We start from the raw sequence: 54,262 nt of genomic DNA, 5'->3' as shown, positions 1-54,262 counted from the left end.
CATCGACCACGTGCTGATGGCAGGCTCGGTCGCCCGCGCGCACGTGTTCAACCTGGGCCACGGCGTGCCGCCGACGGCCGACCCGACGGTGCTGACCCGCATTGTGCAGGCGGTGCACGAGCGGTGAGCGCCGACGCGGCCACCGGCGAACCGATGGCGGATGGCGCGGGGCCGGCCGACCACGCGGCGCCGGCCGACCATGCGGTGCCGGCCGACCACGCGGTGCAGACGGATGCGTCGGCCCCCGACGGGCCCGCGCGGTACGACACGATCGTGGCCGGCGCCGGCATCGCCGGCCTGACGATCGCCCACGACCTGGCGGCGCGCGGCTACCGGGTGCTGGTGCTCGAGGCGGCGGAGCGCATCGGCGGCACGGCGTCGAAGCTCGCACTCGCCGCCCCCGGCTCGGACGCGCTGGCGCTCGATGCGGGCGCCGAGTCGTTCGCCGTGCGCGGCGGCGCCGTCGCCGAGCTCATCGGCGAGCTGGGCATGGCCGACGACATCGTCGACCCCAACCCTGCGGGCGCCTGGCTGCTGCTGCCCGGCGGCGGCGGATCGCATCGCGCCGTGCCGCTGCCCAAGCGGACGCTGCTGGGCATCCCCTCGACCCCGCTCGCGCAGGACGTCATCGACGCGCTCGGCTGGGGCGGGGCGCTGCGCGCCCACCTCGACCGCCTCATGCCCGTGCTGCGCATCGGCACCGATGACGCGCTCGGGCCGCTCGTGCGCCGCCGCATGGGGCAGAAGGTGCTCGACCGGCTGGTCGCGCCGCTCGCCGGCGGCGTCTACTCGGCCGACCCCGAGCAGCTCGACCTCGCCGTCGTCGCGCCCGGTCTCAACGGCGGCATCACCCGCACCGGCTCGCTCTCCGGCGGCGTCGCGCTCGTGCTCGAGGAGCGCGCCGCGACCCCCGGTGCAGCCGCCGCGACCGGCGCCAAGCCGGGCAGCGCGGTGCAGGGCCTGCGCGGCGGCATCCACCGCATCGCCGAGGGGCTCGCCGAGCGGGCGCTCGCGCATCACGCCGAGATCCGCACGGGCGAGCGCGTGCGGTCGGCCGCCGAGACGGGCTCCGGCTGGCTCGTGACGACGGATGCCGGCAGTCACGCCGCGTCGTCGCTGGTCGTCGCGCTCCCCGAGGCAGAGGCGCGCCGCGTGCTGGAGTCCGCACGGTCGTCGGCCAGCGGCCGTGGGCCGCGCATCGAGACGACCGGCGATCCATCGAGCGAGCATGGTCTCGATGCGCCCGACGCCGTCGGGCTGCTCGACCAGCGGGACCAGGAGCAGGGCGTCACCGTCGAGCTCGTCACCCTCGTCTTCCCCGCCGGCGCCATCGAGGGCGACCCGCGCGGCACCGGCGTGCTGGTGGCCGCCGACGCCACGCAGGTGCGCGCGAAGGCGATGACCCACGCCACCGCGAAGTGGGCGTGGCTGCGCGAGGCCGCGGGCGGCCGCGAGATCGTGCGCCTCTCCTACGGCTCCGGCACCGCCGCCCCGGCCACGGCAGGGCTCGACGACGATGCCGCCGCCGCGCTGGCGCTCGAGGACGCGCGGGCCATCTTCGGCACCGCGCTGCCCCAGCCCCTCGCGAGCGCCCGAGTGCGCTGGGAGCAGGGCCAGCCGGCGAGCATCATCGGCGCCCGGCAGCGCCAGCAGGCGCTGCGGGATGCCGCGGCCGCGCACGACAACCTGCTCGTGGTCGGCGCCGCCGTCGCCGGCACGGGCCTGGCGCAGGTGGTGCCCGACGCCCGCAGGGCGGCGCTCGAGATCCGCCGCGAGCGCTTCGCGGAGCCGGGCACCCCTTGGACGGCAGACATCGCGCCCGAGGAGGCGCTGGACGACACCGCCGCAGCGGCGGCAGAGGCAGACGAGCGAGGAGACACATGAGCGACGAGACGCCCATCGGCGACGGCTTCACCATCTGGGCAGTGTTCAAGCGCGGCAGCCAGGCGCAGACCACGCACGGCTCTGGCGGGCGCGCCCCGCTGGCTGATGAGCTCGCCGCGCTGGCAGCGCAGGGCGTGGTCACCCGCGGCATCTACGACATCTCCGGCATGCGCTCGGACGCCGACATCCTGGTCTGGATGCACGGCACGCCCGGTGGCGGCACGCCTCCCGAGGCGCTGCAGGCGGCTGTGCGCCGCATCCGCCGCTCGCGCGAGCTCGCCGGCACCGAGCAGGTGTGGGGCGCGATGGGCGTGCACCGCGACGCCGAGTTCAACAAGCGCCACGTGCCCGGCTTCCTGACCGGCGTCGAGCCGAAGGCGTGGGCGACCGTCTACCCCTTCAACCGCTCCTACGACTGGTACCTGCTGGAGCCGACCGAGCGCAGCCGCATGCTCGCCGAGCACGGCCGCGCCGGCGCCGCCTACCGGGGCGTCGTGGCCAACACCGTCTCGGCGTTCGCGCTGGGCGACTACGAGTGGATCCTCCCGCTGGAGTCCGACGAGCTCACCGAGCTGGTCGACATGATGCGCGAGCTGCGGGCCGTCGACGCGCGCATGCACGTGCGCGAGGAGATCCCCTTCTTCACCGGTCGCCGCATCGGCACCGACGAGATCGAGGAGGTGCTCGCGTGAGCGAGTCGATGGAGATGAGCCAGGCGGCAGCGCCGGCCGGCGGATGCTGCGGTGGCGGCTGCTGCGGCGGCGTGCAGGCGCAGACCGAGCAGCAGCAGGCGCAGCAGCAGGCGCGGCGCGAGACGAAGGCGCCCGCCGCGACCGGCGTGCACGTCGAGCCCGGCGCGGCCGTGCCGAGCGCGACGCCCGCCGCGCAGGCCGGCCCCGAGCACGTCGAGGAGCCGGTCGCCTACGACGGCATCCTGCTGTCGGGCTTCGGCGGGCCGGAGGGGCAGGACGACGTCATCCCCTTCCTGCGCAACGTCACGCGCGGCCGCGGCATCCCCGACGAGCGGCTGGAGGAGGTCTCCACCCACTACCGCCACTTCGGCGGGGTCAGCCCCATCAACCAGCAGAACCGCGACCTGAAGGCCGCGCTCGAGGGCGCGCTCGCCGCGGCGGGCGTCGAGCTGCCGGTCTACTGGGGCAACCGCAACTGGGCGCCCTACCTCGACGAGGCGCTGCAGCAGGCGGCCGACGCGGGCGCGGCCAAGCTGCTCGCCATCCCCACCTCCGCCTACTCCTCCTACTCCTCCTGCCGGCAGTACCGCGAGGACTGGGCCGACGCGCTGGAGGCCACCGGCCTGCAGGCGACGCTGCAGATCGACAAGGTGCGGCAGTTCTTCAACCACCCCGGGTTCCTGGCTCCCTTCGTCGACGGCGTGCGCGCATCCGTCGACGAGGCACGGGCGGCCGGCTTCGCCGATGGCGACATCGAGGTGCTCTTCGCCACCCACTCCATCCCCACAGCCGACGCAGAGCGCTCGGGAGCGCCCGACCTGCACCAGTGGGGGCCGGGCGGCGGCTACGAGGGCCAGCACCTCGCCGCCGCGGAGCACGTGATGGCCGAGGCTGCGCCCGACGTCGCCTGGCAGCTCGTCTACCAGTCGCGCTCCGGGCCCGCCTCGCAGCCGTGGCTCGAGCCCGACATCAACGACGCCATCGGTGCGCTGCAGGGCCGCGCGGCCGTGGTGATCGTGCCGCTCGGCTTCGTGAGCGACCACATGGAGGTCATGTGGGATCTCGACGAGGAGGCCATCGAGACGGCCACCGAGGCGGGGCTGTGGGTGCGACGCGCGCCCACGCCGGGCGTCGACCCCCAGTACGTGAGCGCGCTCGTCGACCTCGTGCAGGAGCGGCTCGAGGGCAGGCCGGTCGCCGAGCGGAAGGCGGTCACGTCGATCCCCGCCTGGTACGACGTGTGCCGGCCGGGCTGCTGCGAGAACCCGCGCCTGGGCTTCCGCCCCGCGATCGCCGGGCTGCAGCCGTGAGCGGCGTGCTGAAGGTCGGCACCCGCGGCTCCGAGCTCGCGATGGCGCAGTGCGGGGCGCTCGCGAAGCGCTTCGCGGGCGAGGTCGAGCTGGTGCCGATCACCACGCAGGGTGACACCGACCGCTCCTCGCTGCAGCAGATCGGCGGCACCGGCGTGTTCGTCTCCGCGCTGCGCGACGCGCTGCTCGACGGCACCGTCGACGTGGCCGTCCACTCGCTGAAGGATCTGCCGACGGGCGCGGCCGAGGGCATCGAGCTCGCCGCGATCGCAAAGCGCGAGGACCCGCGCGACGCGCTGGTCGCCCGCGACGGGCTGACCTTCGCGCAGCTGCCGGAGGGTGCGAAGGTCGGCACCGGCTCGCCGCGCCGCATGGCGCAGCTGCGCGCGGCCCGCCCCGACCTCGAGGTGGTCGACCTGCGCGGCAACGTGCCGACACGCATCGCCCGCGCGCTCGGCGACGCCGAGACCGGAGAGGGCGCCGACCTCGACGCGGTCGTGCTCGCCCTCGCCGGCCTCAAGCGACTGGGCCTCGACGGCAAGGCGACCGACACGCTCGAGCTCATCGACTTCCCGACCGCGCCCGGCCAGGGCGCGCTCGCGGTCGAGGTGCGCGCCGGCGACGCGGCATCCCGCAAGGCGGTCGCGAAGACCGACCACGCCGCCACCCGCGCGGCGGTCGAGGCTGAGCGGCACGTGCTGGCGGGACTCGAGGCCGGCTGCGCGGCGCCGCTGGGCGCACACGCGGAGGTCGCCGACGGGATGCTCTTCCTGACGGCGAGCGCCTACGCGACCGACGGCACGAAGCGGCTCACCGCATCCCACGCCTACACGCTCGACGAGCGCACGGCTGCCGAGTACGCCGAGGCGGCGCGCGACGTCGCCGGGCGCGCGGTCGACGAGCTGATGGAGGCGGGCGCCGCCGAGCTGATCCACGAGCGCCCGGCGGGCTGAGGGGCGCCCGGCATCGCTGCTGCGCTCAGCCAGAGGGGCTCTCGACACGGCTGCGCCCGGCGGCGGAGATCCTCCGGTGCGTCGTCCGCCACGCGCGAACGGTGCGCCGTCGCGGTCCTCTCCGGTGATTGGATGCTTGCCACGCGATCCGACGGAGGAGACCCATGCGCGTCCTGATCCCTCGCGGCGGCAGCTGGGGCGACGACGTCGCCCGGCGCGTCACCGAGGCCGGCTTCGAGCCGCTCATCCTGCCGCTGGTGCAGATCGAGCCGGCCGAGGACCAGCAGCAGCTGCAGGCCATGTTCGGCCACCTCGCCGACGGCCGCTTCGACTGGCTCGTCGTCACCAGCCAGTCGACCGTGCGGGTGCTGCCGCGGGTGCCGGCGTCGGTGTCGGTCGCCGCGGTCGGCAACGTCACTGCGGCCGCCCTGCGCGAGCGCGGCGTGCCGGTGGCCTTCATCCCCACGAAGCAGTCGGCAGCGGGCCTGGTGGACGAGTGGCCCATCCGCGAGGGGCGAGTGCTGTGGCCGCACGCGCTCGACGCGAAGCCCACGATCGCCGACGGCCTGCGCCAGCACGGCATGCAGCTGAGCGAGGTCGTCGCCTACCGCACGAGCCCGGTGTTCGACTCTGCCGACCAGCTCGTCGAGGCGATCGAGACGGGCGCCATGCCCGTCATCGATGCGGATGCGCTGCGGCAGCAGGAGGAGATGCAGGCGGCCGGGCAGGACGGCTCGGAGGGCGTGCTGACGGCGGTCGAGCCCGCCGAGACGCCGATCGACGCGGTGCTCGTGACCTCGGGATCGGTCGCGAAGCAGGTCGCGCGGCTGGGCCTCGCGCCCGCCACGCGGATCATCGCGATCGGCGAGCAGACCGCCGAGGACTGCGGTCGCAGCGGTCTGCAGGTGGCGGCCATCGCGAAGCACCCGAGCGCCGCCGGCCTGGTCGACGCGCTCGTCGCCGCTGCCTGAGCGCGTCGGCGTAGCCTGGGCGCATGGCTGACACGAACCTCGCACTCGAGGCGCTTGCCGCATCCGGTCTCGAGCACGAGGTGACGCGCCACGGGATGGTCCGCTCGCTCGCCGAGGCGGCGGAGGCCCGCGGCGTCGAGCCGGCCGACATCATCAAGACGATGGTCGTGCGGCGCGGCGAGGACGATCATCTGCTGGTGCTCGTGCCCGGCGATCGCACGATCTCCTGGCCGAAGCTGCGGGCGCTGCTGGGCGTCAACCGGCTGTCGATGCCGGATGCCGACGCGGCCTTCGAGGTGACCGGCTTCCGGCGCGGCACCATCACGCCCTTCGGCACGAAGCAGCCGCTGCCGGTCGTCGCCGACGAGCGGGTGCTCGGCCGCCGCGTCTCCATCGGCGCCGGCGACCACGGCGTCGCCGCGACGGTCGACGGGCATGCGCTCACGCAGCACCTGTCGGCGACGGTCGCCGACGTGACCGACCCCGAGCAGCCGGGCTGAGGCATCCGTGGGTCACGACTTCGACGCCGACTACTGGCAGGCGCACTGGCGGGAGACCGGCGAGGGCGACGACGTGCGCCTGATCCCCGCGAGCCCCTACCTCGAGACCGAGCTGGACGAGCTGCGGCCGGGCACCGCGCTGGATGCCGGATGCGGTGAGGGCGCCGAAGCGATCGAGCTCGCGTCGCGCGGGTGGCGGGTCACGGGCGCCGACATCTCGGCGGAGGCGCTGCAGCGCGCACAGGCGCGGGCCGAGGGGGCGGGCGCCGAGCTCACGTGGCTCGAGGCCGATCTCGGCCGGTGGCAGCCGGAGGCGCCGTTCGACCTCGTCACCACGTTCTATGCGCACCCCGACATCCCGCAGCTCGACTTCTACGCGCGCATCGCCGAGTGGGTGGCGCCCGGCGGCACGCTGCTGATCGTCGGGCACCTGCGCGGCGGCGGGCACGCGCACGACGGCGGGCACGGGCAGGACGGCGGCCACGCGCACGGCGGCGGGCTGGCGCACGGCGGCGGCCACGCGCACGGCGGCGACCACGCGCACGAGCCGGAGCACCCCGTGGAGGCGACGGTCCGCGCGAGCGACGTGGCGGCGCTCCTCGACCCCGAGCGGTGGAGCGTCGTGACGGCGGAGGAGCGGCGGCGCGAGATCCCCGACCGCGAGGGCCGCCCGCGACTGCTGCACGACGTGGTCGTGCGCGCGACGCGACACTGACGTGTCGGCGACCCCGACGCATCCGCGGCCCGACGCGTCGGCGACCTGACGCATCCGCCCTTGCCGCCTCGGGCAGCGTGGCGTAATGTCTCCCGAGCAATCGCGGGTGGTGTCAGTGCCCGCGCCCTCCGCACGAGAAGAGCCGAGATGACCGACCGCACGGGAGCCGCGACCACGCGCTGACCCGACCGCACTCGCACGGTCGATCGATCCGTCAGCGCATCCCACGCTCTCGGAGGATCTCTTGGCACACTCCGCCATCGCGCTCTCGCGCGTCCACTTCTCATGGCCCGACGGCACCCCCGTGCTCGACGGCGTCTCCGGCGCGCTCGGCCACGGCCGCACCGGCCTGGTCGGCCGCAACGGCGCCGGCAAGTCCACCCTCCTGCGGCTGGTCGCGGGCGAGCTCACCCCTGCCTCCGGCGAGCTGCAGCTGCACGGCACCGTCGCGACGCTGTCGCAGCAGCTCGCGCTCGGGCCCGGCACGGTGGCGGATGCGCTCGGCATCGCGGGCGTGCTCGGCGCGATCGAGGCGATCGAGTCGGGCGACGTCGCGCCCGAGCGCTTCGACGAGGTCGGCGACCGCTGGGGCGTCGAGGCGGAGGCGCTCGCCGAGCTCGCGGCGCTGGGACTGCCCGCGCTCGAGCGGACCGGCGGCGCCGAGCTGCTGCGCCGGCCCATCGCGGCGCTCTCCGGCGGCGAGGCCGTGCTGGTCGGCCTGGCGGCCATCCGCCTGCAGCGCGCCGACATCGCGCTGCTCGACGAGCCCACCAACAACCTCGACGCCGACGCGCGCGAGCGGCTCTACGACGCGATCGGCAGTTGGCGCGGCACGCTCATCGTCGTCAGCCACGATGCGACGCTGCTCGAGCGGGTCGATCGCATCGCCGAGCTGCACGGCACCGACCGCCCGGGTGCGGGCGGCGGCCGACTCCGCACCTTCGACGGGCCGTACTCGGTCTATCGCGAGGCGATCGCGGCCGAGCAGGCGACCGCCGAGCAGCACGTGCGCGATGCCGAGCAGCAGCTGCGGCGGCAGCGACGGGATCGCATCGCGGCCGAGCTGCAGCTGGCCGGGCGCTCGCGCATCGCCACGAAGGCGTACGCCGAGAAGCGCGAGCCGCGCGCGGTCATGAAGCTCAAGGCCCGCTCGGCGCAGGTCTCCGCCGCGAAGCACCGCGACCTGCACGACGATCGGCTGCGCAGCGCCGAGTCGGCGCTCGCGGAGGCCGAGGCGAGCCTGCGCGAGGATCGCGCGATCCGCATCGCGCTGCCCGACACCCGCGTGCCGCCCGCGCGCGACGTGCTCGAGCTGACGCTGCCGGGCGCTGCCCCGATCCTGGTCGGCGGGCCCGAGCGCATCGCCCTCACCGGCGCGAACGGCGCCGGCAAGACCACGCTGCTCGATGCGATCGCCGGGTTCGGCACCGCGGCACATCCCGGTAGCGATCGGCCAGCACCGGTCGCGCAGGTGACCCGCCGCATCCGCCAGACCGCGATGCTGCCGCAGCGCATCCGCTTCGACGACGAGGGAGCGAGCCTGATCGAGGCGGTGCGGGAGACCGCGCCGACCCGCACGCCGCAGGAGGTGCGGGCGCAGCTGGCCAGGTTCCTCTTCCGCGGCTCGCGCGCCGAGCAGCGGGTCCGCGAGCTCTCGGGCGGCGAGCGGTTCCGGCTCGCGCTCGCGCGGCTGCTGCTGGCCGACCCGGCGCCGCAGCTGCTGCTGCTCGACGAGCCGACCAACTCGCTCGACCTCGACTCGATCGATCAGCTGGTCGAGGCGCTCGCGGCCTACGAGGGCGCCCTCATCGTGGTGAGCCACGACGCGGCCTTCCTCGAGCGGCTGGGCACGACGCGCCGGTGGGCGATCGAGGGCGGTCGCCTCCACGATCGCCCCGGCACCGCGTGATGGCCGGGCATGCGATCGGCCGTGCACCAGACCGAACCCGGCCGTTGCGACCGAGCACCGCGTGGTGCAGATTCGGTCGGAAGGGCACGCGGAGCGCGGCTCTCGCATCCGGAAGGAGTATTGACCATGGAGCATGACGCTGACGACATGAGCGAGCGGTCACAGCCGGAGGGTGGCAAGCAAGAAGGCCCAGGCGGCATGGCGATGTATCTCCGGTTCGCAGCGATGATCCTCACCGGCATGGTCGTCATGTATGCGGTCATGTACGCAGGCTCGTGGGAGTGGGGGCACGTGCGCTGGAGTGAGAGCAGGCTCTTCATGGCGCTGACCATGGGAGGCGCGATGGGGATGGTGATGCTCGCCTGGATGCTGCACATGTACAAGAACCCGAAGGCCAACATCGCCGTCATCGCGGTCAGCGTGCTGCTGCTGGGTGGCGGCATCGTCCTCGACCGCACGCAGCTCACGGTGGACGATGCCGACTTCATCAGCGCGATGATTCCCCACCACTCGCTCGCCATCACCCGCTCCGAGCGCGCTGGCATCGAGGATCTGCGTGTGTGCCGGCTCGCTGTCGAGATCAGCGAGGCGCAGCGGCGGGAGATCTTCGAGATGAGTTGGCTGATCGAGGACATCCGCACCAACGGGACCGCGACGACGGCGGAGGCAGCGGAGTCGCGACCGGTGCCGTCGTACTCGGAGCCTGCGGAGCGTGAGTGCTGACGCACCGGTGGGCGCTCGAGGGCGGTCGGCTCCACGATCGCCCCGCCACCGCGTGAGGGCGGGGCGTACGATCCAGACACGCAGCAGCAGGCACGGAGGCGGATGATGCAGGTCGACCAGGGCAGGCTCGACGAGGCGATCGCACGGCGGCCGTTCACCGGCGTCATCGCGATCGACGTGGGCGATCGGCGCGTGCTCGAGCGCGCCGAGGGCTTCCTGCACCGGGCGCATGGCGTACGGATGCGTGCGGATGCGCGCATCGCGATCGCGAGCGGCAGCAAGGCGTTCACGGCGCTCGCGATCCTGCGGCTGGTCGAGCAGGGCGATCTGCGCCTCGACCAGCCGGTGCGCGAGCTGCTCGGCGACGACCTGCCGCTCATCGACGACGCCGTCACCGTCGAGCAGCTGCTCGACCACACCTCGGGCATCGGTGACTACCTCGACGAGGAGGCCGACTGGGAGGTCGACGACTTCGTGCTGCCGGTGCCGGTGCACACGCTGACGACTGCCGAGGCGTTCCTGCCGATCCTCGACGGCTTCCCGCAGGCCTTCCCGCCGGGCGAGCGCTTCGCCTACAACAACGGCGCCTACGTGGTGCTCGCGGTGCTGCTCGAGCGGGTGACCGGCGAGACCTACCACCAGGCGGTGCAGCGGCTCGTGCTCGATCCGGCGGGCATGTCGCAGACGGGCTTCCCGCCGCTCGACGCGCTGCCGGCCGATGTCGCACTCGGCTACCTCGACGACGAGGGCGACCTCGTGAACACGCTGCACCTGCCGGTGCTCGGCAACGGGGACGGCGGCGCGTTCACCACCGCAACCGACCTGCACACGTTCTGGCGGGCGCTGCTCGACGGCCGCATCGTCGGGCGGGAGACCGCCGAGGCGATGATGCGGCCGCGCAACGAGGTGCCCGACGAGCAGATGCGCGCGGGCATGGGGCTCTTCCTGCACGCGGTCCATCCGGTGCTGACGCTCGAGGGCTACGACGCCGGCGCCTCATTCTGCTCCTGGCACATCCCCGAGACAGAGACCACCGTGAGCGTGCTCGGCAACAGCTCCGAGGGCGGCTGGCCGGTGATGGGCGTGCTGCGCGACGCGATCGGCGACGCGATGGCGGCGGGTGCATGAGCGACCCGCACGTGCTGGGCGAGGGCCTCGCCCCCACGCCGTTCACGGCCGACGAGATCCGCGCCGGCTGCCCAGACGGCCACTGGCTGCTCGTGCGCACCGAGCGCGCGGGGGTCGAGACCTTCCACCGCAACGGCTTCGAGGAGGGCGACGAGGCCGGCTGCACGCTGACCTCGGTGGAGACGGATGCGTCCGGCCGGCCCACGTGGGACGTCTCGCGGCAGCGTGCCACGTGGCTCGACCTGCAGGCCCACGCCGCCTTCCCGGCCGAGCGCACGACGGTCGCGCCGGAGCGCATCCGTCTCGCCTTCGGGGAGCGCGAGTGCCTGCGGTACGAGGTGACCGGCGACGGCGGCACGACCACCTTCTGGTTCGCGCTCGACCACCCGGGCATGCCCGTGCGCCGAGGCTCCGGCGACGGCGTGGCGGAGGTGGTCGCGCTCGCGGGCGCCTGAACGGGCACGCCGCGCGTCGGGCCGCGCCGGTACCCTGGAAGGCGATGCCTCCCACCATTCGCCCCCGCCGCCTGCGGGCCACCGCTCCGATGCGCCGCCTCGTGGCCGAGACCCGCATCCACCCCGCGCAGCTGGTGCTGCCGATGTTCGTCGCCGAGGGCCTGAGCGAGCCTCGCCCGATCTCCTCGATGCCCGGCCAGGTGCAGCACACGCTCGACTCGGCCGCCCGCGAGGTCGAGCGCGCGATCGCGGCAAGCGTCGGCGGCATCATGCTCTTCGGCGTGCCCCAGCAGAAGGATGCGGTGGGTTCCGGCGCGACCGACCCCGACGGCATCCTCAATCGGGCCACCGCCTTCCTGGCCTCACGCTTCGGCGACGCGACCGTGGTGCAGACCGACCTGTGCCTGGACGAGTTCACCGACCACGGCCACTGCGGCGTGCTGCACGGCGACGGCTCGGTCGACAACGACGCCACGCTCGTCCGCTACGCCGACATGGCGATCGCGCAGGCCGAGGCCGGCAGCCAGCTGCTCGGCCTCAGCGGCATGATGGACGGCCAGGTCGACCACGTGCGCGCCGCCCTCGACGCGGCCGGCCACCAGGGCACCGCCATCCTCGGCTACAGCGCCAAGTACGCCTCCGCCCTCTACGGCCCCTTCCGCGAGGCCGTCGATTCGAGCCTGACAGGCGACCGCAAGACCTACCAGCAGGATCCGGCCAACCGTCGCGAGGGGCTGCGCGAGGCGCTGCTCGATCTCGCCGAGGGCGCCGACATCGTGATGGTGAAGCCGGCCAGCCTCTATCTCGACGTGCTCGCCGACGTGGCCGCCGCATCCGACGTGCCTGTGTGGGCCTACCAGGTGAGCGGCGAGTACGCGATGGTCGAGGCAGCCGCCGAGCGCGGCTGGATCGACCGCGACCGGCTCGTCACCGAGAGCATCACGAGCATCATCCGGGCCGGCGCCGACACGGTGCTGACGTACTGGGCGGTCGAGCAGGCCGAGTGGTTGCAGACACGGGGGATCGGAGCACGTTCATGAGCACCAACGCCGAGCTCTTCGAGCGCGCCAAGCTGGCCATCCCCGGTGGCGTCTCGAGCCCCGTGCGCGCCTTCGGCTCGGTCGGCGGCACGCCCTCGTTCCTGATCCGCGCCAAGGGCGCCTACGTGACGGATGCCGAAGGCCGCGAGCTCGTCGACCTGGTCGCCAGCTGGGGCCCCGCCATCCTCGGCCACGCGCACCCGGAGGTAGTGGAGGCGGTGCAGGATGCCGCCGGCCGCGGCCTCTCGTTCGGCGCCTCCACGCCCGGCGAGGCGCTGCTGGCCGAGGAGGTCGAGCGCCGCGTGGGCCCGGTAGAGCAGCTGCGGCTGGTCTCCACCGGCACCGAGGCGACCATGACGGCCATCCGCCTCGCCCGCGGCGCCACCGGCCGCGACCTGCTGGTCAAGTTCGACGGCCACTACCACGGCCACTCCGACGGGCTGCTGGCCGCGGCGGGCTCGGGGCTGGCGACGCTCGCCCTGCCCGGCTCCGCCGGCGTGCCGGCTGCGGTCGCGGCGACGACGCTCGTCATCCCCTACAACGACCGCGACGCCGTCGAGGCGGTCTTCGCCGAGCGCGGCGCCGAGATCGCGGCGGTGATCGTCGAGGCGGCACCGGCCAACATGGGCGTCGTCGAGCCCGACGGCGACTTCAACGGCTTCCTCGCCCGCACCGCGCACGCGCACGGCGCCCTGCTGATCAGCGACGAGGTGCTCACCGGCTTCCGCGTGCACCGCGCCGGCATGTGGGGGCTCGAGGAGTGGACGGGTGACGAGGCACCCGACCTCGTCACCTTCGGCAAGGTCATCGGCGGCGGCATGCCGCTCGCGGCGCTCGGCGGGCGCGCCGAGCTCATGCAGCAGCTCGCCCCGACCGGCCCGGTCTACCAGGCGGGCACGCTCTCGGGAAATCCGCTCGCCGTTGCGGCCGGCCTCGCCACCCTGCGCCTGACCACCGACCGCGTCTACGAGCGGCTCGACACGGCCGCCGACGTCATCACGGCGGCACTGACGGATGCGCTCCGCACCGAAGGCGTGCCGCACGCGATCACCCGGGTCGGCAGCCTCTTCTCGGTGGCCTTCCGCGAGGGTGCGCCGACGAGCTTCGACGAGGTGCGGGCGCAGGACGCCTTCCGCTACCCGCCGTTCTTCCACGCCATGCTCGACGCGGGCGTGAGCCTGCCGCCGAGCGTGTTCGAGGCCTGGTTCGTGACCGCCGCGCACGGCGACGAGCCGCTCGCGCGCATCGTCGACGCGCTGCCGGCAGCGGCTCGCGCGGCCGCGGCGGCGACCGCATAGCCAGCGCGAACCCCGGCTGAGACGGCCACATTCGACCCCTGGCCGCGACGCCGCATGCGGTTTACCGTGGCCGTATGGCGAAGCAGCTGGCATGCCCGACGTGCGGCACAGCCCTGCGCGAGATCGTGTGGGGCTACGGCACCCTGGCCGACGTCACCGAGGCGGGAGACGTCGTGATCGGCGGCTGCGTCGTCGATGTCGACCCCGACGGCCGCGTCGCAGCGCTGCAGTGCCCCGCCTGCGGCACGCGCACCGATGCGACCGGGGTCGCGCTCGAGCGGCCGGACCCGCCTGCGACCACCGAGCATCCGTTCGCGGTCGCCTTCAGCAACCCGCAGCCTTCGAGAGGGGTGGTCACGATGACCGATGAGGCACAGCCCGGCGGTCGCCGGAGCGACGAGGGGGCGGATGCGTCGCCGTTCGTCGACGAGGATTTCGGCGGCATCGCCTCTGGTGGCGACTGGCGCGATCATGTGGAGCCCTACGCCTCGCGCGAGGACGCGCTGCCGCAGGGTGGGGCGCAGGCCGCCGACCGGGTGGAGCCCTACGCGTCGCGCGAGGATCAGCTGCCCCAGCGCTCGACGTCTTCGCCCGAGCAGGTGGAGCCCTACGCATCGCGCGAGGACGAGCTGCCGGCCGCGTCATCCTCCGCCCCCGAGCGCGTCGAGCCGTACGCCTCGCGGGAGGATCAGCTGCCCGAGCGCGGCAACGCCTGGCGCGACAGCATCGACCCCTTCGCGACGGCCGCGGGCGTCAGGGCGGATGCCGAAGCCGCTCCCGGCGTCGACGAGCCGGTCGAGGAGGCGGCCCCGCCTGGCATGGCCGTGGACGACCGCTCGGGCGACACGAGCGACTTCACCGACGCGGAGGAGGAGGGCTGGCCCTCCCGCGACGACGACTGATCCCGCCGGTCGACCGGCACGACGCAGTGGGCCGCACGGAGGCAGCTGCGCCGCAGGCTCAGAACAGCCGCGCGTGCCCCGAGTCGATGCCGCGCATGTCGTCGTAGTCGAGCACCACGCAGCGGATGCCGCGATCTTCGGCGAGCGTGCGCGCCTGCGGCTTGATCTCCTGCGCCGCGAACACGCCCGTCACCGGCGCGATGCGCGGGTCGCGGTTGAGCAGCTCGAGGTAGCGGGTGAGCTGCTCGACGCCGTCGATCTCGCCGCGCCGCTTGATCTCCACGGCGACGGTCGCCCCCGCCTCGTCGCGCGCGAGGATGTCGACCGGCCCGATCGGGGTCATGTACTCCCGCCGCCACAGCTCGTAGCCGTCGCCGAGCCGGTCGATCTGCTCGGCGAGCAGCACCTGCAGGTGCGCCTCGACGCCGTCCTTCACGAGCCCCGGGTCGACGCCGAGCTCGTGCGAGGTGTCCGAGAGGATCTCGTGCACCGAGACGATGAGCGAGTCACCCGTCTTCCGGTGGGTGACCGTCCAGATCTCGGTGACCCCCGCATCCGCCTGGTCCTGATCGGGTGCGGATGCGGCGAGCACCGCGGGCGGGCTCATCCAGTTGAGCGGCTTGTACGAGCCGCCGTCGCTGTGCACCAGGATCGACCCGTCGGCCTTCAGCATCAGCACGCGCGGCGCGAGCGGCAGGTGCGCCGAGAGGCGCCCCGCGTAGTCGACGGAGCAGCGGGCGACGACGATCCTCATGCGACCTTCCTGATGGGGGATGTGGCGGTGCCGCGCTCGCGCGCGACGTGGCTGGTGAGCAGTGAGAGCAGCACGAACACGAGCACCACCAGCAGCGCCATGCGCATGCCGACCAGGTCGCCGAGCAGGCCCAGCAGCGGCGGCCCGGCGAGGAAGGCGATGTAGCCGATCGCTGAGACAGTGCCGACGCGCGCGGCTGCCAGGCGCGGCTCGTCGGATGCGGCGCTCATGCCGACGGGGAAGCCGAGGCTCGCGCCGACGCCCCAGAGCACGACGCCGGCGATCACGAGCGGCGTGGGTTCGGCGAAGATCACCAGCAGCAGGCCGATCGCGGCGGTGGCGGCGGTGACGCGCAGCACCGGCACGCGGCCGAAGCGCTCCAGCAGCTTCACGCCCAGCAACCGGCCGCCCGTCATGGCGGTGAGGAACAGGGCGAGCATGAACGCGCCGCCCTCGTTCGAGAAGCCGTGGCCGTCGACCATGGTGAGCGCCAGCCAGTCGTTCGCGCTGCCTTCGGTGAGCGACATGCCCAGCACCAGCAGGCCCAGCATGATCGTGCGCGGGTCCTTCCAGACGGCTAGGCGCTCCCGGAGCGTCACCGGCTCGTGGTCCTCCTCCTGCACGTCCTCCGGCAGGCGGCGGTAGACCACTAGGCCGAGGCCGGTCGTGGCGACCGCGATGCCGGTGGCCTGCCAGCCCAGCCCGATGCCGAGCAGCTCGCACAGGCCGCCGATGCCGGCGCCGGCGACGGTGCCGAGCGAGAAGAAGGCGTGGAAGATCGGCATGATCGGCTTGCCCATCGCGCGCTCGTTGGCGGCGCCCGAGATGTTCATGGCGACGTCGGTCATGCCGGTGACGCTGCCGCCCAGGATGAAGCCGCCGATCACCAGCCAGATGACGCCGGCGTCGACAGCCCAGCCGGCGATCGCCAGGCCGAGCGAGACGACCACCATGCCGCAGGAGGCCACCAGCCGGGTGCCGAGCGCATGGATGATGTGGCTCGCCAGCAGCAGGCCCGTCACCGAGCCGAGCGAGATGCCCAGCAGGATCAGCCCCATCTCGCCCGTCGAGACGTCGAGCCGATCGCGCACGTGGGGCACACGGGCCATCCAGCTGGCGAAGCCGAAGCCCATCGCGAAGAAGGTCGCGAAGACGGCGTTCCGCCAGGCGGTGGGTGAGGGCACCGGTCCATTCTGCCGTGCCGCAGACGACTCGCCCACTCGCGAGCACGCGAGGAGTAGCGTCGGCGCCATGGCGGAGACGGTCATCGAGGCCCGCGGCCTCGAGAAGCGATTCGGCAGGGTGCGCGCGCTCGACGGTGTCGATCTCGTGGTGCAGGCGGGCGAGGTGCACGGCTTCCTGGGGCCGAACGGCGCCGGCAAGTCGACCACCATCCGCGTGCTGCTGGGCATGCTGCGCGCGAACGGCGGCGAGGCGGGCGTGCTGGGTATGGATCCCTGGCGCGACGCGGTCGCCATCCACCGCCGCATCGCCTACGTGCCCGGTGACGTGACCCTCTGGCCCGGGCTCACCGGCGGCGAGGCGATCGACACGATCACGCGGCTGCGCGGGCATGGGGCACCCGCATCCGATCGTGCACGCCTCATCGACGCGTTCGACCTCGACCCGCGCCGCAAGGCGAAGGCCTACTCGAAGGGCAACCGGCAGAAGGTGGCGCTCATCGCCGCGTTCGCGAGCGAGGCCGACCTGTACATCCTCGACGAGCCAACCAGCGGCCTCGACCCGCTGATGGAGAGCGTCTTCCAGGCCGAAATCCGCCGCATCGCCGAGCGCGGCGCGACGGTGCTGCTCTCGAGCCACATCCTGAGCGAGGTCGAGCGGCTCTGCTCGACGGTCTCGATCATCCGCGACGGCCGCATCGTCGAGACGGGCACGCTCGACGAGCTGCGGCACCTGCAGCACACCGTCGTCGCCTATCGCGGGCCGGAGCCCGAGGGGCTGCCGCTGACCGACGTGCAGGTGGTCGGCGAGCACGTGCGCGGCTCGGTCGCGGGCGAGCATGTGCCCGCCGTGCTGCGCTGGCTCGGCGAGCGCGAGGCGCAGGCGGTCACGCTCTCGCCGCCCAGCCTCGAGGAGCTCTTCCTGCGCCACTACGGCGACGAGCGGCGGGTCGAGACCGCGCGGGGCGAGCGTGCGAAGGGCGAGCAGCATGCCGAGGCCGTGGGGGCGGATGCGTCGGGTCGCGCGGGTGCGCAGCCCGAGCCGGAGGAGATGACCGGCACGATCGGCTCGGATGGGCGGTTGCTGCCCGAGCCGCCCGAGCTGCCCCCGTGGCCGGCGTCGCCGGACCCGTCCTCGCCGCCGCACCGCGGTCGCCACGAGCGGTGAGCGGGCGATGACCGGCACCGGGCTGCTGCTGCTCGCGGCGCTGCGCCGCGACCGTCTCGTGCTGCTGCTGTGGGTGGTGGCGATCGCGGGGCTGTGGGCGGCGGTGCTGGGCGGGCTCGGCGCGGCCTTCGACGAGGAGGCCCGCCGCGCGCTGGTGGCCTTGTTGTCGGCGCAGCCGGCCCTGCTGCTGCTGCGCGGCGCGCCCGCCGGCATCGGCCTCGGCGCCGTGATGTTCGTCTCCACCTATGCCTTCCTGGCCGTGATGGCCGGCTTCATGATGACGTTCTTCGCCGTGCGGCACTCCCGCGGCGACGAGGACGCCGGCCGCGCCGAGCTGGTGCGCGGCACCGCCGTCGGCCGCTGGGCGCCGCTGGTCTCCACGCTGCTCGCGGGCGCCGTGCAGCTCGCGGTCCTGTGCGCGGCGATCCTCGCCGTCTCGCTGCCGCTCGGGCTCGAGCCGGTCGGCTCGCTGCTGCTGGCCGCTTCGCTCGCGGGTGTCGGCACGGTCGCCATGCTGGTCGGGCTGCTGGCCGGCCGCATTTTCCCGACCTCGCGTGCGGCCAACGGCGCCGCCGCGATCGTGGTGGGGCTGTGGTTCTTCGTGCGCGGGATCGGGGATGCGCTGGGCGAGCCGAGCGCGGATCTCACGCGGGTCGAGGCGGCCTGGCCCGTCTGGCTCTCGCCGATCGGCTGGGGCGCCCAGACGCACCCCTACGCCGACGCGCCCTGGGAGCCGGACGCCACCCCGTTGCTGCTGTTCGTCGCCGCGGTGCTCGTGCTGCTCGCGCTCGTCGTCGCGCTCGAGTCGCGGCACGAGCTGGGCGGATCACTGCTGCCGGAGCGCTTCGGCCGCGGCACCGGCAGCGTCCTGCTCGGCTGGAGCCCCGCGGGCGCGCCCCTCGGGCTGACCGCTCGTCTGCTGCGCGGCTCGGTGCTCGCCTGGGGGCTCGTCGCGGTGGTGCTGGGGGTGCTCGTCGGCAGGCTCGCGCCGGTCGTGGCGTCGGCGCTCGAGGACGTCGAGCAGCTGCGCGCGATCGTCGGGCGGCTCGGTGCCGAGAGCGGCGGCGACGCCGAGGCGATGTTCCTGACGGCGCTCGCGGGCATCGTGGGAGTCATCGCCTGCGCGGCTGCGATGCAGAGCGTGCTGCGACTGCGTCACGAGGAGGTCGCGCACGGCGAGATCGTGCTCGCCACCGCCGCCAGCCGTCTCGGCTGGCTCGGCAGCCACCTGCTGGTCGGCGCGCTCACCGCGCTCGCGGTGCTGGCGGCGTTCACGCTGGTCGCCGCCGGCTCGCTCGCCGCGGATGGGGACGACCGCTGGGGTCAGCTCGCCGCGATCGCTGCGACGCACCTGCCGCTGGTGGCGATCTACCTCGCCGCCGCGGCGGCGATCGTCGCCTTCCTGCCGTCGACGGTGGCCTGGCTCGGCTGGGTGCTGCTCGTCGGCCTCCTGCTGGTCGGCGACTTCGCGCCGCTGCTGGGGGAGTCGTGGGAGTGGCTCCAGAACCTCAGCCCCTTCCACTGGGTCGCCAACCCGCTCGCCGACGACCCCGACTGGACGGGCTCCTGGTGGCTGCTCGCGATCGCGGTCGTGCTGCTGGCCGCCGCCGCATGGCGCTTCCGCCGCCGCGACGCCCTCGTCTGAGCCGGCGCCGGTTCGCCACTACCCCGGCTGGATGAGCGCGGCTGCCATCACGCGCGTCATGGTCGCGACGTAGTCCTCCGCATCCCATCCAGCGCGCAGCACCAGCCGGTCGTAGATGTCGCCGGAGAAGACGAGCAGCAGATCCCGCGCCGCCTCGACGCTCAGATCGGCCCGCAGGTGCCCGGTGTCGGCGAGCGCCCGAGCGTTGTGCAGCATGCGCGCAGAGCGCCCGCGTTCGATCTCGTCCAGGAGTGCCGCGGCTTCCGGGTCGACCTCGGCCGCGGATCGCACGAGCGCGAGCACTGCGCTCGCCCGGGGCGCGACTTCGAGTGCCAGGCGCAACCATGCCTGGATGATCTCCGTCCCGCTCGCGGCAGCCGCAGCCGCAGCATCGGCGCGTCGCTCGGCGTGCTCGGAGCCGGCGCCCGCGAGTGCGCTCGCCCAGATGTGGCGGACCAGGCCGGCTTTGCCTCCGAATGCCTTGTAGATCGTCTCGGGGGACACCTCGGCCGACGCCGCGACCTCGGCGACGGTGGTGCGCGAGAAGCCCTGGGAGGTGAAGAGCGTGCGCGCGACCTCCACGACTCTGCCCCGCCGTGCGGCGGCGTCGCGACGGCGACGCGCCGCGTCATAGCGCCTCTTGACAGGCTGCTCAGGCACGAGGATCCTCCAGATTAGATACACCACACTGTACCGAAAAATTTCGAGCCGGCACGAGGAGAGGCAGAGCGATGGACGAGCGAGGAGAGGGCCGGATGCATCCCGGTGAGGTCGTGCGGAGCCTCCACCGGGCCGTCTCCGCGCATGACCTGGAGGGGATCGTCGCGCACTTCGCGGAGGACTACGTGCTCGAGAACCCGGTCCACCCCGAGCGGAGCTTCCGAGGAGCCGAGCAGGTGCGGCGCAACTGGTCGCACCTGCTCGCCTTCATCGCCGGGCTCGAGCTCGAGGAGCGGCGTTCGATGGCCGACGGCTCCACGGTCTGGACCGAGATCGTCATCCGGGGCCGACTGGCCGACGGCACAGAGCAGGTCCTGCGCGGGGTGATGATCTTCCGCGTCGATGGCGGCCTCATCGCCGCGGGCACCTTCTACCTCGAGCCCGTCGTCCGCGACGGGCTCGATGCGAACGCCGCGCTGCATGCGCTCACGGCGGAGCCGGGACGATGATCCTCGTCGTGGGCGGGACCGGGCGCCTCGGCCGCCTCGTCGTCGACGCGCTCGCAGACGGGCATGCGCTGCGGGTCTTCGCGCGGCACGCGACGGCGGCAGAACCCGCGCTCGCGCCGGTGGAACGCATCGACGGCGACGTCAGGGACTCCGACGCCGTGGTGGCTGCCGCCGCCGGCGCCTCGTGCATCGTGCTCGCCTCGCACGGGGTGGAGAGCAGGGAGCGCGACGGGCTCGAAACCGTCGACGTGCTGGGCGCGCGGGCGGTGGTCGCCGCGGCGACGCGCCATGCGTGCAGCATCGTGCTCGTGTCCGCCGTCGGCGCCGCCCCCGATGCACGGCAGCCGCTCGCGCGCACGAAGTGGGCCGCCGAGCAGATCGTCACAGCGAGCGGCGTGCCGTGGACGATCGTGCGGTCTGCGTCGTTCGCGCAGACCTGGGCCATGATCCTCACCCTCTCCGCCGGCGGCTCCGGCCGCCCGAGCCTGATCGGGCGGGGGGAGGCGATCCACCGCTTCGTCGACGTGCGGGACGTCGCCGGCGTCGTCGCCCGGGCCGCGACGGATGATGCGCTGCGCGGGCGCATCCTGGAGGTGTGCGGCCCCGCCGGGCTCAGTGCCTCGCAGCTCGCCGAGATGGTGCAGGTCGCGAACTCGTGGCACGGCTCCCCGCGCCACTTGCCCGTGGCCGCCGCCCGGATCATCGCGTCGTGCTTGACCCCGTTCCGGCCGGACCTTGCGCGACGGCTGACGCTCGGGATCGCCATGAACGTCTCCCAGCCAGCCGATGGCGCCGACGCGGAGGCCCCGTCGTGGCTGGTGACGCGCCCGATCACCCCGGAGACGATGCGTTGGTCCCCACCATCGACGGTGCCCACCGCCTGAGGCGGCCACGCCGCGGTGGCCGGCCCAGGGGTGCGACTGGCTCGGAGCGCCGCTCAGTGCCGCCCGATGCGCATCCACGCGTCGCTGCGGGCGCGCAGCCCGAGGGTGATCGCCCGGGCGCCCAGGTAGCCGAAGGAGAAGGCGCCCCAGATGACCGCGAGCGCGTCCCAGCCAGGCAGCAGCGCGAGCAGCAGCAGCGGCAGGTAGACGGCGAGGTTCACGACGCCCGTCCACGCGAGGTAGCGCACGTCGCCGGCGCCGATCAGCACGCCGTCGAGCACGAACACGTAGCCGGCGATCGGCTGCGCCAGCGCGAGCAGCACGAGCGCGATCGGCAGCGCCTCGAGCACGCTCGCGTCAGCGGTGAAGACCCCGCCGAGCACCCACGCGACCGACAGCAGCAGGGCACCGACGACGCATCCGAACCCCACGCCCCACAGCTGCAGCCGCCGAGTCACGGCGCGCGCCTCGGCGACGTCGCCCGATCCGAGCGACTTGCCGAGCATCGCCTGCCCGGCGATCGCGAGCGCGTCGAGCGCGAAGGCGAGGGTGGAGAAGAGCGTGAAGGCGATCTGCGTCGAGGCGAGCGTCGTGGTGCCTGCCTGGGTCGCGACCGCGGTGGTCGCCAGCAGGGCGATGCGCAGCGAGAGCGTGCGCACGAACAGCCAGCCGCCGGTCGATGCGGTGCGGCCGAGGTCGCCCCAGTGGATCGCCAGCGGCACGCCCGCGCGCCGCGCCTCGCGCACCGCGAACCACAGGAAGAACGCCGCCATCCCCCATTGCGCGATCACGGTGCCGAGGGCCGAGCCCGCGACGCCGAGGCCGAGGCCGTAGATGAGCACCGCGTTGAGCGCCGCGTTGGCCGCGAAGCCGACGGTGGCGACCACCAGCGGCGTCCTGGTGTCCTGCAGCCCGCGCATCAGCCCGGTGGCGGCGAGCACGACGAGCATCGCCGGCAGCCCCAGGATCGAGATGCCCAGGTAGACCGCCGCGTGCTCGGTGACGGCGGATGCGGCGCCGAAGACCGCGACGATCGGGTGCGCGAGCGGGGTGGCCAGCACGAGCACCGCCCCGGCGACGATCGCCAGCCAGATGCCGTCGATGCCCGCCCGGATGGCGGCGGGCCGGTCTCCGGCGCCGAGCAGCCGGGCGACCGCCGGGGTGGTGCCGTAGGCGAGGAAGATCAGCAGCCCGACGGCGGTCGAGAGCACGGCGACGCCGATGCCGACGCCGGCGAGCTGCTCGGCGCCCAGGTGCCCGACCATGGCGGTGTCGACGAGCAGGAAGGCGGGCTCGGCGATCAGCGCGCCGAGCGCGGGGACCGCGAGCCGCAGGATCTCCCGATCCCGCGCATCCGGTCGCACTCGCACCGCCCCACGCTACCGACGCATCGTGCTCAACGTGCGAGGTGGTGCTTCGCCGCACCCCCTGCGCCGAGCGGCCACCTCGCACGTTGAGATCGGCTGCGTCCAGCGCCCGTAGGCTGGGAGGCATGACGACGCTGCCCTCCGGCCTGCCCGTGGACGACTTCAACGCCGAGATCCGCCCGCAGGACGACCTCTTCCAGCACGTGCACTCGAACTGGCTCGCGCGCACCGAGATCCCCGCGGACAAGGCGCGCTGGGGATCGTTCGCGGTGCTCGCCGAGGCGGCAGAGGAGGCCGTGCGCGAGATCATCATCGAGATGCAGGATGCCGAGCCGGGCACCGACGCCCGCAAGGTCGGCGACCTCTACGCATCCTTCGTCGACGAGGAGGCGGCCGACGCCAAGGGCATCGAGCCGATCCGCGAGCTGCTCGGCCGCGTCGACGAGGTCACCGACATCGACGGGCTGCTGGCGCTCATGGGCGAGCTCGAGTCGATCGGCGGCCCCTCGTTCGCCGGCCAGTGGGTCGACACCGACCCGGGCGACCCGAGCCGCTACCTGCTGCACCTCAACCAGGGCGGGCTCGGCCTGCCCGACGAGTCGTACTACCGCGAGGACGCCTTCGCCGAGGTGCGCACCGCCTACCTGGCGCACCTGCAGACGATGTTCGACCACCTGGGTGCCGAGCACGCCGAATCGGAGGCGGCGGTCGTCTTCGCGCTCGAGACCGAGCTCGCCGGCCACCACTGGGACAACGTCGCCACCCGCGACGACGAGAAGACCTACAACCTGCAGCGCCCCGCCGACGAGCACCCGCGCCTGCAGCCGTGGCTGCGCGCGATCCACGCGCCCGAGGGCACCTACGACGAGGCCGTCGTGCGGCAGCCCAGCTTCTTCACCGACCTCGCCGGGCTGCTCGTCGAGGAGCGCCTCGACGAATGGAAGTCGTGGCTGCGCATGGGCATCCTGCGCACCCACGCCAGCTACCTGACCACCGAGATCTCCCGCGAGCAGTTCGCCTTCTACGGCACGGTGCTCACCGGCGCCCCCGAGCAGCGCGAGCGCTGGAAGCGGGGCGTGTCACTGGTCGAGGGCATGCTGGGTGACGCGGTCGGCAAGATCTACGTCGAGCGGCACTTCCCGCCGGAGGCCAAGGCGGCCATGGACGACCTCATCGAGCACCTCGTCGAGGCCTACCGGGCCTCGATCGAGCAGCTCGACTGGATGGGCGACGAGACCAAGGCGCGCGCGCACGACAAGCTCGGCAAGTTCACGCCCAAGATCGGCTTCCCGGTCAAGTGGAAGGACTACGCCTCGCTCGAGATCGGCGACGACCTGGTCACCAACGTGCAGGCCGCGACCCGCTTCGAGCACGACCGCGAGCTGGCGAAGATCGGCAAGCCGATCGACCGCGACGAGTGGTTCATGAACCCGCAGACGGTCAACGCCTACTACAACCCCGGCTTCAACGAGATCGTCTTCCCCGCCGCCATCCTGCAGCCGCCGTTCTTCGACGCCGGGCGAGATGCGGCGTCGAACTTCGGCGCGATCGGTGCCGTCATCGGGCACGAGATCGGGCACGGCTTCGACGACCAGGGCTCCAAGTTCGACGGCGACGGCCGGCTGCTCGACTGGTGGACGGATGCGGACCGCAAGGCCTTCGAGGAGCGCACGAGCTCGCTCATCGCGCAGTACGACGCGCTCGAGCCCGTCGCCGCGCCCGGCCACAAGGTCAACGGCGCGCTCACGATCGGCGAGAACATCGGCGACCTGGGCGGCCTCGGCATCGCCTGGCGTGCCTACCTGCACTCCCTCGGCGGCGAGGAGCCGCCCGTCATCGACGGCTACACGGGCGCGCAGCGCTTCTTCCTGTCGTGGGCGTATGCCTGGCAGCTGGCGATCCGCCCCGAGGAGGCCGTGCGGCTGGTCTCGATCGACCCGCACTCGCCGAACGAGCACCGCACCAATCAGGTGGTGAAGAACCTCGGCGCGTTCGTGGCGGCGTTCGACGTGCAGCCGGGCGACCAGCTCTGGCTCGACCCTCAGGCGCGCGTCACGATCTGGTGACCCGGCGCTGTCTGGTGACCAGACACTGATCGAGCGGCGGGCGATCGCGCTCCTCGGCTGTGGGAGCCCCACAACCTGAGAGTGCATCCCGGCCGGTCGTGGGTATCGTTGTGGCACGACCGGCCAGCACCGCTGGCAACCCCAACGGCAGGAGCGAACATGCGCGGCAGGATCCTCTTCGTGGTCGGACTCGGCGCGGGCTACGTGCTCGGAGCCAAGGCCGGCCGTCAGCGCTACGAGCAGATCGCGAGTGCGGCCGACAAGGTGTGGAACTCGCCCGCGGTCTCGAAGCAGCGGCACGAGGTGCAGCACTTCGTCGAGACCAAGGGCCCCAAGCTCGTCGAGTCGGCGACGGATGCCGCCGGCGACGCGATCGAGAAGGTCACCAAGCGCAAGGGCTCGCGCCGCGGCGATCACGGCTCTGAGGTCGCGCGACCCGAGGACGTCTGATGGCAAGCCGCAAGTCGCTCGGCGATCTCATCGCCGAGACGCCGAAGCTGCTCACCGACCTCGTGAAGGCGGAGATCGACAATCTCAAGTCCGAGGTCGCAGGCAAGGCGAAGGGCCTCGGCATCGGCGGCGCGTTGCTCGCCGTCGCCGGTGTGCTCGCCATCTTCCTGATCAGCTGGCTGCTCTACGCCGGCTATGAGGGACTCAACGTGGTCTTCGTGCCGTGGCTGTCGGCGCTGCTGATCTCCGCGTTGCTGCTGCTGGTCATCCTGATCCTGGTGCTCGTGGGGCTCTCGGCGATCAAGAAGAACAAGGACTTCAACAACCTGCAGGCGGTCGACAGCATCAAGGACGACGTCAACATGGTGCGCGGTCTCGGCCACGCCGCCGACGGCACCGACCCGCTCGACGACCTCGACAGGAACGCCTTCGACGCGAACCGCGTCGGCACGAACCCCTCCTCGACCAATGGAGTGCAGCGATGACCGAGCAGCGAGACGTCGACCGCAAGCGCGAGGAGCTGCGCCAGCACCTCAACGAGCTCGAGGACCGCGTGAATCCCAAGAAGGTCACGAATCGGGCTGTCGGCAAGGCGCAGGACTCCTACAACGAGGACCCGACGCCGTGGATCGCCGCGGCGGCAGGCGTCGCCGTGCTCATCGTCGGCGGCATCGCGCTGGCCGTCTTCGGCCGCCGCTAGCCGCCTGCACCTCCGTAGCGGACCCGTCGCGAGACCGCTGCTATGCGTACTCCTCCAGCGCAGAGCGCAGATCGGTGCGGCTGAAGTCGTCGCCGATGAACAACAGCGGTTCGTCGGCGACGTGAGACAGGGCATAGCTGAAGGTGTCGCCATAGTTGAGTCGCGCCGGATGCCCCGATCCCCGTCCGTGGGCGGTGAAGGCGTCGGCGGCGGCGTCAGCCTGCTCAGCATCGAACGGCACGATCTCGAGACCATATCGGCGCACGAACTGATCAAGCCTCCGCATCGCCTCTGCTCCGGCTCTGCCGTACGCGACCATGCGCGCTTCGACGAGCGTCGCGGCAGACATGCGCCCTCCGTACGCCGCGAGCAGTTCGCGGAGGCCGTCGGCCTCCGGCTCGTCTGCGAGCACCGCGATCAATGCGGACGTGTCGATGATCACTTCGGGAGCCCACCCTCGTCGTAGAGCCAATCTTCGTGCTCGACCATCCCTCTGCGCTGCTCGGCGGTCGTCAGGGATCGGAACTCTTCGGCGCTGCGCTCCATGGCGGTGATCCGGCGCTGGATCTCCTCCTGGGAGTACTTCGGAGCGGGCCGGGCTCGTCGGCCAGCCGTCGCATGCAGCTCCTCCAGCCGCCGCCGCACGGCTTCCTCGACCGCGCCGGTCTGCGTCGCCCCTGTGAGCGCTGCGAGCTCGCGGACCAGCTCGTGGATGCGCTCGTTCTTGATGTTGAGACTCATGCGCCGGATTCTACCTTGGTAGAAGCATGTTGGGTAGAAGTGCGCCGTGCTCAGCGGAGTGCCGAGAGCAGTGGCAGCGGGAAGCGCCGGGTTGGCTTCAAGCGAGCGTCGAGACCATCGCGGGCAGGTGCCGCAGCTTCTTCGCCACCACGCCGCCCAGCTCCCATGCCGAGACCGGCTCGGTCGCCTTCGCGATCTCGTCGAAGGTGACGACTTGGAAGACGAGGTCGGCCAGCGGCGCCAGCTCCAGGGCCCGATCGGTGTCGGCCTCGGGGAAGGCCTCCCGCCAGCGGGACGCGTAGGCGGCCTCGAAGGCCGCCGCCTCGTCGCGCACGCCCATGAAGCGGGTCAGGTGCGCGATGTCGAGGAACGGGTGGCTGACGCAGCCGTCCGTCCAGTCGAACAGGCGCAGCGTCTCGCCGTCCCAGGCGACGTTGTCGAGGTGCAGGTCGCCGTGGGCGAGCGTGTCGGGCACCCCCGCGTGCCAGAGCTCGCGCACGAGCTCGATGGCGCGGTCGGCGCTGCCGCGGATCGCAGCCAGCTCGACCGCGTCGAGCAGGGCGAGCTCGGTGCTGTGCTCGAGCAGCGCCCGGAACCCGGTCACCGTCAGCTCGAGGCCGCGGTGCGGCAGCCCTGCCGCGAGCAGCGCCGGCACCTGCTCGACCGCCGCGATCTGCGCGTCGGCCCAGCGCTCGGCGACCCGCAGGGCGGCGCCGGCGGCGTGCTGCGCCTCCTCGGCGCCGGCCATCGGCTCCATCAGCAGCCAGCCGCGGTCGACCTCGGTGGCGATGAGCTGCGGCACCAGCTCCGGCACGAGCGCGGCGACCGCGCGGTGGATCCTCGCCTCCGCGTGGAAGTGCGCGCAGGGCTGCTTCACCCACACCGCGTCGCCCTCGACGGGCACGCGTGCGACTGCCGAGACGCTCCACGCCTTCACCGGTTCGATCGGCCCGGTGCGGCGCCGACCGCTCGGCAGCAGCGCGCCGTCGATCCACGTCTCGATCGCCTCGTACCAGCCGGGTCGATACCAGTCGGGCCGGCCGGCGGGCGTGCGCGCGGGGTCGAGCTCGGCGACGGCCTGCGCGATCGCGGCGGCGACCGCACCGTCTGCCAGCGCGGCCGGCGCGACGAGCGCACCGCGCGCATCCGCCCGCTCCGCACCGTCGCGCATGCCGACGACGTGCACCCGGGAGCCGTCCGGCAGCCGCATGGTCGGCGCGAGCGGGATCTCGGCGCCGACCAGCGTCAGCGCCTGCGCGAGCTCGAGATCCTCAGCAGCCTCGAACGAGGGCAGCGCCCCGTCGTCGCCGACCAGCACGAGTCCGTCCTGCAGCAGCGCGACACGATCGACCATGCCGGCCAGCCTGGCACGCTCCTGCCGCGTGCGACCTCAGCCCACCTGCACGGGCACGCGCAGGTCGCGCCGCGATACCTCGAGGGTGTCGAGGTCGATGCGCACGGCCGTCTCGGGCGCCATGCGGTTCCAGCCGTCGCCGGTGAGGCCGCTCGAGGTCACGGCGATCGCGCCGTCCTCCGACCGCCGCCACGACAGCTGGTAGTAGTGGTCGACGTGGTCGACGGGCAGGTCGTCGCCGAGCCCCGACTCCTCGAACAGCTCGAGCGGCACCGCGGCGCCCTCGTTCGCATGCGTCGCGATCAGCTCGTGCGGCGAGAGCACCAGCAGGTTCAGCGCCGCGGCCGGGAACTCCCGGCGCAGCTCCGACACCGTCGCGCTGACCGCGTCGAACAGCGGCTCGCCGGCCTCGTGCCTGCGCAGGATGAGCGCGAACACCATCGCCGTGTCGGTCTCCCCGCCCACCCGGGCGAGCTCCGCATCCGTCACCTTCTCGCGCAGGCGATCGATCGGCGCCACCGAGCCGTTCTGCGCCAGCACGATCTCGCCCACCCGGAACGGGTGCGTGTTGGCGACCCGGGTCGCGAGCCCCTCGGTCGCCAGCCGCAGATGCGTCAGCCGCGCGCGCGAGGGCGTGTCGACGAGTGCGTCGGTGAGGTCGGGGTTGTCCAGGCCCAGGGCGGCGTCGCGGTAGCGCCGCACCTGGTCGCCGTCGAGCCACGCGGTGCCCCAGCCGTCGGTGTGCAGGCGGCCCAGCCGCTGCCATTCGACGCACGATGCGTCGCCGATCACGTCCCGCGTCGTGGCAGGCGTGGGGGAGACGTGCGCGAGCAGTCGGCACATGTCGCATCCCCTCCTTCTGCCTCCATCCTCTCGCATCCTGGCGATCGAGGGACGGATGCGCCGTCACAGTCGGTCACACAGCACCCCTGCGTGCGTCCACAGGCGGGCGCGCCGAGCGGACGCGCGCGGCGGCTCCCGGCTAGCCTGCCGCGGGTGCGGGAGGATGGAGGGATGGAGATCGAGCTGACGCCTGAGCAGCTGGCGATCCATGAGCGCATCGAGCAGGGCGATCGGCACCTGTTCATCACCGGTCGCGCCGGCACGGGCAAGTCGACGCTGCTGCGGCACCTGACCGAGCACTCGAAGAAGCAGATCATCGTGTGCGCGCCGACGGGGGTCGCGGCGCTCAACGTGGGCGGGCAGACGATCCACTCGCTGCTGAAGCTGCCGCTGGGCGTGATCGCCGAGGCGCCGCTGCGGCAGAGCGCAGAGCTCAAGCGCATGCTCGGCAAGCTCGACCTGCTCGTCATCGACGAGATCTCGATGGTGAACGCCGACCTGATGGATGCCATCGACCGCTCGCTGCGGCAGGCGCGGGGCGTGCGCTCTGCGCCCTTCGGCGGCGTGCAGGTGGTGATGTTCGGCGACCCCTACCAGCTGGCGCCGGTGCCCGGCGATGCCGAGGAGCGCGCCTACTTCGCCGACCACTACGAGTCGATGTGGTTCTTCGACGCGCGCGTCTGGCGCGACGAGCCGCTCGACGTGGTCGAGCTGGTGCACATCCACCGGCAGTCCGACCTGGAGTTCAAGCAGGCGCTCAACGCGGTGCGGCACGGCACGGTGACCGCCGAGATCGCGCAGCTGCTGAACGATGCGGGCGCTCGCACGCCGCCGGACGACGAGGTGCTGACGCTCGCGACCCGCAACGACACGGTCACCCGCATCAACTCGCGCGAGCTCGCACGGCTGCCTGGCAAGTCGAAGACGGCGGTGGCCGAGGTGACGGGCGATTTCGGCGGACGGCAGTACCCGGCGGATGTCGACCTGCAGCTCAAGCTCGGTGCGCAGGTGATGTTCCTGCGCAACGACTCCGAGGGCCGCTGGGTGAACGGCTCGCTCGGCAAGGTGGTCGACATCGGCGGCACCGTCTGGGTGGAGGTCGACGGCGAGCAGCACGAGGTCGAGCCGGCCGTGTGGGAGCAGTTCCGCTACTCGTACTCGCCGACGACCAAGGAGATCAAGCGGGATGTCGTGGCCGAGTTCACGCAGTTCCCGCTGCGGCTGGCGTGGGCGGTGACGATCCACAAGTCGCAGGGCAAGACCTTCGACCGCGCGGTGATCGACCTGGGCTCGCGCGCCTTCGCTCCCGGGCAGACCTACGTGGCGCTCTCGCGCCTGACGTCGCTCGACGGGCTCTACCTGACCCGACCGCTGCAGCCGCGCGACATCATCGTCGACCAGCGGGTGCGCCGCTTCATCCACGAGGTGCGGGAGCAGGATGCCGCCCGGGCTGCCCGGGAGGACCTGCGCGACGCGCCCGCGTCCACCGGCCGCCCGGAGCCGGCTGCGGCGCCCGCCGAGACCGCCGCAGAGGGCGATGCGCGCGACCGGGTCGACGCACTGTTCGGCTCCGACGGGCCCACCCCCTTCTGATCCGTTCGCGCCGCCTGCACGATCAGGTGACGACAAGGCTCGCGTGGCACGCTCTCCGGCATGACGGATGCGAGCGCGGGTGCGCGCCTGCGGGTATCGATCGTGATCCCCGTGCGCGACGACGCGCCCGCCCTGCGCCGATGCCTCGACGCGATCGCCGCGCAGACCGAGGCTCCGCACGAGGTGATCGTCGTCGACAACGGCTGCTCCGACGATTCCGCGGCGGTCGCCCTGGCCGCGGGTGCGCGGGTCGTCGTGGAGCCGCGCCGCGGGATACCGGCCGCTGCGTCGCGCGGCTACGACGAGGCGAGCGGCGACGTCATCGCCCGGTGCGACGCCGACTCGGCGCTCCCGACCGACTGGGTCGAGCGGATCCGCGAGGCCTTCACCACCGACCCCGCGCTGGACGGGCTCACCGGGCCGGGTCGGTTCGACGACCTGCCCACCTGGTTGCGTGCACCCGCGAGCATCACGTATGCATTCGGCACGTTCGTCGCCGGCGGTGCGGCGATCGCCAACGTGCCGCTGTGGGGCTCCAACATGGCGGTGCGGCGCACGGCGTGGCTGTCGGTCGCCGCGCACGTCGAGCGCGAGGAGCCCGACGTGCACGACGATCTCGACCTCGCCATGCACCTCGGACCGCGGGCGCGCATCCGCTTCGACCCTCGGCTCCGAGTGGGTGCCGAGGGGCGCATCTTCCGCAGCGCGCGGGCTGCTCGCGCGCGCGTCGCCGTGGCCATGCGCACCTTCCGCCGGAACTGGGCGCTGGGCGGTTCGCCCGGAAGGCGGTGGGTGGCGCGGCTCGGTGGCCCGGATGTGCGGCGGTCGAAGCTGTGAGCGGCTGGTTGCGGTCGCAGGGTCGCTGGCTGCCGGGTGATGCGCTGCGGGTGGTCGCCCTGGTGTCGGTCCCGCTCGCGGGAGTCGTCGCCGGCGGCCCCTCCGCCGCCGCGATGCTCCTCGCGCTCGGCGGTGCGATGGCGCTGCGCTTCCTGCGCGTGCCGACCGCCACCGACCTCACGGGTCAGATCGTGCTGCTCGCCTCAGCGTGGTTCGCGGCCACGGGGACGTACGAGACCGTGCCGGGCCTCGACTTCGCCATGCACCTCGGCTCCGGTGCCGTGCTCGCGGTGCTCGCCCGCGCGGCGATGCTGCCCGCCGGGCTGCTGCCGTCGGGCTCGGATCGGAGGGCGGCGGCCTCGCGGGTGCTGCACACGACGACGGCGGTGCTGCTGCTCGGGCTGCTCTGGGAGCTGGGCGAGTGGGCCGGCCATGCCTGGATCACCCCCGACATCGGCGTCGGATACGAGGACACGCTGCTCGATCTCGTCGCCGACGTCCTCGGCGGGCTCGCGGCCGCGCTCGCCCGGGAGCTCGCGGACGCGCGCCGGGGCGCGCTCGTCGCGAGGTCATGATGCGGGTCAGCGCCGCGGAGTCAGGTGCCCGGCTCCAGCACCGGCAGATCGGCGATCGCCGTCAGGAATCGCGTGACGACGAGCCGCTCGTCGCTCGTCATCGCCGCCGCTATCCGGAAGCGACGCAGGTGGTCGGCCCCGACCGTGGCGGTCGCGGTGGTGCTGGTGCCGTCGGTGACGACGATCGAGAGCGCCCGGCGGTCACTCGGGTGCGCTTCGCGCCGGATGTGCCCGGCCTGCTCGAGCCGGTCGAGCAGCTTCGTCACCGACGGACCCTTCAGGCCCAGGTGCTCGGCGAGCAGGGTCGAGGTGACGATGGTGCCGTCATGGCGAGCGGTCATCAGGAAGCGGATCGCCCGCATGTCGTTCTCGCCCAGGCGCATGAAGCGGCGGCTGGCCTCCCGCTGGGCGTCAGAGGTGCTGCGCCAGCGCAGCAGCGAGGTGAACAGGTCGACGATCTCCTCGACGTCCGCGTCGCTCAGGCCGAGCTCGATCACCACCTTGGCCGATGCCTCGTGCCGTCGTGCGTCGATCACGGCGCGGGCGTCCGGCGGCGGAGGCGTGGGTCGGGGCATGGAGGCATTCTATATTGCCAAACTTATAGTTGCACAGGCTCACCATTTGCTAGGCTTCCCGCATGACCTCTCCCGACCGCTCCGCCGAGCAGGAGCTCGTGGTGCTGCTCGATGCGGCCGGTGCACCGATCGGCACCGCCCCCAAGGCGACCGTGCACACCGACGCCACCCCGCTCCACCTGGCGTTCTCCTGCCACCTGCTGGATGCCGACGGGCGCATGCTCGTCACCCGTCGCGCCCTCACCAAGGCGGCCTGGCCGGGTGTCTGGACGAACGCATGCTGCGGCCATCCCGCCCCCGACGAGCCGATGGAGTCGGCGGTCCGCCGCCGGCTGCAGCAGGAGCTCGGCGTCGGGGTGCGGCAGCTCGAGCTGGTGCTGCCCGACTTCGCGTATCGCGCCGTCGACGCCTCCGGCATCGTCGAGCACGAGCGCTGCCCGGTCTTCGTCGGCCGGGTCGACGGCGAGCTGCTGCCGGCGGAGGCTGAGGTGGCCGAGTGGCAGTGGGTCGAGCCCGAGGCGCTGCTGGCCGGCATCCGCGCCACCCCGTGGGCATTCAGCCCCTGGCTCGTGCTGCAGGCGGAGCAGCTGCCGGTGCTGGCAGGTGCCTCATGACCGCCGTCGGCGCACCGACGCTGCTCGACGAGGTCGATCGGCGCGTCCGCGCGCTCGCGGCGCCCCGCGGAGCCCACCCCGTGCAGGCGGCAGCCGCGGGCGCCGTCGCGGGCGGCAAGCTGCTGCGCCCCCGGCTGGTGCTGCTGGCGGCCGGGGAGGGCGCCGACCGCGCCGCGGTCGTCGAGGCCGCCGCCGCGGTCGAGCTGCTGCACGCGGCGCTGCTCGTGCATGACGACGTCATCGACGGCGACGACGAGCGCCGCGGTCGGCCCTCGGTGGCCTTCGCCGCCACGCAGACCGCGACCGCCGCTGGGCTCGCGCCCGTCGAGGCGAGCCGGCTCGGCCTCACGACGGCCATCGTGGCGGGCGATGCGCTGCTGGTGCGGGCGCTCGCCGCGATCGCGAGGCTCGAGCTGCCCCACCCCATCCGCGCACGGATCGTCGACGTCGTCGAGCGCGCGATGGTGCACGCCGCCGAGGGCGAGCACGACGATGTGCTGCTGGCGGGCACCGCGCCGGAGGAGGACGTCATCGAGCGCGTGCTCGAGGGCAAGACCGCCGACTACTCGTTCCGCGCACCGCTCGAGATCGGCGCACTGCTCGGCGGCAGGAGCGAGCAGGCGCTCGCGGCACTGGGGGCCATCGGCCTGCGCCTGGGTGTGATCTACCAGCTGCGCGACGACGTGCTGGGGGTCTTCGGCGACGAGGCCGTCACAGGCAAGAGCGCCCTGAGCGACATCCGCGCCGGAGCACCGACGCTGCTCTCGGCGCTCGCCAGCCGTGATCCCGCGTGGCAGAGCGTCGCGGCGCACTACGGCGACCGCGCCGCCGACGTGGGCGCCGCCGCTCGCGTGCGCCAGGTCATGCGCGGCAGCGGCGCGCTGGAGGCCGTCGAGCGGCGCATCGCACAGGCGGTGGACGCGGTGCGGGCGATGATCGCCGAGGCACCCGTCGAGCAGTCGGCGCGCGACGGCCTCGCCGAGCTGCTCGAGCGCTGCGCGGAGCGCGAGCGATGACGGGCCTGGAGGCCTACTCGGCCACCGCCAGACGGGCGAGCGCCGAGGTGATCGCGGCGTACTCGACGTCCTTCGGGCTCGCGAGCAGGCTGCTGCCGCCGCAGATGCGTGGCGACATCGGCACCGTGTACGCGCTCGTGCGCGTCGCCGACGAGATCGTCGACGGGCCGGGCGCCGAGTCCGGGCTCGACGCCGCCGGCTGCCGCGAGGTGCTCGACGCGCTCGAGCGCGAGGTCGAGCGGGCGCTCGCGACGGGCTTCAGCGCCGATCTCATCGTGCACGCCTTCGCCGAGACCGCGCGCAGGGTCGGCATCACGCGCGACCAGACCGCACCGTTCTTCGCCGCGATGCGCCGCGACCTCGAGCCGGTCGCCTTCGCCGACGAGCGCGAGCTGCGCGCGTACGTGTACGGCTCGGCCGAGGTGATCGGCATCATGTGCGTGCGCTGCTTCCTCGGCGGCGCGGTGCTGCTCGACGCCGAGGCCAGGCGCGTCGCACGCGGTGCCCGGGCGCTCGGCAGCGCCTTCCAGGTCGTCAACTTCCTGCGCGACCTGGGCGCCGACGCCACCGGGCTCGGCCGCGCCTACCTGCCGGGCATCGACCCGGCCAGGCCGAGCGAGGAGGCGGTGCACCGCGTGCTGGATCGGCTCGAGGGAGAGCTGCGCATCGCGCGCGGCGCCGTGGAGCTGCTGCCGCGCGAGGCCCGCCCGGCCGTCATCGCTGCGCACGACATCTTCGCGGCACTCGGCCGACGCATCCGCGACACCCCGGCCGCCGAGCTGCCGTTGCGCCGCATCAGCGTGCCGAACGCCCAGAAGGCGGCGATCGTCGCGCGCGCCGCCCTCGGCGCCGGACTCAGCCGCGCTGCGGCACCGCGCGCCCGCCTCGCGACCGCGGAGCCCGTGCGATGAGCCGCATCGTCGTGATCGGCGGCGGCATCGCCGGCATCGCCAGCGCCGGCCTGCTCGCTCGCGACGGCCACCAGGTGACCCTCGTCGAGCAGGCAGAGGGGCTCGGCGGTCGCGCCGGCAGCTGGCGCTCCGAGGGCTTCCTGTTCGACACCGGCCCCTCGTGGATGCTCATGCGCGAGCCCTACGAGCACGCGTTCCGCATGCTCGGCTCCAGCCTCGAGGACGAGCTCGAGCTCGTGCGGCTCGATCCGGCGTACCGGGTGCTCTATGAGGGGGAGGCCGAGGCGCTGGAGGTCTCTGGCGACCTGGTCACCACCCTCGCGCGCTTCGAGGCGATCGAGCCCGGTGCGGGCGAGCGGCTGCGCGCCTACCTCGGCTCGGCGACCGAGACCGCCGAGCTGGCGACGAGCGGGCTGCTCTCGAACCGCTTCGACTCGCCTCGCGCCTTCGCCGGCCTCGGCCTCGCCCGCCGGCTGCCGCGGCTGACCCGGCTGCTGCTCGAGTCGCTCGAGTTGCGCATCGCCCGCTCCTTCCGCGACCGGCGGCTGCGGCAGGCGCTCGGCTACCCCGCGGTGTTCCTCGGCACCGAACCCAAGTCGGCGCCCTCGATGTACCACCTGATGAGCCACTTCGACCTCGTCGAAGGCGTCTGGTACCCGCAGGGCGGCTTCACCGCGGTCGTGGATGCGCTGGCGCGGCTCGCGCGCGTCGCCGGCGTCGAGGTGCGCACCGGCACCAGGGTCGAGCGCATCCTGGTGGACGACGGCGCCGCGCGCGGGGTCGAGCTCGCCGGCGGTGAGCGGATCGCGGCCGATCTGGTCGTCTCGGCGGCCGACGCGCACGCCACCGACACGCGCCTGCTCGCGCACGTGCCCGGGATCGCCGAGCGTGCCCGGCGGCGCTGGGCGAAGCGGGTCGCCGGGCCCTCCGCCGTGCTGGTGATGCTGGGCGTCGAGGGCGAGCTGCCGCAGCTCGCGCACCACACGCTGCTGTTCACCCGCGACTGGGAGGAGGGGTTCCGGCGCATCTTCGGCCCGCTGGGGGCTCGCGCCTCGCGCGGCGTGACGGATCCCGCATCGCTGTACGTCAGCCGCACCTCCGCCACCGACCCCTCGGTCGCGCCGGCCGGGCACGAGGCGCTATTCGTGCTGGTGCCGGTGCCGCCCGACCTGCGGCTGGGCGGCGGCGGCCTCGACGGCCGCGGCAGCCCGCCGGTCGAGGAGATCGCCGATCGGGCCATCGCGCAGATCGCATCCTGGGCGGGCATCGACGACCTGGCCGACCGGGTCGTGACGCGCCGCACGATCGGCCCCGCCGACTTCGCGCGCGACTTCGACTCCTGGCGCGGCACCGCGCTCGGCCCGGCCCACACGCTGCGGCAGAGCGCCTTCCTGCGCGGCTCCACCCGGCATTCGGGCGTGCGCGACCTGCTGCTCGCCGGCGCCACCACGGTGCCAGGCATCGGCGTGCCGATGTGCCTGATCTCGGCCGAGCTGGTCGTCAAGCACGTGCGCGGCGACCGCTCGTCCGGACCGCTGCAGCCGCTCGGCGGCGAGCGCGTGGAGGCGGCGCCGTGAGCCTGGCCTACCTCGCCGCCATCGCCATCTCGGCGCTCGGCGTCGGCACGATCGACGCCCGCTGGCGGCTCGCGCTGTTCCATGACGCCCGGCGCGCGCTGATCGCGGTCGCCGCCACCGCGACGGTGATGCTGCTGCTCGACCTGGCGGCGATCGCCACCGGCAACTTCCGCCTCGGCGCGTCGCCGTGGATGACGGGCTTCGAGGTGCTGCCGCACCTGCCGATCGAGGAGCTCGCGTTCCTGGTCTTCCTCGCCTACGTCTCGCTGGTCGCCTTCGCGGGGGCCGAGCGGGTGCTCGCGGCGCTGCGCGGGCGATCCGCGCGCGCAGTCCCGGCGGCCCGGGCGGGGGAGGCGTCGTGAGCTACGCGCTGCTGCTGCTTCCGCTGCTGGTCGCCGCTGTCGTGTGCGCGGTGGTGGCGCTGCGCGGTGATCGGCGCGGCTGGACGGCGCTGGCTATCGCCGCCGCCGCCGTGCTGGCGCTCACCCTCGCGTTCGACTCGCTGATGATCGCGCTCGATCTGTTCCGCTACGACGACGCGCTGCTGCTGGGCCCTCACATCGGGCTCGTGCCGATCGAGGATCTCGGCTACGCCCTGGTCGCCCTACTCGTCGTGGTCGCGCTGTGGCGGCTGCTGCCCGCGCGCGGCCGAGCCGAGGAGCGGAGGACGGATGCCTGAGGTCGCCATTGCCCCCGGCCTCGCCCGCCGCCTGCTGCTGGCCTCCCGCCCGGTGAGCTGGATCAACACGGCGTTCCCGTTCGCGGCCGCCATGCTGCTCACCAGCGGCGCCATCGACGCGCGGCTGGTGCTCGGCACGCTGTTCTTCCTGGTGCCGTACAACCTCGCCATGTACGGCATCAACGACGTCTTCGACTACGCATCCGACGTCGCCAACCCCCGCAAGGGCGGTGTGGAGGGCGCGCTGCTGCCGCCCGCGACCCATCGTGCGACGCTCGCCTGGGCGATCGGCCTCGCGCTGCCGTTCGTGGTGGCGCTCGTCGTGCTCGGCGGGCCGGCGTCGTGGGCGGTGCTCGCGGTGAGCCTGTTCGCGGTCGTCGCCTACTCGGCGCCGGGGCTGCGCTGGAAGGAGGTGCCGGTGCTCGACTCGATCACCTCGAGCACCCACTTCGTCAGCCCCGCCGTCTACGGCCTCGTGCTCGCGGGCGCCGAGTGGACGCCGGCGCTGCTGGCGCTGCTGGCGGCCTTCTTCTGCTGGGGCATGGCGAGCCACGCCTTCGGAGCCGTGCAGGACGTGCTGCCCGACCGGGAGGGCGGCATCGCCTCGACCGCCACGGCGCTCGGCGCCAGGGCGACGGTGCGGCTGGCGATGGCGCTGTGGACGGCGGCCGGCCTGCTGATGCTGCTGACGCCGTGGCCCGCCGCCCTGGGCGCCGTCGTCGCGCTGCCGTACCTCGTGATCGCCGCGCCGTTCTGGCGCGTGACCGACGCGACCAGCGCAACGGCGAACCGCGGCTGGAGGCACTTCCTCTGGGTGAACTACGTGTGCGGCTGCATCGTGACGCTGCTGTGCATCGCGTGGGCGATGGGGTGGCGATGAGCGGCAGGACGGTGCTCGTCACCGGGGCGACCGGCTACATCGGCGGGCGCCTCGTGCCGCGACTGCTCGACGCCGGCCACACCGTGCGCGTGCTCGCGCGCGACCCCGGCCGGCTCCGCGACGCGTCGTGGGCGGATGCGGTGGAGGCCGTGCGGGGCGACCTGGAGGTGCCGGGCGACGTGGCGCGCGCCGTCGAGGGGATCGACGTCGTCTACCACCTGGTGCACGCGATGGCCGCGGGCGGCGACTTCGCGGCGGCAGAGCTCGCGCAGGCCCGCAACGTGGCGACCGCCGCCAGTGCGGCGGGCGTGCGACGCATCGTCTACCTCTCGGGCCTGCATCCGGAGGGTGAGCGGCTCTCGAAGCACCTCGCCTCGCGCGTGGCCGTCGGCGAGGAGCTACTGGCCTCCGGCGTGCCCACCATCGTGCTGGAGGCGGGCATCGTGATCGGCTCCGGCTCGGCCTCGTTCGAGATGATCCGCCACCTGACCGAGGTGCTGCCGTACATGCCGGCGCCCCGATGGGTGCGCAACTTCGTGCAGCCGATCGCCGTGCGCGACGTGCTGCACTACCTGGTCGCCGCCGCCACCGTCGCCGACGACGTGCACGGCAGCTTCGACATCGGCGGACCGGACGTGCTGCGCTACGGCCAGACCATGAACGGCTACGCCGTCGAGGCCGGGCTGCCGCAGCGGCCGATCGCGCCGCTGCCGGTGCTCACGCCCTGGCTCGCGTCGCAGTGGGTCAACCTCGTCACGCCGGTGCCGCGGGCGATCGCGATGCCGCTGATCGGCTCGCTGCTGCACGACTGCGTCGTCGCCGAGCGTCGCATCGACGCGATCATCCCGCCGCCTGCGGAGGGGCTCACCGGCTACCGCCGCGCTGTGCGGCTCGCGCTCGCCCGCGAGCGCGCCGGCGACATCGAGTCGAGCTGGCGCTCCGCCTCCGCCGCCGGAGCGCCCGCCGACCCGCTGCCGAGCGACCCCAGCTGGTCGGGCTCGACCGTGTTCGAGGATGCGCGCGAGCGCACGACCGCAGCCCCGCCCGAGGCGGTCTGGCGCGTGGTGGAGGCGATCGGCGGCGAGCGCGGCTGGTACTCGGTGCCGCTGCTGTGGAGCATCCGCGGCCTCGCCGACCGGCTGGTGGGCGGCGTGGGGCTGCGCCGCGGCCGGCGCGACGCCACCACGCTGCGCGAGGGCGACACCGTCGACTGGTGGAGGGTGGAGCGCATCGAGCGCGGCCGGATGCTGCGGCTGCGTGCCGAGATGAAGGTGCCGGGCCGCGCGTGGATCGAGTTCACGGTCGAGCCGGCGGACGATGTGCCCGGCGGCGCGCACTACCGCCAGCGCGCCGTCTTCCTGCCCAGCGGCCTCGCCGGCCGCCTCTACTGGTGGTCGCTCGTGCCCGCGCACCACGTGATCTTCGAGATGATGGCGGGCCGCATCGTCGCCGTCGCCGAGGAGGATGCCGCATGAGGCTCTGGTCGCTGCACCCCGCGCTGCTCGACAGGCAGGGCCTCACCGCCTGCTGGCGCGAGGCGCTGCTGGCGCAGGCCGTGCTCGCCGGGCGCACGCGCGGCTACACCCGCCACCCGCAGCTCGCGCGCTTCCGTGCGCAGCCCGACCCGGTCGCCGCGATCGGCACCTACCTCGAGGCGGTGGCGGCGGCCGCCGAGGCGCGCGGCTACCGCTTCGACCGCACCCGCATCGACCGCACGCGCCCCGTGCCCTCCGAGGCCCAGACCACCGGTGCCGAGCGCGCCGGGCCGGTGCGACGCATCCGCGTCACCGAGGGGCAGCTCGCGTTCGAGCTCGACCACCTCCGCGCCAAGCTGGCCGCGCGCAGCCCAGAGCTGCCGCTGCCCGACCATCCCGAACCGCATCCGCTCTTCCTCGTCGAGCCCGGCCCGATCGCCGACTGGGAGCGCGGGGCCGCGACCGCCCCGACAGAGAGCGAGCAGCACCATGCGCGATGACCGCACGACGACCATGACCGCCGCCGACCGCATCCGGCCCTGGGTGGTGCTCCTCGCGCTGCCAGTGACCCTCGCGATGGCGGCGCTCGGCTCCGGCGCGTTCGGCGGGCAGGAGGTGCAGGCATCCTCGAGCGGCGCCCTCTCGGCCGACGCCACGCCGCTCGCGCCTGCCTCCACCGCCTTCTCGATCTGGAGCCTCATCTACCTCGGGCTGGCCGCCTACGCGATCTGGCAGGTGCTGCCGAAGCAGCGGCGCGACCCCCGGCAGCGGCGCATCGGCTGGCTCGCGGTGGCGTCGCTGGTGCTCAACGCCGCCTGGATCCTCTGCGCGCAGGCCGGCCTGCTGCCGCTGACGGTGGTGGTGATCGTGCTGCTGCTGGCGGTGCTCGCGGCGATCTTCGAGCTGCTGCAGCGCTCGAGGGCCGACTCGCTGCTGGAGACGCTGCTCGTCGATGGCACCTTCGGTCTCTACCTCGGCTGGGTCTCCGTCGCGACGGTCGCCAACATCGCCGCCTGGCTGGCCGACGCCGGCATGCGCCCTGTCGCCTTCGAGCTGCCCGCAGCCGCGGTGCTGGCGGTGGTGGCCGCGGTCGGGGTCGCGATCGCCATCCGCGGCCGGGGCACGATCGCGCCGACGCTGGCGATGCTGTGGGGGCTGAGCTGGATCGGCGTCGGCCGCCTGCTCGATCAGCCCGAGTCGGTCGCGGTTGCGGTCGCGGCGGCGGCCGCCTGCGTCGTCATCGGCGCGGTGACCGTGATCGCGCGGCTGCTCCGGCTCCGGGGCGCCGTGTCCCGCGCCCCGCGGTAAGACTCCCGGGAACCGCGCCCAGCACTGAGGGCGCGGGGGTCGCGCCAGCACTGAGCCGCGCGGGACCTCGCGCCGCTAGTGCTGCGCGGCGCCCACGGGCTCGGCTGCGTGATCGAGCACCGGCAGATCGGCCATCGCGGTGAGGAACTTCGTCGCCGCCAGCCGTTCCTCGTGCGACATCGATGCGGCGATCGCGAAGCGGCGCGCGTGATCGCTGCCCACGGTCGCGCTCGCCGTCGTGCGGGTGGTGTCGGTCACGACGATCGAGAGGGCGCGCCGATCGGTGGGATGCGGTTCGCGCCGGATGTGGCCGGCGCGCTCGAGGCGGTCGAGCAGCTTCGTCACCGAGGGGCCGGAGATGCCCAGGTGCGCGGCGATCATGGTCGAGGTGACGACGACGCCCTCGCGGCCGACCGACATGACGTAGCGGATCGCGCGCATGTCGTTCTCGCCCAGCTTCATGAAGCGCCTGCTCGCCTCGCTGTGCGCCGCGGCGGCACGGTGCCAGCGGCGCAGGGCAGCGAACAGGTCGATGACCTCCTCGACCTCGACGTCGCTCATCCCATGCTGCTCGACGAGGCGGGCGGATGCGCCCAGTCGCCTCGGGTCGAGCATCGCCCGGCCGTCGGTGTCCTGCTCGCGCATCATGCTCCGATCTTACCGGACAGGCTCATAGTTGCCCTATCTAAGGAAGCTGATGCGGTGCTGCGGACTCGTAGTGCTGCGCCCAGCCGGCGAGGATGCGCTCGAGCTCGATGCGGTCGCGCTCGGGCAGCGGCTCCAGGATGCGCCGCTCGTTCTCCAGGTGCGCGACGACGGCCTCGTCGACCAGAGCGAGCCCCGCATCCGTCAGTCGCACGATGCGGCCCCGGCCGTCGTGCTCGTCGGGCCTGCGCGTGACGAGCCCCTTCGCCTCGAGTGTGTCGAGCCGCTTGGAGATGGCGCCCTTCGTCACCATCGTGATGCCGACCAGCGATGACGGCGAGAGCGCGAAGGGCGCGCCGATGCGCCGCAGCGTGGCGAGGATGTCGAACTCGCCCTCGGTCAGACCGAACTGCCGGTAGAGCTCGACGAGATCGGCGGTGACGAAGCTCGAGACGCGGCTGAGCCGCCCGAGGATGCCGATGGGGGATGGGTCCAGGTCGGGCCGCTCGGCGCGCCACTGGGCGACGATGGTGGCGACGAGATCGGCATGCATGCTTGCAGTCTAGTTGAAGAGGAAACTAAGATGGTTTCCATGGAAACGAAATTGCGCGCGCCAGCCGTCGTCGGCGCGCCGTCGGAGCCTGGATCGGCCGCTGGCGCACTGCGCTGGATCCTGCTCGGGGCGATCGCGCCCGTCTCGTGGGGCTCGGTCTACTTCGTCACGCTGCACTGGATCCCCGCGGAGGAGCCGCTGACCTCCGCCGCACTGCGCGCGCTGCCGGCCGGACTGCTGCTGCTGGCGGTGCGCCGACAGCTGCCGCGTGGCGCCTGGTGGTGGCGCTCGGCGGTGCTCGGGGTGCTCAACTGCAGTGCCTTCTTCGTGCTGGTCTACGTCGCGGCCAAGCTGCTGCCCACCTCGATCGCCGCGATGCTCATGAGCCTCTCGCCCATCGCGATGATGCTGATCGCGTGGGGGCTGGTCGCCGAGCGGCCGACGGCGCGGCGGCTGCTGGGGGCGATGATGGGCCTGCTGGGCGTCGTGCTGCTGATGGCCGCATCGGTCGGCGCGATCGACGGCTGGGGCGTCGCCGCCTCGGTGACGGGCATGGCGATGTACGCCCTCGGCTCGGTGCTGGCGAAGCGCTGGAGCGGGCAGGTCGACTCGATCGCCTCGTCGTCCTGGCAGCTGACCGCCGGCGGCCTGCTGCTGGTGCCGTTCGCGCTCGCCCTGGAGGGCGTGCCGAGCGCGATGCCGCCGACCGCGGTGCTCGGCTACGCCTACATCGCGGTCATCCCGACGGCGCTCGCCTTCGTGTGCTGGTTCGGCGCGCTGCGGCACCTGACGGCGGGCCAGGTCGGCCTGCTGGGCCTGCTGAACCCGGTGACGGGCGTGCTGCTGGGGGTGCTCCTCGGCGGCGAGCTGCTGACGCCCTGGCAGTGGCTGGGCATCGCGATCGTGCTGGCGGGCATCACGATCGGGCAGACGGCGGCGCGGCGCCGGCGCGCCCTGCTGGCCACCGGCTGATGCCTCTCAGCGGTGCTCGAAGCGCCAGGGCAGTGAGCCGACGTGCAGCCGGTGCCGCGGCCCTTCCTCGGTGTCGGGCGCCCCGTCGTACGCCTCGTCGCCGTCCCACATGGCGAGCCCGCGCTGCGGGTCCTGTCGGGTCATGTAGTGCCGCAGCTCGCGCTGCTCGATGCTCTGCAGCGCCGCGTCGACGGTCGGATGGGCCAGCAGGGTGTCGAGCGTCACCCAGGTGGGCGGGAACAGCCGCAGGTCACCGGCGCCGTGGCGCTTGAGCGCATCCGCCGGCCGGATCCACATGTGGTCGATGACCTCGGAGGGCTGCATGGCGATCTCGCCCTCGCTCGCCTCGGCGATGAAGAACCAGGTGTGGAACTGCACCGCGAGCTCCTGCGGCGGCGACCACTGCGACAGCGGCACCAGCGCCTCGGGCGCGACGATCAGCCCGGTCTCCTCGGCGGTCTCGCGCACGGCCGCGTTGCGCGCGGTGAGCTCCTCGCTGCGCTCGGCGTCGGCCGGGTCCTCCTCGACCCGGTCGAGCGGCTCGACCTTGCCGCCGGGGAAGACCCAGCCGCCAGCGAAGTGGCCGCGGTCGGGTCGCTGCAGCAGCAGCACTTCGATGGCGCCGGCGCCATCGCGCAGCAGCACCAGGGTCGCGGCGGTGCGGATCTCGGTCACGCTGTCACGCTATCGCTGAGTCGCGCTCATTCCGAGTCTCCTCGCCCGCCAGTCCGCGGATCTGTGCGTCTGCGTGGCCCTCAAGGGCGTCCGGGTCGGCGGCGTGGACGTCGGGCTTCTGCGCCGGCACCGCGAGCACCTCGAGCGGCGGGGCGTGCTCGAGCGATGGCTCGAGCCCCTGCAGGCTCGAGAACCGCCGCGCCTGCGTGACGACGTTGCGGTCGAGGGATGCGTTGAAGGCGTTGTACGCCTCCACCGTGCGGTTGAGGCTGCTGCCGAGCTTCGTGAGGTGGCCGCCCATGGTGCCCAGCCGCTTGTGCAGCTCGCGGCCCACCTCGAGCACCTGCATGGCCTCGCCCGCGAGCTGCTCCTGCCGCCAGGTGTAGCCGACGGTGCGCAGCAGCGCCACGAGGGTCGCCGGCGTCGCCAGCACCACGTTGCGCTCGAAGGCGCGCTCGAACAGGCTCGGGTCGCGCTCGAGCGCGGCGTTCAGGAACGGCTCGGCGGGCACGAACATCACGACGAACTCCGGCGTGCCCGGCACCGCCTCCCAGTAGGCCTTCGAGCCGAGCTGGTCGATGTGGTCGCGCAGGTGCCGCGCGTGCGCGTCCAGCCGCTTGTCGCGGGTGGCGTCGTCGCGCGCCTCCATCGCCTCGAGATAGCCGTTGAAGGCCACCTTCGCATCGACGATGATCTGCTTGTCGCCGGCCAGGTGCACGAGCATGTCGGGGCGCAGGGCGCCGTCGTCAGTGGTGTGGTGCGCCTGCTCGCTGAAGTCGACGTGCTCGAGCATGCCCGCCGCCTCCACGACGCGGCGCAGCTGCAGCTCGCCCCACCGTCCGCGCACCTGCGGGGCGCGCAGGGCGTTCACGAGCTGCCGGGTCTCGAGCGTCAGCTGCTCGGAGGAGGAGCGCATCGCCTGCAGCTGCTCGGCGAGCGCCGCGTTCGCCTCGGCGCGCGCCTTCTCGGCCGCCGTCACCTCGCCGCGCACGCCCTCCAGCGTCTTCGACAGCGGTTCGACCAGCTGCTTGACGGCCGCCTCGCGCTTGGCGAGCTCTGCCGCGCCCTCCGTCTGCGAGCGCCGCAGCCGCTCCTCCGCCTGCTCGAGGAACACGGCGGAGTTGCGCTCCAGCGCCGCCGACGAGAGCTTCGCGAACTCATCCGCCCGCCGCTGCGCGTCTGCCTGCAGCTCGGCGATCGCCTCCTTGCCGCGCGCCCGCTCGTCGGCGATGCGGCGCTGGGCATCGGCCCGCACCTCCTCGAGCTGGGCCAGGTGGCGCCGCTCGGCGATGTCGCGCTCGCGCTCCCGCTCGCCCTCGACGACCTCGAGCCGGCTGCGCGCTGCCTGCAGCTCGGCGCGATCGCCCGCCGCCTCGCTTGCGGCGCGGGCCCGGCCGAGGCGCACACCCAGCAGGCAGCCGGCGATGCCTGCGAGCAGCACGGCGGCGAGGGCGGCGACGATGATCAGCGGGTCCATGCCTCCATGGCACCAGAGGCCGGTGACATCCGGCGTCCGACGCGCTTACGATGGCCGCATGGCCCCCATCCCGGCCTCACCGAGGTCGCCGCTGCGCATCATCGGTGCAGCGGTGCTCGCGCTCGCGCTGCTGTGCGTCGTCGCGGCGGTGATCAATGCGGTCGCCCTCCGCGTGCCGGGCTCGGCGCCGCTCGACATCTGGGTGGCGCTGCTGGTGCTCGCCGCCGGGTGCGCCGTGCTGGGCGGAGCGTGCATCGCCTGGGCGATCCGCCGGAGCCGGGGCCGTGGCCGAAGCGGCGGCAGCGCGTAGGGTCGGGGCATGGTCGACATCGAGCGCATCCTCGCGCCCAACCCTGGCCCGATGACCCTCGACGGCACGAACACGTACGTGCTCGGGGGTGGTCAGGTCGTCGTGGACCCGGGCCCGACCGATCCCGAGCACATGGAGCGCCTGGTGGCGCTGGCGCCGCGCCTGATCCTGGTCACGCACCGCCACATCGACCACACCGAGGCCGCTGCCGAGCTCGCGCGCTCGGTCGGCGCCGAGCTGCGCGGCCTCGACCCCGACCAGTGCCTCGGCGGCGAGCCGCTGACCGACGGCGAGTGGATCCCGGTGGACGACGTCGAGCTGCAGATCGTCGCCACACCTGGCCACACCGCCGACTCGGTGTGCATCGTGGTGCCGGGCCGGGCGGTGCTGACCGGCGACACCATCCTCGGGCGCGGCTCGACGGTGATCATGCACCCGGACGGCTCGGTCGGCGCGTTCCTCGCGAGTCTCGACAAGCTCGAGGCGCTCGGCGACCTCGAGGTGCTGCCCGGCCACGGCGAGCCGCGCGCGTCGATCGCCGAGGCGGCGCGCGAGTACCGGGCGCACCGCAAGGAGCGACTCGGCGAGGTGCGCGCGGCGCTGCAGGGGCTGGGCACGACGGCGGCCGATGCCCGGGTCGCCGAGGTCACCGACCGCGTCTACCCGGAGGTCGACGCGTCGATCCGCTTCGCCGCCGAGGCGTCGATGGCCGCGCAGCTGGCCTACCTGGCCGCCACCGACTGAGCGCGCGCACGACAGCGCGACCCGACGTATCCGCCGGGTCGCCGTGATGTCGGCAGGCTGCCGGGGTGGCTCAGCCGCTCTTGCGGCGGTGCACGCGCTTCTGCACGGCGGGACCGGTGTGCGCGCCCTGCACGCCGCCCTTGTCAGCCATGCCCTGGCCGTGGTGGCCCTGCTTCTTCTTCTCGAGGGCCTCGCGGAACTTGCGCCGCTGCGCGTCCTCCGGCGTCTCGCTGCCTTCAGGGGTGTCCGGAGGGGTCTCGACCTCTTCCGGCTCGGCATCGTGACTCGTCATGGCTCTACTGTGCCGTCTCGCGCGACGGATGTCGACCCGGAGGCGCCGGCCGCGGCACCGACCGGATGCACCGAGTCGCGCCGACGCATCCGCTCGACTCATGCCCTCGGCAGCAGCGTCGGCCTGGCAGAGGGGCGGGATGCGTCGGGCACGCAGGCGCTCAGGGTGCGCACGAGCGTGGTCATCCAGACGAAGATGATGCCGACCGCGATCGCCTCGAGCCCCGCGGTGCTGTAGACCTCGCCCGGCCGCCACAGCAGCAGGTTGGCGACCATGGCGACGCCGGCGCCGACGGTGGTGAGCAGCATCGCGCGGGGCGGCCCAGGCATGACGAGCGTGACCACCACCGCCGTCACCGCGAAGAGCCCGAGGGTGCCGAAGGCGGCGATGTCGTGCGCGAGCCTGGCGCCGCTGAGCGAGCCGTCGCCCGGTGGGCCGTCGCGGAGCGGGAACAGGCCGACGCCCGCGAGCGCGAGCCCGGTGACCGCGAACAGGATCACCACCGCGCCGATGCTGCGCAGCCTCGCGTCGCCCAGCCAGCGGTGCAGGTCGCGGCCGATGTAGGAGCCGATGGTCGCCACCAGCAGGCCGGCGACGATGACGGTGCCGTTGAACGCCCAGGCGCCGCTGCCGGCGCCGAGCTCTGAGAAGTGCAGCTCCCACCAGCGCGGGTCGGCCGCGGTGATCATCGCGAACACCGTGCCGATCGTCAGATAGGCGAACAGCAGGGTCGCGAGCTCGCGCGTGCGCAGCTCGACGCCCGCCTGGAAGGCGAGCCAGCCGCCGGCCGAGCTCGCGATCGCCGTCAGCAGCGCGCCGCCGATCGCCGGTGCCTCGAGTCCTCGCAGGCCGAGCGCCAGGATCTCGCCACCGGTGAGCACGGCCATCGCGGTGACGGCGGCGAAGGCGAGCGTGAGGGCGACGGTCGAGACGTGCGAGACGGTGCGCTGCCACGGCGGCATCGGCGCCGTCTCGTCGCGTCGGTGCAGCAGCGTGCTGAGCACGAAGGCGGTGGCGGCGACGAGCGCGGCGATGCCGGCGGCAGGTACCATGACCGTCGGCTGGCTCAGATCGCCGGCGATCGGGCGCGGCCCGCCCGCGAGCGCCACCAGCCCGAAGATCAGGCCGACGGCGAAGGACGCCCAGGCAGCGACGATCGCGTGCGACTCGCGCCGCCTGGCGTCGTGGCCCGGCCCTGTCGGTGCCGGGCGAGCCCGCTTGCCTGCCTCCACGCATCCGATCGAACCATGCACGGCCGACGGAGTGCTGACCGCCACGGTCGCTCAGCGCACCTGGCATACGCTCGGGCCATGCGCTCACCGGTCACGGAATATCTCGATGCGGTGCGCGAGTCGTGCATCGCCGATGGCGACGACGGCGAGGTCGCCAGCTACATCCCCGAGCTCGCCGAGGCCGATCCCGACCTGTTCGGCCTCGCGATGTGCACGATCGACGGCACCGTGTACGCCTCGGGCGACGCCGAGCACCGGTTCACGATCCAGTCGCTCTCGAAGCCGTTCGCCTATGCGCTCGCGCTCGCCGATCGCGGGCGCGACGAGGTGCTGCGCTTCGTGGGCGTCGAGCCATCGGGCGACCCGTTCAACGAGATCTCGCTCGAGGACAATGGCCGGCCGCGCAACCCGATGATCAACATCGGCGCCATCACGACGCACGCGCTCGTCGGGCCGGAGGGCGCGACCGCCGAGGAGAGCACCGAGCGCGTGCGCGCGGGGCTCTCGGCCTTCGCCGGGCGGCAGCTCGAGGTCGACGAGGCCGTGTGCGCGTCCGAGCGCGAGACCGCCGACCGCAACATGGCGCTCGCCTACCTCGTGCGAGCGCGCGGCAAGCTGCAGGACGAGCCGCACGACGCCGTCGACGGCTACACGCGGCAGTGCTCGCTGCTGGTCGACGTGCGCGATCTGGCCGTGATGGCGATGACGCTGGCCTCGGGCGGCCGCAACCCCGTGACCGGCGAGCAGGTCGTCTCGGCTCGCGTCTGCACGCAGGTGCTGAGCGTGATGGCCACCTGCGGCATGTACGACGCCGCGGGCGACTGGATGACGAGCGTCGGCATCCCGGCGAAGAGCGGCGTCTCGGGAGGGCTGCTGGGGTCGCTGCCCGGGCAGGTCGGCATCGGCGCGTTCTCGCCCAGGCTCGACGGGTTCGGCAACAGCGTGCGCGGCGTGCGCGCGTGCGAGCGGCTGTCGGAGGACATGGGGCTGCACCTCATGCAAGCGCCCGAGGTCGCGGCGCACGTGCTCTACGGCGTGGTCGAGCCCGACGATGACGCCGACCGGATGCGCGAGGTCAAGCTGCAGGGCGTCATGCACTTCGCGGCGGCGGAGGCTGCGCTCCGAGAGCTGGCGGAGGTGCCGGAGGACGGGGCACCCCTGGTTGTCGACCTCTCCCGGGTCAGTTCCGCGAACGGCGTGGGCCGGCGGATGCTGCGCGAGGGCGTGCGGCGGCTGCGGCAGGACGGCCACGAGGTGCGCGTGGAGGACCCGGACGGCATCCTCGAGGACTGAGGGCGCCGCGCGTCAGCGGAGCTTCGCGACGGTGAGCAGGATCGCGGCGTCCTCTTCGGCGACGAGGTCGTGCCGGGCGTCGGGCACGATCAGCAGGTCGCCCTGGCGCGCCTGCCACGACGCGTCGGCCGTCGAGAGCCGCACCCGTCCGCGCAGCACGTAGATGGTGGCCTCGCCGGGGTTCTCGTGCTCGTTCAGCACGGTGCCCTCGGTCATGCCGATGACGGTCTGCCGCAGCACCTTCTCGTGGCCGCCGACGACGGTGTCGGCTGCGCGGCCGCTGCTCGCACGGGACGCGGCGCCCAGCTGCTGGCGAGCGAGGGCCTCGATCGAGATCTTCTGCATGCCGCCAGGCTAACGACGAAGCGGCCGACCACCCACAGGGGTGACCGGCCGCATCCGTCTGTCTGGGTTCAGAAGTCCCAGTCCTCGTCTTCGGTGGACTCGGCCTTGCCGATGACGTAGGAGGAGCCCGAGCCCGAGAAGAAGTCGTGGTTCTCGTCGGCGTTCGGCGACAGCGACGACAGGATCGCCGGGCTGACGTCGGTGACCGTGGTCGGGAACAGCGGCTCGAAGCCGAGGTTCATGAGCGCCTTGTTCGCGTTGTAGTGGAGGAACTTCTTCACGTCCTCCGTCAGGCCCACCGGGTCGTAGAGCTCGGCCGTGTACTTCGACTCGTTCTCGTAGAGCTCGTAGAGCAACGAGTACGTGTAGTCCTTGATCTCGGCCTGCTTCTCAGCAGTGAGCTTCTCGTAGCCCTTCTGGAACTTGTAGCCGATGTAGTACCCGTGCACGGCCTCGTCGCGGATGATGAGGCGGATCAGGTCGGCCGTGTTCGTGAGCTTCGCGCGGCTCGACCAGTACATCGGCAGGTAGAAGCCCGAGTAGAACATGAACGACTCGAGCAGCGTCGAGGCGACCTTGCGCTTCAGCGGGTCGTCGCCCTCGTAGTAGCCGATGATGATCTCAGCCTTGCGCTGCAGGTAGACGTTCTCCTGCGACCAGCGGAACGCCTCGTCGATCTCCTTCGTCGACGCGAGCGTCGAGAAGATCGAGGAGTACGACTTCGCATGCACCGACTCCATGAACGCGATGTTCGTGTAGACGGCCTCCTCGTGCGGCGTGATCGCGTCGGGAATGAGCGAGACCGCGCCGACTGTGCCCTGGATGGTGTCGAGCAGCGTCAGCCCGGTGAAGACGCGCATCGTGAGCAGCTTCTCGGCCTCGGTGAGTGTGCCCCACGACTGCACGTCGTTCGACAGCGGCACCTTCTCGGGCAGCCAGAAGTTGTTCACGAGGCGGTTCCAGACCTCGAGGTCCTTGTCGTCCTCGATGCGGTTCCAGTTGATCGCCTGCACCAGGTGGTTGTGCTTGTGCTGGCGCTGCTGGGCCTCGGTCTGCGGCGCGCCCTCGCTGAACGCCTCCGCAGCCTCGGCCTGGTCGGCCTCGACGGCCTCGCGCGCCTGCGCCGGGTCGACGGCCGATGCGTCGGCGAGCTCGTCGAACGCGGCGTCGGCCGCCTGGGTGTCTCGGGTGTCCATGTCCCTATCCTTCATTGCCCAAAAGTGAGGAAATCACAACATGCATGAAACGCATCCGTCCACTTCTGTTCCCTCGAGCGCCAGCTGGCGGAGTCGCACGTAGTAGATCGTCTTGATGCCCTTGCGCCATGCCGAGATCTGAGCCTTGTTGATGTCGCGCGTGGTGGCGGTGTCCTTGAAGAACAGCGTCAGCGACAGGCCCTGGTCGACGTGCTGCGTGGCCGCGGCGTAGGTGTCGATGATCTTGTCGGGGCCGATCTCGTACGCGTCCTGGAAGTACTCCAGGTTGTCGTTCGTCATGAACGGCGCCGGGTAGTAGACGCGGCCGAGCTTGCCCTCCTTGCGGATCTCGATCTTCGACGCGATCGGGTGGATCGACGACGTCGAGTTGTTGATGTACGAGATCGAGCCGGTCGGCGGCACCGCCTGCAGGTTCTGGTTGTAGATGCCGTGCTCCTGCACGAGCGCCTTCAGTTCGCGCCAGTCGTCCTGCGTCGGGATGGCGACCTCAGCGGTGTCGAACAGCTCCTGGATGCGGGCGGTCGCCGGCTTCCACTCCTGCTCGGTGTACTTGTCGAAGAACTCACCCGACGCGTACTTCGAGCGCTCGAAGCCGTCGAACGTCTCGCCCTTCTCCTGCGCGAGCAGGTTCGACGCGCGCAGCGCGTGGAACAGCACCGTGTAGAAGTAGATGTTGGTGAAGTCGAGACCCTCTTCCGAGCCGTAGTGGATGCGCTCGCGGCCGAGGTAGCCGTGCAGGTTCATCTGGCCGAGGCCGATGGCGTGGCTCATCGAGTTGCCGCGTGCGATCGACGGCACCGAGCCGATGTTCGACTGGTCGGAGACCGCGGTGAGCGTGCGGATCGCCGTCTCGACGGTCTTGCCGAAGTCGGGCGAATCCATCGACAGCGCGATGTTCATCGAGCCGAGGTTGCAGGAGATGTCCTTGCCGATCGACTCGTAGTCGAGGTTGTCGTCGTAGGTCGACGGCGTGTTGACCTGCAGGATCTCGCTGCACAGGTTCGACATGTTGATGCGGCCGTCGATCGGGTTGGCCCGGTTGACGGTGTCCTCGAACATGACGTACGGGTAGCCCGACTCGAACTGGATCTCGGCGAGCGTCTGGAAGAACTCTCGCGCGTTGATCTTCGTCTTGCTGATGCGCGAGTCGTCGACCATCTCGTGGTACTTCTCGGTGACCGAGATGTCGCTGAAGGGCACGCCGTAGACGCGCTCGACGTCGTAGGGCGAGAAGAGGTACATGTCCTCGCCCTTCTTCGCGAGCTCGAACGTGATGTCGGGCACGACGACGCCCAGCGAGAGGGTCTTGATGCGGATCTTCTCGTCGGCGTTCTCACGCTTGGTGTCGAGGAACCGCATGATGTCGGGGTGGTGCGCCTGCAGGTACACCGCGCCCGCGCCCTGACGGGCACCCAGCTGGTTCGCGTACGAGAAGCTGTCTTCGAACAGCTTCATCACGGGGATGACGCCGGAGGACTGGTTCTGGATCTGCTTGATCGGGGCGCCGTACTCACGGATGTTGGTGAGGTTGAACGCCACGCCGCCGCCGCGCTTCGAGAGCTGCAGCGCCGAGTTGATCGAGCGGCCGATCGACTCCATGTTGTCCTCGATGCGCAGCAGGAAGCACGAGACGAGCTCGCCGCGCTGCTTCTTGCCCGCGTTGAGGAAGGTCGGGGTGGCCGGCTGGAAGCGGCCGTTGACGACCTCGTCGACGATCTGCTCGGCGAGCGTCTCGGAGCCTTCCGCGAGCGCGAGTGCCACGTTCACGACGCGGTCCTCGTAGCGCTCCAAGTAGCGCTTCCCGTCGAAGGTCTTGAGCGTGTACGACGTGTAGTACTTGAGCGCGCCCAGGAAGGTCGGGAAGCGGAACTTGTAGCCGTAGGCCCGCTTCATGAGCGACTTGATGAACTCGAAGGAGTACTGGTCGAGCACTTCCTTCTCGTAGTAGTCGTTCTCGACCAGGTAGTCGAGCTTCTCCTTCAGCGAGTGGAAGAAGACCGTGTTCTGGTTGACGTGCTGCAGGAAGTACTGGTTCGCCGCCTCACGGTCCTTGTCGAACTGGATCTTCCCATCCGGTCCGTAGAGGTTGAGCATCGCGTTCAGCGAGTGGTAATCCATCGCTGTCGTCTTGCCCGTCGTCATCTCGGGCGTCACCGTTGCCATAGTGCATCCAATCCTTCTTGGACGACGCGGACGTCGTCAGCAGTTCCGAACAGTTCGAAGCGGTAGAGGTGCGGCACTCCGCACTTGCGGGCGATGATGTCGCCGGCAAGCCCGTAGCCCGCGCCGAAGTTGGTGTTGCCGGCCGCGATCACGCCCCGCAGGTGCTTGCGGTTCTCCTCGTCGTTGAGGAACCGGATGACCTGCTTGGGAACGGCGCCCTTGCCGTTCCCGCTGCCGTACGTCGGCACGATGAGCACGTAGGGCTCTCGCTGCTCGAGCGGCGGCTCAGAGGCATACAGGGGGATGCGCGAGGCGGGCCGCCCGAGCTTCTCCACGAAGCGGGCGGTGTTGCCCGAGACGCTCGAGAAGTAGACGATGTCGGCCACCTCAGCCCCCAGCACAGCCGTGGGCACGGCGATCAGGCCGCGTGGATCGCCTTGATGCGGTCGGGCTGGAAGCCAGACCAGTGGTCCGCGTCGGCGATCACGACGGGGGCCTGCATGTAGCCGAGGTCCTTGACGGTCTGCAGTGCCTTGTCGTCGGCGGTGACGTCGAAGATCTCGTACTCGATGCCCTGCGCGTCGAGCGCGCGGGTGGTCATCGTGCACTGCACGCAGGCTGGCTTTGAGTAGACGGTGACGGTCATGTCGGCCTTCCTTGAAGGTGTGGTGGTCGGTGCTGGGAGCTGTGCGGCCGAGGCCGGGCTCCCACTATATGTGGGGTCTCGCGTCGATCAAGGACACAAGATGGTGTGTTTCTCCACACTTGATTCAACAACCTGTCCACAGCTGTGATTCCCGCCGCGGAACGACGCGGAAGTGCCTGTGGAGAGCGCTTGCTGACAGCTGTGCAGTGCGCCCGGAAAGAGTTCTGCGACACGCCGGGCGGGAGTTACAACGGTGTGGTTCGCGGTCTTCATCGGGCTCCTCCGTGGGCTGTGATGACCACTCTGCACCCGGCCACCCACACCCCGCTGCGAGGCGAGACCGAGCAGCGGCTCGCGCAATGGCGGGCTTCAGGCGATGCCGGGATCGCCCCGCAGCGGCGGCGCTACCGCGCGATGTGCCGGACGATGCGCTCGGCAGCCGCCACGACCGCTGGGTGCTCGGTCGAGAGACGCTCGGCGCTCAGGAAGGTGACGCCGCGCTCGGCGGGGTCGAAGACCACCAGATTCGTGAGCCCAGGGTGGTAGAGCGAGGGCCAGCGGATGCCGGCGAACCCGGCATCGTGCACGCGGGCGGCGATCTGCTGGGTGCGCCGGGGATCGCGGATGCCGACGTCGGCCACGCGCAGCTGGAACCGGCTGAGCATGGCGGGGTCGTCGAAGTCCGCGAGCTCCAGATCATCGGGGACCTCGAACTCTCCGAGCCTGCGGGGGCTCGGAAGGTCGTCGAACAGCGCCGGACGCCAGACCGCCATGCCGCCGTAGATCTCGCTCACCGCACCTCTGGCCGACAGCGAGAAGTAGCCGGCGGCGTAGCGATCCGGGTTGTCCCAACGGC

General features: G+C 72.5%; 61 protein-coding genes (2 of these 61 running past the window's edge). 40 read left to right on the top strand and 21 right to left on the bottom strand.

Going from position 1 to position 54,262, the window contains the following annotated elements; all coding sequences use genetic code 11:
* The 15 genes from hemE to BM288_RS06535 all read left to right on the top strand — a co-directional run.
* Window positions 1-127, top strand: partial view of a uroporphyrinogen decarboxylase gene (gene hemE / locus BM288_RS06600; RefSeq protein ID WP_318255381.1) — the final stretch only. It extends 986 nt beyond the left edge of the window; 127 of the gene's 1,113 nt are visible here — the last part of the coding sequence; its start codon lies beyond the left edge, outside the window; it ends in the stop codon at window positions 125-127.
* Window positions 124-1,884 carry a protoporphyrinogen/coproporphyrinogen oxidase gene (locus BM288_RS06595; protein WP_318255380.1) on the top strand — a complete coding sequence of 587 codons (1,761 nt, stop codon included), beginning with the start codon at window positions 124-126 and terminating at the stop codon, window positions 1,882-1,884. Before hemE ends, BM288_RS06595 begins: the two co-directional genes overlap by 4 nt.
* Window positions 1,881-2,576, top strand: coding sequence for a hydrogen peroxide-dependent heme synthase (hemQ, locus tag BM288_RS06590; protein ID WP_092917102.1), 696 nt, complete (start codon window positions 1,881-1,883; stop codon window positions 2,574-2,576). Before BM288_RS06595 ends, hemQ begins: the two co-directional genes overlap by 4 nt.
* Window positions 2,573-3,886, top strand: coding sequence for a ferrochelatase (locus BM288_RS14620; RefSeq protein ID WP_318255379.1), 1,314 nt, complete (start codon window positions 2,573-2,575; stop codon window positions 3,884-3,886). The genes hemQ and BM288_RS14620 overlap by 4 nt, the downstream gene beginning before the upstream one ends.
* Window positions 3,883-4,839 (top strand): hydroxymethylbilane synthase, encoded by a 957-nt coding sequence (hemC, locus tag BM288_RS14615; RefSeq protein WP_318255378.1) that lies wholly within the window; start codon window positions 3,883-3,885, stop codon window positions 4,837-4,839. The genes BM288_RS14620 and hemC overlap by 4 nt, the downstream gene beginning before the upstream one ends.
* Before the next feature lie 164 nt (window positions 4,840-5,003).
* A complete protein-coding gene (locus BM288_RS06580; RefSeq protein ID WP_092917100.1) occupies window positions 5,004-5,810 on the top strand; it encodes a uroporphyrinogen-III synthase in 807 nt (268 codons plus the stop codon).
* 23 nt (window positions 5,811-5,833) lie between these two features.
* The gene (locus tag BM288_RS06575) at window positions 5,834-6,310 is read left to right on the top strand and encodes an aminoacyl-tRNA deacylase (protein ID WP_092917098.1); all 477 of its coding nucleotides are present in this window, start codon (window positions 5,834-5,836) and stop codon (window positions 6,308-6,310) included.
* Window positions 6,311-6,317: 7 nt separating this feature from the next.
* A complete protein-coding gene (locus tag BM288_RS06570) occupies window positions 6,318-7,025 on the top strand; it encodes a class I SAM-dependent methyltransferase (RefSeq protein ID WP_092917096.1) in 708 nt (235 codons plus the stop codon).
* Window positions 7,026-7,269: 244 nt separating this feature from the next.
* A complete protein-coding gene (locus BM288_RS06565) occupies window positions 7,270-8,934 on the top strand; it encodes an ABC-F family ATP-binding cassette domain-containing protein (protein ID WP_092917094.1) in 1,665 nt (554 codons plus the stop codon).
* Window positions 8,935-8,955: 21 nt separating this feature from the next.
* Window positions 8,956-9,657 carry a DUF305 domain-containing protein gene (locus tag BM288_RS06560; RefSeq protein WP_318255377.1) on the top strand — a complete coding sequence of 234 codons (702 nt, stop codon included), beginning with the start codon at window positions 8,956-8,958 and terminating at the stop codon, window positions 9,655-9,657.
* 102 nt (window positions 9,658-9,759) lie between these two features.
* On the top strand, window positions 9,760-10,785 hold the full coding sequence (locus BM288_RS06555) for a serine hydrolase domain-containing protein (RefSeq protein WP_318255376.1): 1,026 nt from the start codon (window positions 9,760-9,762) through the stop codon (window positions 10,783-10,785).
* Window positions 10,782-11,240: a hypothetical protein gene (locus BM288_RS06550; protein ID WP_092917092.1), complete on the top strand. Its 459-nt coding sequence runs from the start codon at window positions 10,782-10,784 to the stop codon at window positions 11,238-11,240. The genes BM288_RS06555 and BM288_RS06550 overlap by 4 nt, the downstream gene beginning before the upstream one ends.
* A gap of 44 nt (window positions 11,241-11,284) precedes the next feature.
* Window positions 11,285-12,280, top strand: a complete 996-nt coding sequence (gene hemB, locus BM288_RS06545; protein WP_092917090.1) for a porphobilinogen synthase — start codon at window positions 11,285-11,287, stop codon at window positions 12,278-12,280.
* A complete protein-coding gene (gene hemL, locus BM288_RS06540; RefSeq protein ID WP_092917088.1) occupies window positions 12,277-13,578 on the top strand; it encodes a glutamate-1-semialdehyde 2,1-aminomutase in 1,302 nt (433 codons plus the stop codon). The genes hemB and hemL overlap by 4 nt, the downstream gene beginning before the upstream one ends.
* Before the next feature lie 74 nt (window positions 13,579-13,652).
* The gene (locus BM288_RS06535; protein WP_092917086.1) at window positions 13,653-14,480 is read left to right on the top strand and encodes a hypothetical protein; all 828 of its coding nucleotides are present in this window, start codon (window positions 13,653-13,655) and stop codon (window positions 14,478-14,480) included.
* A gap of 58 nt (window positions 14,481-14,538) precedes the next feature.
* Here BM288_RS06535 and nucS read toward each other — a convergent pair whose 3' ends face one another.
* Together nucS and BM288_RS06525 are read right to left on the bottom strand one after the other, a co-directional pair.
* Window positions 14,539-15,234 carry an endonuclease NucS gene (gene nucS / locus BM288_RS06530; RefSeq protein ID WP_092917084.1) on the bottom strand — a complete coding sequence of 232 codons (696 nt, stop codon included), beginning with the start codon at window positions 15,232-15,234 and terminating at the stop codon, window positions 14,539-14,541.
* Window positions 15,231-16,418: an MFS transporter gene (locus BM288_RS06525; protein WP_177220286.1), complete on the bottom strand. Its 1,188-nt coding sequence runs from the start codon at window positions 16,416-16,418 to the stop codon at window positions 15,231-15,233. The genes nucS and BM288_RS06525 overlap by 4 nt, the downstream gene beginning before the upstream one ends.
* Window positions 16,419-16,485: 67 nt before the next feature.
* On the opposite strand from BM288_RS06525, the gene BM288_RS06520 reads away from it, so the two are divergent.
* On the top strand, window positions 16,486-17,583 hold the full coding sequence (locus tag BM288_RS06520) for an ABC transporter ATP-binding protein (protein ID WP_092917080.1): 1,098 nt from the start codon (window positions 16,486-16,488) through the stop codon (window positions 17,581-17,583).
* A 7-nt stretch (window positions 17,584-17,590) separates the two neighbouring features.
* On the top strand, window positions 17,591-19,228 hold the full coding sequence (locus BM288_RS06515; protein ID WP_092917078.1) for a hypothetical protein: 1,638 nt from the start codon (window positions 17,591-17,593) through the stop codon (window positions 19,226-19,228).
* Between the two features lie 18 nt (window positions 19,229-19,246).
* Here BM288_RS06515 and BM288_RS06510 read toward each other — a convergent pair whose 3' ends face one another.
* Window positions 19,247-19,888, bottom strand: a complete 642-nt coding sequence (locus BM288_RS06510) for a TetR/AcrR family transcriptional regulator (RefSeq protein WP_143103050.1) — start codon at window positions 19,886-19,888, stop codon at window positions 19,247-19,249.
* Window positions 19,889-19,959: 71 nt separating this feature from the next.
* Between BM288_RS06510 and BM288_RS06505 the strand changes: the two genes are divergently transcribed.
* Window positions 19,960-20,397, top strand: coding sequence for a nuclear transport factor 2 family protein (locus BM288_RS06505; RefSeq protein WP_092917074.1), 438 nt, complete (start codon window positions 19,960-19,962; stop codon window positions 20,395-20,397).
* A gap of 8 nt (window positions 20,398-20,405) precedes the next feature.
* Window positions 20,406-21,281 carry an SDR family oxidoreductase gene (locus tag BM288_RS06500; protein WP_177220285.1) on the top strand — a complete coding sequence of 292 codons (876 nt, stop codon included), beginning with the start codon at window positions 20,406-20,408 and terminating at the stop codon, window positions 21,279-21,281.
* 53 nt (window positions 21,282-21,334) lie between these two features.
* On the opposite strand, the gene BM288_RS06495 is transcribed toward BM288_RS06500, so the two are convergent.
* Window positions 21,335-22,651 carry an MATE family efflux transporter gene (locus tag BM288_RS06495; RefSeq protein WP_318255374.1) on the bottom strand — a complete coding sequence of 439 codons (1,317 nt, stop codon included), beginning with the start codon at window positions 22,649-22,651 and terminating at the stop codon, window positions 21,335-21,337.
* Window positions 22,652-22,773: 122 nt separating this feature from the next.
* On the opposite strand from BM288_RS06495, the gene BM288_RS06490 reads away from it, so the two are divergent.
* The 4 genes from BM288_RS06490 (at window position 22,774) to BM288_RS06475 (ending at window position 25,864) form a co-directional block, all read left to right on the top strand.
* Entirely contained in the window at window positions 22,774-24,714 is a 1,941-nt protein-coding gene (locus BM288_RS06490; protein WP_092917070.1) for a M13 family metallopeptidase, read from the top strand.
* A 159-nt stretch (window positions 24,715-24,873) separates the two neighbouring features.
* Window positions 24,874-25,164: a hypothetical protein gene (locus BM288_RS06485; protein WP_092917068.1), complete on the top strand. Its 291-nt coding sequence runs from the start codon at window positions 24,874-24,876 to the stop codon at window positions 25,162-25,164.
* Window positions 25,164-25,649 (top strand): phage holin family protein, encoded by a 486-nt coding sequence (locus BM288_RS06480; protein ID WP_092917066.1) that lies wholly within the window; start codon window positions 25,164-25,166, stop codon window positions 25,647-25,649. Before BM288_RS06485 ends, BM288_RS06480 begins: the two co-directional genes overlap by 1 nt.
* Window positions 25,646-25,864 (top strand): DUF3618 domain-containing protein, encoded by a 219-nt coding sequence (locus BM288_RS06475; protein ID WP_092917064.1) that lies wholly within the window; start codon window positions 25,646-25,648, stop codon window positions 25,862-25,864. The genes BM288_RS06480 and BM288_RS06475 overlap by 4 nt, the downstream gene beginning before the upstream one ends.
* Before the next feature lie 40 nt (window positions 25,865-25,904).
* Here the strand turns inward: BM288_RS06475 and BM288_RS06470 are convergent, their stop codons facing one another.
* From BM288_RS06470 to BM288_RS06455, 4 genes are all read right to left on the bottom strand, one after another.
* Window positions 25,905-26,306 carry a type II toxin-antitoxin system VapC family toxin gene (locus tag BM288_RS06470; protein ID WP_092917062.1) on the bottom strand — a complete coding sequence of 134 codons (402 nt, stop codon included), beginning with the start codon at window positions 26,304-26,306 and terminating at the stop codon, window positions 25,905-25,907.
* The gene (locus BM288_RS06465) at window positions 26,303-26,605 is read right to left on the bottom strand and encodes a type II toxin-antitoxin system VapB family antitoxin (protein WP_092917060.1); all 303 of its coding nucleotides are present in this window, start codon (window positions 26,603-26,605) and stop codon (window positions 26,303-26,305) included. The genes BM288_RS06470 and BM288_RS06465 overlap by 4 nt, the downstream gene beginning before the upstream one ends.
* Before the next feature lie 97 nt (window positions 26,606-26,702).
* Complete coding sequence (locus tag BM288_RS06460; RefSeq protein WP_092917058.1) at window positions 26,703-27,959, bottom strand: phosphotransferase family protein; 1,257 nt, start codon at window positions 27,957-27,959, stop codon at window positions 26,703-26,705.
* A 36-nt stretch (window positions 27,960-27,995) separates the two neighbouring features.
* The gene (locus BM288_RS06455) at window positions 27,996-28,802 is read right to left on the bottom strand and encodes a class II glutamine amidotransferase (protein WP_177220284.1); all 807 of its coding nucleotides are present in this window, start codon (window positions 28,800-28,802) and stop codon (window positions 27,996-27,998) included.
* A gap of 171 nt (window positions 28,803-28,973) precedes the next feature.
* Between BM288_RS06455 and BM288_RS06450 the strand changes: the two genes are divergently transcribed.
* The 3 genes from BM288_RS06450 to BM288_RS06440 are packed head-to-tail and all read left to right on the top strand — an operon-like array spanning window position 28,974 to window position 31,807.
* Entirely contained in the window at window positions 28,974-30,395 is a 1,422-nt protein-coding gene (locus BM288_RS06450; protein WP_092917054.1) for an ATP-dependent DNA helicase, read from the top strand.
* A 60-nt stretch (window positions 30,396-30,455) separates the two neighbouring features.
* A complete protein-coding gene (locus BM288_RS06445; RefSeq protein ID WP_092917052.1) occupies window positions 30,456-31,232 on the top strand; it encodes a glycosyltransferase family 2 protein in 777 nt (258 codons plus the stop codon).
* A gap of 8 nt (window positions 31,233-31,240) precedes the next feature.
* Complete coding sequence (locus tag BM288_RS06440) at window positions 31,241-31,807, top strand: DUF2238 domain-containing protein (RefSeq protein ID WP_143103049.1); 567 nt, start codon at window positions 31,241-31,243, stop codon at window positions 31,805-31,807.
* Between the two features lie 20 nt (window positions 31,808-31,827).
* Here BM288_RS06440 and BM288_RS06435 read toward each other — a convergent pair whose 3' ends face one another.
* Window positions 31,828-32,382: a MarR family winged helix-turn-helix transcriptional regulator gene (locus BM288_RS06435; RefSeq protein WP_092917048.1), complete on the bottom strand. Its 555-nt coding sequence runs from the start codon at window positions 32,380-32,382 to the stop codon at window positions 31,828-31,830.
* A 62-nt stretch (window positions 32,383-32,444) separates the two neighbouring features.
* On the opposite strand from BM288_RS06435, the gene idi reads away from it, so the two are divergent.
* Genes idi through BM288_RS06390 form a run of 10 tightly spaced genes read left to right on the top strand, consistent with a single transcriptional unit; the run spans window position 32,445 to window position 40,842 of the window.
* A complete protein-coding gene (gene idi / locus BM288_RS06430; RefSeq protein ID WP_092917046.1) occupies window positions 32,445-32,996 on the top strand; it encodes an isopentenyl-diphosphate Delta-isomerase in 552 nt (183 codons plus the stop codon).
* Entirely contained in the window at window positions 32,993-34,012 is a 1,020-nt protein-coding gene (locus tag BM288_RS06425; protein ID WP_092917044.1) for a polyprenyl synthetase family protein, read from the top strand. Before idi ends, BM288_RS06425 begins: the two co-directional genes overlap by 4 nt.
* Window positions 34,009-34,923, top strand: coding sequence for a phytoene/squalene synthase family protein (locus BM288_RS06420; RefSeq protein WP_092917042.1), 915 nt, complete (start codon window positions 34,009-34,011; stop codon window positions 34,921-34,923). Before BM288_RS06425 ends, BM288_RS06420 begins: the two co-directional genes overlap by 4 nt.
* Window positions 34,920-36,500, top strand: coding sequence for a phytoene desaturase family protein (crtI, locus tag BM288_RS06415; RefSeq protein WP_092917040.1), 1,581 nt, complete (start codon window positions 34,920-34,922; stop codon window positions 36,498-36,500). The genes BM288_RS06420 and crtI overlap by 4 nt, the downstream gene beginning before the upstream one ends.
* Window positions 36,497-36,862 carry a lycopene cyclase domain-containing protein gene (locus BM288_RS14455; RefSeq protein ID WP_177220283.1) on the top strand — a complete coding sequence of 122 codons (366 nt, stop codon included), beginning with the start codon at window positions 36,497-36,499 and terminating at the stop codon, window positions 36,860-36,862. The genes crtI and BM288_RS14455 overlap by 4 nt, the downstream gene beginning before the upstream one ends.
* Window positions 36,859-37,179 (top strand): lycopene cyclase domain-containing protein, encoded by a 321-nt coding sequence (locus BM288_RS06410; RefSeq protein ID WP_177220282.1) that lies wholly within the window; start codon window positions 36,859-36,861, stop codon window positions 37,177-37,179. Before BM288_RS14455 ends, BM288_RS06410 begins: the two co-directional genes overlap by 4 nt.
* Entirely contained in the window at window positions 37,172-38,059 is an 888-nt protein-coding gene (locus BM288_RS06405; protein WP_092917036.1) for a prenyltransferase, read from the top strand. The genes BM288_RS06410 and BM288_RS06405 overlap by 8 nt, the downstream gene beginning before the upstream one ends.
* Window positions 38,056-39,534 carry an SDR family oxidoreductase gene (locus BM288_RS06400; protein ID WP_092917784.1) on the top strand — a complete coding sequence of 493 codons (1,479 nt, stop codon included), beginning with the start codon at window positions 38,056-38,058 and terminating at the stop codon, window positions 39,532-39,534. Before BM288_RS06405 ends, BM288_RS06400 begins: the two co-directional genes overlap by 4 nt.
* Window positions 39,531-40,034, top strand: coding sequence for a pyrimidine dimer DNA glycosylase/endonuclease V (locus tag BM288_RS06395; RefSeq protein ID WP_092917034.1), 504 nt, complete (start codon window positions 39,531-39,533; stop codon window positions 40,032-40,034). The genes BM288_RS06400 and BM288_RS06395 overlap by 4 nt, the downstream gene beginning before the upstream one ends.
* Window positions 40,024-40,842: a tryptophan-rich sensory protein gene (locus BM288_RS06390; RefSeq protein ID WP_318255372.1), complete on the top strand. Its 819-nt coding sequence runs from the start codon at window positions 40,024-40,026 to the stop codon at window positions 40,840-40,842. Before BM288_RS06395 ends, BM288_RS06390 begins: the two co-directional genes overlap by 11 nt.
* A gap of 75 nt (window positions 40,843-40,917) precedes the next feature.
* On the opposite strand, the gene BM288_RS06385 is transcribed toward BM288_RS06390, so the two are convergent.
* A complete protein-coding gene (locus BM288_RS06385; RefSeq protein WP_092917032.1) occupies window positions 40,918-41,490 on the bottom strand; it encodes a MarR family winged helix-turn-helix transcriptional regulator in 573 nt (190 codons plus the stop codon).
* 37 nt (window positions 41,491-41,527) lie between these two features.
* On the bottom strand, window positions 41,528-42,040 hold the full coding sequence (locus BM288_RS06380) for a MarR family winged helix-turn-helix transcriptional regulator (protein ID WP_092917030.1): 513 nt from the start codon (window positions 42,038-42,040) through the stop codon (window positions 41,528-41,530).
* Window positions 42,041-42,079: 39 nt separating this feature from the next.
* Here BM288_RS06380 and BM288_RS06375 point away from each other — a divergent pair, with 39 nt between their 5' ends.
* The gene (locus BM288_RS06375; RefSeq protein WP_177220281.1) at window positions 42,080-43,012 is read left to right on the top strand and encodes an EamA family transporter; all 933 of its coding nucleotides are present in this window, start codon (window positions 42,080-42,082) and stop codon (window positions 43,010-43,012) included.
* A gap of 6 nt (window positions 43,013-43,018) precedes the next feature.
* Here BM288_RS06375 and BM288_RS06370 read toward each other — a convergent pair whose 3' ends face one another.
* Both BM288_RS06370 and rmuC read right to left on the bottom strand, forming a co-directional pair.
* Window positions 43,019-43,687: an NUDIX hydrolase gene (locus BM288_RS06370; protein ID WP_092917026.1), complete on the bottom strand. Its 669-nt coding sequence runs from the start codon at window positions 43,685-43,687 to the stop codon at window positions 43,019-43,021.
* A 4-nt stretch (window positions 43,688-43,691) separates the two neighbouring features.
* Complete coding sequence (rmuC, locus tag BM288_RS06365) at window positions 43,692-45,164, bottom strand: DNA recombination protein RmuC (RefSeq protein WP_092917024.1); 1,473 nt, start codon at window positions 45,162-45,164, stop codon at window positions 43,692-43,694.
* A 58-nt stretch (window positions 45,165-45,222) separates the two neighbouring features.
* On the opposite strand from rmuC, the gene BM288_RS06360 reads away from it, so the two are divergent.
* Window positions 45,223-45,474, top strand: coding sequence for a hypothetical protein (locus BM288_RS06360; protein ID WP_092917022.1), 252 nt, complete (start codon window positions 45,223-45,225; stop codon window positions 45,472-45,474).
* Window positions 45,475-45,483: 9 nt separating this feature from the next.
* A complete protein-coding gene (locus BM288_RS06355) occupies window positions 45,484-46,218 on the top strand; it encodes an MBL fold metallo-hydrolase (protein ID WP_092917020.1) in 735 nt (244 codons plus the stop codon).
* Between the two features lie 70 nt (window positions 46,219-46,288).
* Here BM288_RS06355 and BM288_RS06350 read toward each other — a convergent pair whose 3' ends face one another.
* Together BM288_RS06350 and BM288_RS06345 are read right to left on the bottom strand one after the other, a co-directional pair.
* On the bottom strand, window positions 46,289-46,510 hold the full coding sequence (locus tag BM288_RS06350; protein ID WP_092917018.1) for a DUF5302 domain-containing protein: 222 nt from the start codon (window positions 46,508-46,510) through the stop codon (window positions 46,289-46,291).
* Window positions 46,511-46,608: 98 nt separating this feature from the next.
* A complete protein-coding gene (locus BM288_RS06345) occupies window positions 46,609-47,742 on the bottom strand; it encodes a DUF998 domain-containing protein (RefSeq protein ID WP_318255371.1) in 1,134 nt (377 codons plus the stop codon).
* 78 nt (window positions 47,743-47,820) lie between these two features.
* On the opposite strand from BM288_RS06345, the gene BM288_RS06340 reads away from it, so the two are divergent.
* A complete protein-coding gene (locus BM288_RS06340) occupies window positions 47,821-49,035 on the top strand; it encodes a glutaminase (protein WP_092917016.1) in 1,215 nt (404 codons plus the stop codon).
* 12 nt (window positions 49,036-49,047) lie between these two features.
* Here the strand turns inward: BM288_RS06340 and BM288_RS06335 are convergent, their stop codons facing one another.
* The 6 genes from BM288_RS06335 to BM288_RS14450 all read right to left on the bottom strand — a co-directional run.
* Complete coding sequence (locus tag BM288_RS06335) at window positions 49,048-49,380, bottom strand: cupin domain-containing protein (protein WP_092917014.1); 333 nt, start codon at window positions 49,378-49,380, stop codon at window positions 49,048-49,050.
* 68 nt (window positions 49,381-49,448) lie between these two features.
* Window positions 49,449-50,576 (bottom strand): class 1b ribonucleoside-diphosphate reductase subunit beta, encoded by a 1,128-nt coding sequence (gene nrdF, locus BM288_RS06330; RefSeq protein WP_092917012.1) that lies wholly within the window; start codon window positions 50,574-50,576, stop codon window positions 49,449-49,451.
* Window positions 50,577-50,609: 33 nt separating this feature from the next.
* Window positions 50,610-52,760, bottom strand: a complete 2,151-nt coding sequence (nrdE, locus tag BM288_RS06325; RefSeq protein ID WP_177220280.1) for a class 1b ribonucleoside-diphosphate reductase subunit alpha — start codon at window positions 52,758-52,760, stop codon at window positions 50,610-50,612.
* Window positions 52,748-53,146 carry a class Ib ribonucleoside-diphosphate reductase assembly flavoprotein NrdI gene (gene nrdI, locus BM288_RS06320; RefSeq protein ID WP_092917778.1) on the bottom strand — a complete coding sequence of 133 codons (399 nt, stop codon included), beginning with the start codon at window positions 53,144-53,146 and terminating at the stop codon, window positions 52,748-52,750. The genes nrdE and nrdI overlap by 13 nt, the downstream gene beginning before the upstream one ends.
* Before the next feature lie 32 nt (window positions 53,147-53,178).
* Window positions 53,179-53,406 carry a glutaredoxin-like protein NrdH gene (gene nrdH, locus BM288_RS06315; protein ID WP_092917010.1) on the bottom strand — a complete coding sequence of 76 codons (228 nt, stop codon included), beginning with the start codon at window positions 53,404-53,406 and terminating at the stop codon, window positions 53,179-53,181.
* Window positions 53,407-53,810: 404 nt separating this feature from the next.
* On the bottom strand, window positions 53,811-54,262 hold the 3' portion of the coding sequence (locus tag BM288_RS14450) for an RES family NAD+ phosphorylase (RefSeq protein ID WP_177220279.1). Its footprint extends 94 nt past the window's final position; 452 of the gene's 546 nt are visible here — the last part of the coding sequence; its start codon lies off the right edge, out of view — the gene reads right to left on this strand; it ends in the stop codon at window positions 53,811-53,813.

The organism is Agrococcus baldri (genome assembly GCA_900114805.1).
GTDB classification, from domain to species: Bacteria; Actinomycetota; Actinomycetes; order Actinomycetales; family Microbacteriaceae; genus Agrococcus; species Agrococcus baldri.
This window is presented reverse-complemented; position numbering and strand designations above follow the sequence as displayed.

Excerpts from the sequence above, each read along its gene's own strand:
- hemQ (WP_092917102.1), top strand. The coding sequence starts at position 1,881 with ATGAGCGACGAGACGCCCATCGGCGACGGCTTCACCATCTGGGCAGTG.
- BM288_RS06580 (WP_092917100.1), top strand. The coding sequence starts at position 5,004 with ATGCGCGTCCTGATCCCTCGCGGCGGCAGCTGGGGCGACGACGTCGCC.
- BM288_RS06575 (WP_092917098.1), top strand. The coding sequence starts at position 5,834 with ATGGCTGACACGAACCTCGCACTCGAGGCGCTTGCCGCATCCGGTCTC.
- BM288_RS06555 (WP_318255376.1), top strand. The coding sequence starts at position 9,760 with ATGATGCAGGTCGACCAGGGCAGGCTCGACGAGGCGATCGCACGGCGG.
- BM288_RS06550 (WP_092917092.1), top strand. The coding sequence starts at position 10,782 with ATGAGCGACCCGCACGTGCTGGGCGAGGGCCTCGCCCCCACGCCGTTC.
- hemB (WP_092917090.1), top strand. The coding sequence starts at position 11,285 with ATGCCTCCCACCATTCGCCCCCGCCGCCTGCGGGCCACCGCTCCGATG.
- hemL (WP_092917088.1), top strand. The coding sequence starts at position 12,277 with ATGAGCACCAACGCCGAGCTCTTCGAGCGCGCCAAGCTGGCCATCCCC.
- BM288_RS06535 (WP_092917086.1), top strand. The coding sequence starts at position 13,653 with ATGGCGAAGCAGCTGGCATGCCCGACGTGCGGCACAGCCCTGCGCGAG.
- nucS (WP_092917084.1), bottom strand. The coding sequence starts at position 15,234 with ATGAGGATCGTCGTCGCCCGCTGCTCCGTCGACTACGCGGGGCGCCTC.
- BM288_RS06520 (WP_092917080.1), top strand. The coding sequence starts at position 16,486 with ATGGCGGAGACGGTCATCGAGGCCCGCGGCCTCGAGAAGCGATTCGGC.
- BM288_RS06515 (WP_092917078.1), top strand. The coding sequence starts at position 17,591 with ATGACCGGCACCGGGCTGCTGCTGCTCGCGGCGCTGCGCCGCGACCGT.
- BM288_RS06505 (WP_092917074.1), top strand. The coding sequence starts at position 19,960 with ATGGACGAGCGAGGAGAGGGCCGGATGCATCCCGGTGAGGTCGTGCGG.
- BM288_RS06490 (WP_092917070.1), top strand. The coding sequence starts at position 22,774 with ATGACGACGCTGCCCTCCGGCCTGCCCGTGGACGACTTCAACGCCGAG.
- BM288_RS06485 (WP_092917068.1), top strand. The coding sequence starts at position 24,874 with ATGCGCGGCAGGATCCTCTTCGTGGTCGGACTCGGCGCGGGCTACGTG.
- BM288_RS06480 (WP_092917066.1), top strand. The coding sequence starts at position 25,164 with ATGGCAAGCCGCAAGTCGCTCGGCGATCTCATCGCCGAGACGCCGAAG.
- BM288_RS06475 (WP_092917064.1), top strand. The coding sequence starts at position 25,646 with ATGACCGAGCAGCGAGACGTCGACCGCAAGCGCGAGGAGCTGCGCCAG.
- BM288_RS06465 (WP_092917060.1), bottom strand. The coding sequence starts at position 26,605 with ATGAGTCTCAACATCAAGAACGAGCGCATCCACGAGCTGGTCCGCGAG.
- BM288_RS06460 (WP_092917058.1), bottom strand. The coding sequence starts at position 27,959 with ATGGTCGATCGTGTCGCGCTGCTGCAGGACGGACTCGTGCTGGTCGGC.
- BM288_RS06455 (WP_177220284.1), bottom strand. The coding sequence starts at position 28,802 with ATGTGCCGACTGCTCGCGCACGTCTCCCCCACGCCTGCCACGACGCGG.
- BM288_RS06450 (WP_092917054.1), top strand. The coding sequence starts at position 28,974 with ATGGAGATCGAGCTGACGCCTGAGCAGCTGGCGATCCATGAGCGCATC.
- BM288_RS06445 (WP_092917052.1), top strand. The coding sequence starts at position 30,456 with ATGACGGATGCGAGCGCGGGTGCGCGCCTGCGGGTATCGATCGTGATC.
- BM288_RS06435 (WP_092917048.1), bottom strand. The coding sequence starts at position 32,382 with ATGCCCCGACCCACGCCTCCGCCGCCGGACGCCCGCGCCGTGATCGAC.
- idi (WP_092917046.1), top strand. The coding sequence starts at position 32,445 with ATGACCTCTCCCGACCGCTCCGCCGAGCAGGAGCTCGTGGTGCTGCTC.
- BM288_RS06425 (WP_092917044.1), top strand. The coding sequence starts at position 32,993 with ATGACCGCCGTCGGCGCACCGACGCTGCTCGACGAGGTCGATCGGCGC.
- BM288_RS06420 (WP_092917042.1), top strand. The coding sequence starts at position 34,009 with ATGACGGGCCTGGAGGCCTACTCGGCCACCGCCAGACGGGCGAGCGCC.
- crtI (WP_092917040.1), top strand. The coding sequence starts at position 34,920 with ATGAGCCGCATCGTCGTGATCGGCGGCGGCATCGCCGGCATCGCCAGC.
- BM288_RS06405 (WP_092917036.1), top strand. The coding sequence starts at position 37,172 with ATGCCTGAGGTCGCCATTGCCCCCGGCCTCGCCCGCCGCCTGCTGCTG.
- BM288_RS06400 (WP_092917784.1), top strand. The coding sequence starts at position 38,056 with ATGAGCGGCAGGACGGTGCTCGTCACCGGGGCGACCGGCTACATCGGC.
- BM288_RS06395 (WP_092917034.1), top strand. The coding sequence starts at position 39,531 with ATGAGGCTCTGGTCGCTGCACCCCGCGCTGCTCGACAGGCAGGGCCTC.
- BM288_RS06390 (WP_318255372.1), top strand. The coding sequence starts at position 40,024 with ATGCGCGATGACCGCACGACGACCATGACCGCCGCCGACCGCATCCGG.
- BM288_RS06385 (WP_092917032.1), bottom strand. The coding sequence starts at position 41,490 with ATGATGCGCGAGCAGGACACCGACGGCCGGGCGATGCTCGACCCGAGG.
- BM288_RS06380 (WP_092917030.1), bottom strand. The coding sequence starts at position 42,040 with ATGCATGCCGATCTCGTCGCCACCATCGTCGCCCAGTGGCGCGCCGAG.
- BM288_RS06375 (WP_177220281.1), top strand. The coding sequence starts at position 42,080 with ATGGAAACGAAATTGCGCGCGCCAGCCGTCGTCGGCGCGCCGTCGGAG.
- rmuC (WP_092917024.1), bottom strand. The coding sequence starts at position 45,164 with ATGGACCCGCTGATCATCGTCGCCGCCCTCGCCGCCGTGCTGCTCGCA.
- BM288_RS06360 (WP_092917022.1), top strand. The coding sequence starts at position 45,223 with ATGGCCCCCATCCCGGCCTCACCGAGGTCGCCGCTGCGCATCATCGGT.
- BM288_RS06355 (WP_092917020.1), top strand. The coding sequence starts at position 45,484 with ATGGTCGACATCGAGCGCATCCTCGCGCCCAACCCTGGCCCGATGACC.
- BM288_RS06350 (WP_092917018.1), bottom strand. The coding sequence starts at position 46,510 with ATGACGAGTCACGATGCCGAGCCGGAAGAGGTCGAGACCCCTCCGGAC.
- BM288_RS06340 (WP_092917016.1), top strand. The coding sequence starts at position 47,821 with ATGCGCTCACCGGTCACGGAATATCTCGATGCGGTGCGCGAGTCGTGC.
- BM288_RS06335 (WP_092917014.1), bottom strand. The coding sequence starts at position 49,380 with ATGCAGAAGATCTCGATCGAGGCCCTCGCTCGCCAGCAGCTGGGCGCC.
- nrdF (WP_092917012.1), bottom strand. The coding sequence starts at position 50,576 with ATGGACACCCGAGACACCCAGGCGGCCGACGCCGCGTTCGACGAGCTC.
- nrdE (WP_177220280.1), bottom strand. The coding sequence starts at position 52,760 with ATGGCAACGGTGACGCCCGAGATGACGACGGGCAAGACGACAGCGATG.
- nrdH (WP_092917010.1), bottom strand. The coding sequence starts at position 53,406 with ATGACCGTCACCGTCTACTCAAAGCCAGCCTGCGTGCAGTGCACGATG.